This window comes from Tenuifilum sp. (assembly GCF_037481895.1).
In the GTDB taxonomy this organism is placed as follows: Bacteria; Bacteroidota; Bacteroidia; order Bacteroidales; family Tenuifilaceae; genus Tenuifilum; species Tenuifilum osseticum.
In genome coordinates this window covers 1-57,671 of record NZ_JBBFKU010000021.1, presented here as the reverse complement: position 1 = coordinate 57,671, position 57,671 = coordinate 1, and the positions used below count along the sequence as shown (strand labels likewise).

Annotated in this window: 40 protein-coding genes and 1 pseudogene (1 of these 41 running past the window's edge); 20 read left to right on the top strand and 21 right to left on the bottom strand. The window is 41.6% G+C overall.

Annotation, left to right across the window (positions count from 1 at the left end; all coding sequences use genetic code 11):
- Positions 1-545, bottom strand: the 5' portion of a protein-coding gene (locus tag WHS63_RS07960; RefSeq protein ID WP_445204643.1) for a nucleotidyltransferase family protein. The gene continues 64 nt to the left of window position 1, outside the view; only the first 545 of its 609 coding nucleotides appear in the window; its start codon is at positions 543-545; its stop codon lies beyond the left edge, outside the window.
- Positions 546-646: 101 nt separating this feature from the next.
- Between WHS63_RS07960 and ygfK the strand changes: the two genes are divergently transcribed.
- The 3 genes from ygfK (at position 647) to WHS63_RS07945 (ending at position 5,510) form a co-directional block, all read left to right on the top strand.
- Entirely contained in the window at positions 647-3,880 is a 3,234-nt protein-coding gene (ygfK, locus tag WHS63_RS07955) for a putative selenate reductase subunit YgfK (RefSeq protein WP_445204642.1), read from the top strand.
- 137 nt (positions 3,881-4,017) lie between these two features.
- Entirely contained in the window at positions 4,018-4,275 is a 258-nt protein-coding gene (locus WHS63_RS07950) for a glycosyltransferase (protein ID WP_445204641.1), read from the top strand.
- Positions 4,276-4,604: 329 nt separating this feature from the next.
- A complete protein-coding gene (locus WHS63_RS07945; protein WP_445204640.1) occupies positions 4,605-5,510 on the top strand; it encodes a glycosyltransferase in 906 nt (301 codons plus the stop codon).
- Between the two features lie 39 nt (positions 5,511-5,549).
- Here the strand turns inward: WHS63_RS07945 and WHS63_RS07940 are convergent, their stop codons facing one another.
- Positions 5,550-6,011 (bottom strand): Lrp/AsnC family transcriptional regulator, encoded by a 462-nt coding sequence (locus tag WHS63_RS07940; protein WP_445204639.1) that lies wholly within the window; start codon positions 6,009-6,011, stop codon positions 5,550-5,552.
- Positions 6,012-6,199: 188 nt separating this feature from the next.
- Between WHS63_RS07940 and WHS63_RS07935 the strand changes: the two genes are divergently transcribed.
- From WHS63_RS07935 to hydA, 6 genes are all read left to right on the top strand, one after another.
- Complete coding sequence (locus WHS63_RS07935; protein ID WP_445204638.1) at positions 6,200-7,678, top strand: pyridoxal-phosphate dependent enzyme; 1,479 nt, start codon at positions 6,200-6,202, stop codon at positions 7,676-7,678.
- Between the two features lie 11 nt (positions 7,679-7,689).
- The gene (gene thrC / locus WHS63_RS07930; protein ID WP_445204637.1) at positions 7,690-8,925 is read left to right on the top strand and encodes a threonine synthase; all 1,236 of its coding nucleotides are present in this window, start codon (positions 7,690-7,692) and stop codon (positions 8,923-8,925) included.
- A 107-nt stretch (positions 8,926-9,032) separates the two neighbouring features.
- On the top strand, positions 9,033-11,591 hold the full coding sequence (xdh, locus tag WHS63_RS07925; RefSeq protein ID WP_445204636.1) for a selenium-dependent xanthine dehydrogenase: 2,559 nt from the start codon (positions 9,033-9,035) through the stop codon (positions 11,589-11,591).
- Between the two features lie 25 nt (positions 11,592-11,616).
- Positions 11,617-12,876, top strand: a complete 1,260-nt coding sequence (locus tag WHS63_RS07920) for an amidohydrolase family protein (RefSeq protein WP_445204635.1) — start codon at positions 11,617-11,619, stop codon at positions 12,874-12,876.
- 516 nt (positions 12,877-13,392) lie between these two features.
- Positions 13,393-14,016, top strand: a complete 624-nt coding sequence (locus WHS63_RS07915) for a hypothetical protein (RefSeq protein WP_445198401.1) — start codon at positions 13,393-13,395, stop codon at positions 14,014-14,016.
- 9 nt (positions 14,017-14,025) lie between these two features.
- Positions 14,026-15,456, top strand: coding sequence for a dihydropyrimidinase (gene hydA / locus WHS63_RS07910; RefSeq protein ID WP_445204634.1), 1,431 nt, complete (start codon positions 14,026-14,028; stop codon positions 15,454-15,456).
- 10 nt (positions 15,457-15,466) lie between these two features.
- Here the strand turns inward: hydA and WHS63_RS07905 are convergent, their stop codons facing one another.
- The 3 genes from WHS63_RS07905 to WHS63_RS07895 all read right to left on the bottom strand — a co-directional run bounded on the left by WHS63_RS07905 (position 15,467) and on the right by WHS63_RS07895 (position 18,918).
- Positions 15,467-16,009, bottom strand: coding sequence for a hypothetical protein (locus WHS63_RS07905; protein WP_445204633.1), 543 nt, complete (start codon positions 16,007-16,009; stop codon positions 15,467-15,469).
- A gap of 254 nt (positions 16,010-16,263) precedes the next feature.
- Positions 16,264-17,451, bottom strand: a complete 1,188-nt coding sequence (gene ygeW / locus WHS63_RS07900; protein WP_445204632.1) for a knotted carbamoyltransferase YgeW — start codon at positions 17,449-17,451, stop codon at positions 16,264-16,266.
- A 279-nt stretch (positions 17,452-17,730) separates the two neighbouring features.
- Positions 17,731-18,918, bottom strand: a complete 1,188-nt coding sequence (locus WHS63_RS07895; protein ID WP_445204631.1) for a YgeY family selenium metabolism-linked hydrolase — start codon at positions 18,916-18,918, stop codon at positions 17,731-17,733.
- 219 nt (positions 18,919-19,137) lie between these two features.
- On the opposite strand from WHS63_RS07895, the gene WHS63_RS07890 reads away from it, so the two are divergent.
- The gene (locus WHS63_RS07890; protein ID WP_445204630.1) at positions 19,138-20,091 is read left to right on the top strand and encodes an XdhC family protein; all 954 of its coding nucleotides are present in this window, start codon (positions 19,138-19,140) and stop codon (positions 20,089-20,091) included.
- Between the two features lie 2 nt (positions 20,092-20,093).
- Here WHS63_RS07890 and WHS63_RS07885 read toward each other — a convergent pair whose 3' ends face one another.
- Positions 20,094-20,771, bottom strand: a complete 678-nt coding sequence (locus WHS63_RS07885; RefSeq protein WP_445204629.1) for a head GIN domain-containing protein — start codon at positions 20,769-20,771, stop codon at positions 20,094-20,096.
- Positions 20,772-20,971: 200 nt separating this feature from the next.
- Here WHS63_RS07885 and msrB point away from each other — a divergent pair, with 200 nt between their 5' ends.
- Positions 20,972-21,358 carry a peptide-methionine (R)-S-oxide reductase MsrB gene (gene msrB, locus WHS63_RS07880; protein WP_445204628.1) on the top strand — a complete coding sequence of 129 codons (387 nt, stop codon included), beginning with the start codon at positions 20,972-20,974 and terminating at the stop codon, positions 21,356-21,358.
- Positions 21,359-21,388: 30 nt separating this feature from the next.
- Positions 21,389-21,964: an LON peptidase substrate-binding domain-containing protein gene (locus WHS63_RS07875; RefSeq protein WP_445204627.1), complete on the top strand. Its 576-nt coding sequence runs from the start codon at positions 21,389-21,391 to the stop codon at positions 21,962-21,964.
- Here WHS63_RS07875 and WHS63_RS07870 read toward each other — a convergent pair.
- The 4 genes from WHS63_RS07870 to WHS63_RS07855 all read right to left on the bottom strand — a co-directional run bounded on the left by WHS63_RS07870 (position 21,961) and on the right by WHS63_RS07855 (position 28,223).
- Positions 21,961-23,280 (bottom strand): serine hydrolase domain-containing protein, encoded by a 1,320-nt coding sequence (locus WHS63_RS07870; protein ID WP_445204626.1) that lies wholly within the window; start codon positions 23,278-23,280, stop codon positions 21,961-21,963. The genes WHS63_RS07875 and WHS63_RS07870 overlap by 4 nt on opposite strands.
- A 268-nt stretch (positions 23,281-23,548) precedes the next feature.
- Positions 23,549-24,589, bottom strand: coding sequence for a threonine aldolase family protein (locus tag WHS63_RS07865; protein ID WP_445204625.1), 1,041 nt, complete (start codon positions 24,587-24,589; stop codon positions 23,549-23,551).
- Positions 24,590-24,643: 54 nt separating this feature from the next.
- The gene (locus WHS63_RS07860; protein ID WP_445204624.1) at positions 24,644-27,079 is read right to left on the bottom strand and encodes a DUF5916 domain-containing protein; all 2,436 of its coding nucleotides are present in this window, start codon (positions 27,077-27,079) and stop codon (positions 24,644-24,646) included.
- A 127-nt stretch (positions 27,080-27,206) separates the two neighbouring features.
- Positions 27,207-28,223: a LacI family DNA-binding transcriptional regulator gene (locus WHS63_RS07855; RefSeq protein ID WP_445204623.1), complete on the bottom strand. Its 1,017-nt coding sequence runs from the start codon at positions 28,221-28,223 to the stop codon at positions 27,207-27,209.
- 286 nt (positions 28,224-28,509) lie between these two features.
- Here WHS63_RS07855 and WHS63_RS07850 point away from each other — a divergent pair, with 286 nt between their 5' ends.
- The 5 genes from WHS63_RS07850 to WHS63_RS07830 all read left to right on the top strand — a co-directional run bounded on the left by WHS63_RS07850 (position 28,510) and on the right by WHS63_RS07830 (position 38,507).
- The gene (locus tag WHS63_RS07850) at positions 28,510-31,467 is read left to right on the top strand and encodes a SusC/RagA family TonB-linked outer membrane protein (protein ID WP_445204622.1); all 2,958 of its coding nucleotides are present in this window, start codon (positions 28,510-28,512) and stop codon (positions 31,465-31,467) included.
- 18 nt (positions 31,468-31,485) lie between these two features.
- Positions 31,486-32,973 carry a RagB/SusD family nutrient uptake outer membrane protein gene (locus tag WHS63_RS07845; protein ID WP_445204621.1) on the top strand — a complete coding sequence of 496 codons (1,488 nt, stop codon included), beginning with the start codon at positions 31,486-31,488 and terminating at the stop codon, positions 32,971-32,973.
- 34 nt (positions 32,974-33,007) lie between these two features.
- Entirely contained in the window at positions 33,008-34,474 is a 1,467-nt protein-coding gene (locus WHS63_RS07840; RefSeq protein WP_445204620.1) for a hypothetical protein, read from the top strand.
- 56 nt (positions 34,475-34,530) lie between these two features.
- Entirely contained in the window at positions 34,531-37,320 is a 2,790-nt protein-coding gene (locus WHS63_RS07835) for an alpha-amylase family glycosyl hydrolase (RefSeq protein WP_445204619.1), read from the top strand.
- A gap of 122 nt (positions 37,321-37,442) precedes the next feature.
- Entirely contained in the window at positions 37,443-38,507 is a 1,065-nt protein-coding gene (locus tag WHS63_RS07830; protein ID WP_445204618.1) for an acyloxyacyl hydrolase, read from the top strand.
- A gap of 238 nt (positions 38,508-38,745) precedes the next feature.
- Here WHS63_RS07830 and WHS63_RS07825 read toward each other — a convergent pair whose 3' ends face one another.
- The 9 genes from WHS63_RS07825 to ligA all read right to left on the bottom strand — a co-directional run bounded on the left by WHS63_RS07825 (position 38,746) and on the right by ligA (position 51,136).
- Positions 38,746-42,078 (bottom strand): hypothetical protein, encoded by a 3,333-nt coding sequence (locus tag WHS63_RS07825; RefSeq protein WP_445204617.1) that lies wholly within the window; start codon positions 42,076-42,078, stop codon positions 38,746-38,748.
- Positions 42,079-42,194: 116 nt separating this feature from the next.
- Entirely contained in the window at positions 42,195-43,019 is an 825-nt protein-coding gene (locus WHS63_RS07820) for a DUF3108 domain-containing protein (protein WP_445204616.1), read from the bottom strand.
- Positions 43,009-43,983: a DUF368 domain-containing protein gene (locus WHS63_RS07815; RefSeq protein ID WP_445204615.1), complete on the bottom strand. Its 975-nt coding sequence runs from the start codon at positions 43,981-43,983 to the stop codon at positions 43,009-43,011. Before WHS63_RS07815 ends, WHS63_RS07820 begins: the two co-directional genes overlap by 11 nt.
- Positions 43,984-43,993: 10 nt before the next feature.
- Positions 43,994-44,764, bottom strand: coding sequence for a phosphosulfolactate synthase (locus tag WHS63_RS07810; RefSeq protein WP_445199165.1), 771 nt, complete (start codon positions 44,762-44,764; stop codon positions 43,994-43,996).
- 123 nt (positions 44,765-44,887) lie between these two features.
- Positions 44,888-46,288, bottom strand: coding sequence for a tetratricopeptide repeat protein (locus WHS63_RS07805; RefSeq protein WP_445204614.1), 1,401 nt, complete (start codon positions 46,286-46,288; stop codon positions 44,888-44,890).
- A 201-nt stretch (positions 46,289-46,489) separates the two neighbouring features.
- Positions 46,490-47,476, bottom strand: coding sequence for a dihydroorotate dehydrogenase-like protein (locus WHS63_RS07800; RefSeq protein ID WP_445204613.1), 987 nt, complete (start codon positions 47,474-47,476; stop codon positions 46,490-46,492).
- A 130-nt stretch (positions 47,477-47,606) separates the two neighbouring features.
- Positions 47,607-48,491, bottom strand: coding sequence for a 4-hydroxy-tetrahydrodipicolinate synthase (gene dapA, locus WHS63_RS07795; protein WP_445204612.1), 885 nt, complete (start codon positions 48,489-48,491; stop codon positions 47,607-47,609).
- Positions 48,492-48,502: 11 nt separating this feature from the next.
- Positions 48,503-49,060: a DUF6913 domain-containing protein gene (locus WHS63_RS07790; protein WP_445204611.1), complete on the bottom strand. Its 558-nt coding sequence runs from the start codon at positions 49,058-49,060 to the stop codon at positions 48,503-48,505.
- A 66-nt stretch (positions 49,061-49,126) separates the two neighbouring features.
- On the bottom strand, positions 49,127-51,136 hold the full coding sequence (gene ligA, locus WHS63_RS07785; RefSeq protein WP_445204610.1) for an NAD-dependent DNA ligase LigA: 2,010 nt from the start codon (positions 51,134-51,136) through the stop codon (positions 49,127-49,129).
- Positions 51,137-51,400: 264 nt separating this feature from the next.
- Here ligA and WHS63_RS07780 point away from each other — a divergent pair, with 264 nt between their 5' ends.
- On the top strand, positions 51,401-53,578 hold the full coding sequence (locus WHS63_RS07780) for a RelA/SpoT family protein (RefSeq protein ID WP_445204609.1): 2,178 nt from the start codon (positions 51,401-51,403) through the stop codon (positions 53,576-53,578).
- A 229-nt stretch (positions 53,579-53,807) separates the two neighbouring features.
- Complete coding sequence (locus WHS63_RS07775; protein WP_445204608.1) at positions 53,808-54,425, top strand: hypothetical protein; 618 nt, start codon at positions 53,808-53,810, stop codon at positions 54,423-54,425.
- A 106-nt stretch (positions 54,426-54,531) separates the two neighbouring features.
- Here the strand turns inward: WHS63_RS07775 and WHS63_RS07770 are convergent, their stop codons facing one another.
- Positions 54,532-56,604: a M3 family metallopeptidase gene (locus tag WHS63_RS07770; RefSeq protein WP_445204607.1), complete on the bottom strand. Its 2,073-nt coding sequence runs from the start codon at positions 56,602-56,604 to the stop codon at positions 54,532-54,534.
- A gap of 105 nt (positions 56,605-56,709) precedes the next feature.
- Positions 56,710-57,156, bottom strand: coding sequence for a MarR family winged helix-turn-helix transcriptional regulator (locus WHS63_RS07765; protein ID WP_445204606.1), 447 nt, complete (start codon positions 57,154-57,156; stop codon positions 56,710-56,712).
- 101 nt (positions 57,157-57,257) lie between these two features.
- On the opposite strand from WHS63_RS07765, the pseudogene WHS63_RS07760 reads away from it, so the two are divergent.
- A pseudogene (locus WHS63_RS07760) lies at positions 57,258-57,671 on the top strand (hypothetical protein); the annotation flags it as partial.

Below are 57,671 nucleotides of genomic sequence, written 5' to 3'. Positions count from 1 at the left end.
ATGTTGATAAGGATTTGATCATTGGGAACGGGTATGCAAGCTTTGCTAAATCGGTTTAGATATTCTTTTAGGTTGATATCCGGGTTGGTCTCGGCTCTTGCTGCTCTCACAATTCGCGGTGAAATTAGTAAGGGATGGCCACCCCTACCCTCGTAAACCGGGTAAACATAGTCGGCTTGCGTAGCATGCTGCCATAGCACCCCCAGAATATCGGAACCTACAAAGGGGTTATCGGCATTGGTCATGAAAACATACTGGTTGCCTATTGCCTGTAACGCAAGGTAAAACGAGTAAAAACGCCCCAGTTCTGGGTTTGGGTTAATCACTATTTCAATACCGTTTAGCTTATAGGCTGCTGAAGCTGCCTGTGCGGCTACCTCGGCATTGGTTATCATTACCACCCTTTGGCAGCCAAAGGAAAGGAACTCATCGGCAAGCTTGCGGGCAAAGCATCGTTGTGGGTCAAAGGGGAGCAAAGCCTTAGGCTGCCCCATTCGCCCCGAGGAACCGGCTGCCAGAATAATGGCGGAAAAATTTTCTTTCATTCGCTTGTATAGTAATATTCTTTGCCAAATAGCAATAAAATGCTATACAAAGTTAATATGCTTAGCCATATTTTATAGATTTGTGGGAAATATCAGGATAAATGAGCGATAAGTTTTCACCCATACCGGCCAAACAGTTGCTGGAAATCATTCTGAAAGAACTTGATACCCATGGAACCGTTTTTGGATACCCCAGCGAGCTGTTCTTTAACCCGAATCAAGGTAAACTTCCCACAACCATTTTTGGGCAAACCATTGATACACCAATAGGTGTTGCCGCAGGGCCACATACTCAACTTGCTCACAACATTGTAGTTGCCTGGCTCATGGGAGCCCGGTACCTTGAGCTGAAAACCATTCAAACCCTCGATGAGCTTGAGATTGCAAAACCCTGCATCGACATGCAGGATGAGGGGTACAACTGCGAGTGGTCGCAGGAGCTGAGGGTTGAGGAGAGCTTCATGGAATACCTAAAGGCATGGGTAATCATTCACATCCTGAACCATAAGCTGCAGCTGGGCAGTAAGCCCAACATGGTTTTCAACATGAGCGTAGGCTATAACCTTGAGGGTATTAAAAAGCCCAACGTTCAGTGGTTCCTGAATAAAATGGGTAATGCCACCGATGAGCTGAACCAGATGGTTCAGGAGCTAAAAGCCATATACCCAGCCATTGGAAACATCGATATACCTGCTAAGCTTTCGGATAATATTACGCTTTCCACCATGCACGGGTGTCCGGCCAATGAGATTGAGGATATAGCCCGCTACCTGCTAACTGAACGGAGATTGCATACGCTGGTTAAGCTCAACCCTACCCTTTTGGGAAGTTCAGAGCTCAGAGAGATTCTGAACAACAAGCTCAGGTTCAAAACCAACGTTCCCGATATTGCCTTTGAGCACGACCTTAAATATCCCGATGCCCTAAAGCTGATTGAAGCCCTTTCCGCCGAAGCAAAAACCCTTAACCTTACCTTTGGAGTCAAGCTAACCAATACGCTGGAAAGTGTTAACAACAAGCATGTTTTCCCAAGCGAGGTGGATATGATGTACATGAGCGGCCGGGCATTACACCCCATTTCCATAAACCTTGCCCGCAAGCTGCAGAACGATTTCAAAGGCCAATTGCTTCTATCGTTTTCGGCTGGAGTGGATGCTTTTAACGTATCAAAGGTTATGAGCTGCGGTTTTAGAACGGTAACCGTATCGTCCGACCTGCTTAAACCCGGCGGTTATGGGCGATTAAAGCAGTATATCGATAATCTCAAAATCGATTTTAACGGAAAAATTGACTGGCCAGCAGCCGATGTGGCTCTCAAAAACCTAAACACTTACGCACAGGAGGTGGTAGAGGATGAACGTTACCGCAATACGCATTTCCGTGAGCCATCCATCAAAACCAAGCGTAAACTCGACTACTTCGACTGTATTGCAGCCCCATGCGTGAATACCTGTGCTACCAATCAGGAAATACCCACATACCTTCACTTTGCTGCCACTGGCAATTACCCCAAAGCGCTTGAGGTGATACTCCGCACCAACCCATTTCCGAACACAACCGGAATGGTGTGCGACCACCTTTGCCAGAACAAGTGTACCCGTATTAACTACGACAACCCTTTGCAAATACGCGACGTGAAACGCTACGTTGCTGAGAATGCTGATATCAAGCCAAGTCCTGCTCAACCAAATGGTAAAAGGGTTGCCATAATTGGCGCTGGTCCATCGGGCTTGTCGTGTGCATTTTACCTGGCCATTAATGGCTTTAAGGTTGATGTTTTTGAAAGCAAGACCAAGGCCGGAGGAATGGTTCGCTATGCCATACCAGGCTTCCGCTTAACCGACCAGGCCATTGATAGGGATATTGAAAGGATTACCCAACTTGGGGTAAACATCCATTACAGCCACCCGGTAATCCGCAGCGAGTTTACCGACCTTAAAAACAAGTACGATTACGTTTACATATCGGCTGGTGCGCAGAAATCGGCTATGCTTGATATTGAAGGTATTGATGCCGATGGTGTTATTGACCCCCTAACCTTCCTGATGGGTGTAAAAAGCGGTAACATAAAGCAGATTGGCAAACGTATAGCTATAATTGGCGGTGGGAACACCGCCATGGATGCAGCCCGAACAGCGCATAGGCTTGTGGGCGACAACGGAAAGGTAACCATAGTTTACCGCCGAACAGTAAACGAAATGCCTGCCGATGAGGGTGAAATTAAAGCGGTAATTGCCGAGGGAGTTGAGGTAGTGGAGCTTGCCGCCCCTGAAAAAATAATCACCCAAAACGGCAGGGTTAAAGCATTGAAATGTAGCTTAATGAAGCTAGATGGTTACGATAGCAAGGGTAGACCAAAGCCTGTAAAAGTTGATGGTTCGGAATTTGAGGTTGAGTGCGATGTGGTAATTCCCGCCATTGGGCAAGCCCTTGATATCGATTTTGTTCCAAATGAGCTGCTAAAGGCCGATACCCGCAACTATAAAACGTTAATGGGTAACGTTTACATTGGTGGCGATGCGCTACGTGGCGCATCAACGGCCATAAATGCCATTGGCGATGGTCGTAAGGCAGCCCAGGAGATTATCAGCCAATGCGGTTTTACGGGAATTAGTACTGGTGTCCCTGAAAAGAAACACAATTACAGGGAGCTTATGCTGCTGCGTACCACCCGCAAGTATGGTTATGTGCATAAAGAACTTACTGCTGAAAAGAGCAAAACCTTTGAGCTGGTGACTGAAACTCCGGACGAAACGACCATAAAAGAGGAAAGCGCACGCTGCCTACACTGCGACGAGATTTGCAGCATATGCACAACGGTTTGCCCCAACCTGGCTAACTTTGCGTATACCATTGAACCCGTTCGTTACCAGCTCGACAAAGTGCTGGTTGGTTCCGATGGATCACAGGAGGTTCAACCCGACCATCTATTTGAGGTAAAACAAACCGTTCAGATTCTGAATATTGCAAACTTCTGTAACGAATGCGGGAACTGCTCTACGTTCTGCCCAACCGAGGGCGCACCCTACCAGGATAAGCCTAAGTTTCATCTAACCACAAAATCGTTCAAGGAGAGCGAGGATGGTTACATGCTTAGCGTTCTGAAGGATAGAAATGTACTAATCTTCAAGCAAAAAGGGGGCATTAAGACCCTATCGGAAAACCGTGATGAATACATTTACGAAACCGACCACGTTTACGCCCGTTTTAGTAAAAATGGCTTTAAGCTGGTTGAAGCTAAGGCATTAACGCCTTGCGTAAGGCAAATTCAATTCCAGCATGCGGTAGAGATGAGCGTAATACTGCAAGGGGCAAAGAGGTTAATGGGGGTTTGATTAGGGTTTGGTGTTTAGTGTTTAGTGTTTAGTGTTTTGTATTGGCCCCCTTTGTATTGACCCCCTTTAAACTGGACTAATTTCCAAAGGGTTTAGAGAAGATTCAAAAAAAAATAAATTTTCAGAAATTACCATAAATGCGTATTCTACAGCTTGTTACACGTTTCGATTTTGGTGGAGCAGAGAACCACGTGCGTGAGCTATGTAACGAACTTGCAGCAAGCAACCATCAGGTTATTCTGCTTTCCCGAAAGGGGCGACAAAATGAGCTGTTAGATAAACGAGTAAAATTTATACAATTACCTTCGTTTGTCAGAAATTTGATACTCACGCAGGTTGTAATAATAGGGCGTAATGGACAAAATTCAGGCTATTTTTTAGATAATCTGTTCTAATGGACATTTTTCAGGCTTTTTATTTTTAATGTTTTTTGAGATAAGCAAGTAGTATTAATAATTTTGTATGTCAGGTAAGCAGAAATAGGCTCTGCCGAATAGCAACCTGTCAGGAATATCCTGATCGACTAGGATGGTCATTAAGGCTGACGAGTTTCAGTCTATTTTTATTGACTATTCCACGAGCAGATGCCTTATAAAACTCATATAAAACTTTTCTTTATGTTTTCAGTTTGACCCTTTGAATAAAAGCAAATTTTTCATTTAAGGTTTTCAAATCCTCCAAAGCTCGATATTTATTGGAGTTAAACACTATATCAGCCTGAAAAATGTCCATTAAGCCAATAATAGCTTACCTGCTATTACGGTATAAGATTGATGTGATACATGCACACCAACGACTTCCAATAATTTCGGCATGCATAGCGGGATTTATACTAAGAGTCCCAGTGGTGGCTACCGTTCACGGCCGCGTTAGGCACGATTTGCGATCGGCAATTGCCCGTAGGTTCACTTCAAGGATAATTTTTGTTAGCAACCAGGTTTTAACCATCTCGCGCCACTATGGGACTATAAAGCATAAATCGGTAGTTATACCCAACGGAATTCCAATTCCACAAAAGCTTCCAGATCTTGAACCTTACACTATTGGATACTTCAGCCGTATTGATGAAAGGCACTTTGAGGTTATTAAAAATTTGATTTTGGCAGTTGCAAAGCTTAAAACGGATTATCCAAATGTAAGGTTATTGCTTATGGGCGATGGCAAGGAGGTTGAGAAACTAAAGTTATTAATCTATGAGGCAAATAGCAAGCTGAACGAAGAGGCAATTCAGTATAGAGGCTTTGTGAAAAATTTAGAAAATATTGGTTTCTTCCCTGAATTACTTTTTGGTGTGGGTAGAACAGCCATTGAGGGACTGGCTCGAGGAGCTAATCTGATTTCAGTCAACTATAAACGAATGGGGGAAATAGTTACCTTGAGCAATTATGAACAATATGCCCTGAATAACTTTGTAAATGTAACAGGATTACCACCTACTCAGGAGAAAATATTTAACCAACTTAAAAATTATTACGAGAAAAGGGATAGTTACCGTTCCCAAGCGCCTGTGCTTGCACAACGAATTGAAAACGACTTTGGAATAAATAAAACAACCAATAGAATAATTGAGGTTTACTCAAGCACCCTAAAATCAGGAGGTTTGCCTAACAGCAAACAGTTAAACTCTTAAATATCAGTATGTAAAAATAATTCAAATTATAAAGACCAGCTACAACTCATACTTGTAGGTTTGTTTCGATTCGGACATAACAAATGAACTGTAAAACTGAGTAATATTCTTTATCACTGAAAATTTGTGTATCACAAAGTTATGGTAGTCCTCCATGTCGTTACACTGCACTTTTAGCAAGAAATCCCAGTTGCCGGAAACGTAGTAACACTCCATAACCTCGGGTAGCCTTTTAACTTCATGCTCAAAGGCATCAACCACCTCCTTGGTGTGACTCGAAAGCGATACCGAGATGAAAACCGTAAGTTTTTTTCCTAATGCCTTAGGGTCGAGCAGCGTGATATACCGCTTAATGTAACCATTCTTTTCCAACTTTTTAATTCGCTCATGGATGGGTGTTGTTGAAAGGTGTAGCCTTTCAGAAAGCTCGCGAATGGTAACACGGCTATTGTCCTGCAAAATGTTCAGAAGTTTGCGGTCTATTTCGTCAATATTTCTCATATTTAGTTAAGTTTTAGGTTAAAAAATCAGTAAATTGCAATACTATTTTTCTTATTAGATAGTATTATCTTTTGCAAATATAATATATTTCTATAAAAAACAATATATCTAACATTATTTTCTATATTTTAAGAAATACCTAGAAATTTAAGACAGAGTTATTACTTTTATTGAAAATTTTAAAGGCTATGATTGAAATTATTGATAAAGTTACAAACCCCAAGGCACTAGAGAATGCCGTAAAGCGTTTTCGCGAAAAGGGTATTATTCTACCCACCTTTCACCAGCAGCAGAATCCAGATCAAATTCCCGATAAAATCAAAGTGAAGCTAAAAGATGTTGGGTTATGGGAGATAAACCCAGTAAACCTTTTCCGAATCACATGGAAGAACGAGCCAAAGGAAAAAGGAGGATTATTCGGCAAGGTTAATTACATTGAGCTACCCAAGGAACTAACCGGGGTAAATGCCCGAATTGTACTACTGCTTGGTAAATGGTTTCCAACAGGTGCGCATAAGGTTGGTGCCGCATACGGATGCCTTGCACCCCGCATTATTACTGGTGGCTTTGACCCAACAACCCAAAAAGCGGTGTGGCCATCAACCGGCAATTACTGCAGGGGTGGAGCATTCGATTCTAAGTTAATGGGTACTGAGTCGGTGGCAATACTACCCGAGGAGATGAGCCGTGAACGCTTTACCTGGCTGCGCGACTATGTGGGATCTGAGGTTATTGCAACCCCTGGTTGCGAGTCGAACGTTAAGGAGATATATGATAAGTGCTGGGAAATTCGTAGAACAAAACCTGATTACGTTATTTTTAACCAGTTCGATGAGTTTGGCAATGCCGCATGGCACTACAATATCACAGGGAAAGCCATTGAGGAGGTATTTAACGAGCTGGGCGGAAAGTCAAATCTTGCCGCGTACGTTTCGGCAACCGGCTCCGCAGGAACCATTGCCGCAGGCGACTACCTGCGAACCATAGCGCCACACATCAAGGTGGTAGCCTCAGAGGCAAAACAGTGTCCTACCATTCTGATGAATGGCTTTGGTGGCCACCGCATCGAGGGAATTGGCGATAAGCATGTACCCTGGATTCATAATGTTAAGAACACCGATGTTATAACCGCTATCGACGATGAGGATTGCATGCGAATTTTCAGGCTCTTCAATGAACCAGAAGGTGTAAAATACCTTGTAGAATCGGGAGTGTCTGCAGAAATTGCCAATAACCTGAAACTTTTGGGTATATCGGGCATTAGCAATATGCTCTCGGCTATTAAAACAGCCAAATTCTTTGAGATGACTTCAGAGGATGTGATATTCACCATAGCAACGGATTCGGCCGATATGTATGGATCGAGGTTAGAGGAGCTAAGGGAGGAACGCGGTAGCTATAGCCAAACCCAGGCCATAAAGGATTTTGAGAGATGTATCCTAGGTGCTACTACCGACTGGATGAGGGAGTTAACATACCACGACCGCAAGGCTATTCATAACCTGAAATACTTTACCTGGGTTGAACAACAGGGCAAAGAAATTGACGATTTGAACAGGCTCTGGAACGACAGGGAGCTTTGGCCTAAACTTTTTAGCCAGGTTAAACGGTGGGACGAACTTATTGATGAATTTAACGATCGGGTTGGTCTGCTTAAATCGCTATAAATTAATTTTCTATGAACGGAAAGTTCATACTTACCTGCTCGGGCTGTGGCAAAACCTTTGCGCCATCGCCTGAGCTTTACCTTTGCCCGGATTGCAGCAGGAATAACGATACCGTAAACCCACCAAAGGGAGTGCTAAAAGCAATATACGACTATGAAATCCTGAGTAAACATAAGGAAGAGGTAATAACAAAACATTTTTGGGATCTAATCCCGCTGCTAAAAAAGGAATCGTTACCCAAGCTAAGGGTTGGCGAAACACCATTGTACAGGTTTGATAGAATTGATGGTGAAACGCTTACCTTTGAGCTATACCTGAAGGATGATTCGCAAAACCCAACCTTTTCGTTTAAGGATAGGGCATCGGCTGTGGTATCGGCCTATGCCAAGGAAAATGGCATTAGCACAATAGTTGCTGCATCAACCGGAAATGCGGGCTCTTCCCTTGCCGGCATATGTGCTTCGCAGGAGCAAAAAGCCATTATTATGGTACCCAAAAGCGCACCACATGCTAAGCTCACCCAAATTGTGATGTACGGAGCCACAATTGTTCCGGTAAACGGCACCTACGATATGGCTTTTGACCTTAGCATGGAGGCAACCAAAGAGTTTGGCTGGTATAACCGAAACACAGCCTTTAACCCGCTAACCATTGAGGGAAAAAAGACCGTTTCGTTCGAGCTGTTTAAACAGCTCAGCAGGGCTATACCCGATTATATCTTTGTTCCCGTTGGCGATGGTGTAATTATTTCGGGGGTTTACAAGGGATACGAAGATTTGCTCAAAATAGGGTTGATAGATCGTATGCCCACCATTGTTGCAGTTCAGGCAGCCGGCAGCTCAAATCTAATCGAAAATATTGGAAAACCCGATTTTACCATAAAACCCAGCAATACCCTTGCCGACTCAATCTCTGTAGATATTCCACGAAATTTCTTTATGGCTCAAGACTACCTGCTCCAATACAAGGGTGAATGGCTCTCAGTAACCGATGATGATATTGTAAATGCTTCAAAGATTCTTGCGCGTAACACTGGAATTTTTGCTGAACCTGCAGCTTCAACAGCCTTTGCTGGAATGCTTTGCTACCAAAAGAATCAAAAATTGCTTACAAAGCAAAGGGTTGTTGTGTTGCTTACCGGTAGCGGTTTAAAGGATCTCAAAGCCGTTTCATCGGTTATTAATATTCCAAATGCCATTGACCCTACCATTGATTCGTTGAGGAAAAACGAGTGGATTAAATTTTAGAATTTTAAATCCTTGAGGTATAGGTTAATGGCGTTTTGTGTATAGAATCCTGAAATCTGTTTTGCGACTTCTACCCTATTCCAAAACATTTTACCTTTGTAAATGCTATGATACGATTCAACTTAAACGGTAAATCGGTAGAGTATAACGGCGATATAAATCGTTCGTTACTCGAGTATTTGCGGAACGACTTGCACCTAACCGCAGCTAAGGATGGTTGCTCAGGTCAAGGGGTTTGCGGTGCATGCTCGGTAGAGGTAAACGGAAGCATTAAAATGGCTTGCCGCATAAAAATGTCCGACCTAAGTGAGGCTATCATTTACACCCTGGAGGGGCTGCCAAATAATTTCCGCGAAATACTAGCCCACCACTTTGCCACCAAGGGAGCAGTTCAGTGCGGATTCTGCTCGCCCGGTATGATAATGCGTGCCAGAGGGTTATGGCTATCGAACCCAAATGCAACACGCAGCGACATCATCAGGGCTATCGCGCCAAATCTTTGCAGGTGCACAGGCTATGTCAAAATAATTAATGCCATTCAGCATGCCTTTGCCGAGCTAAACGGCCAAGCTTTGCCAAAGAATAATACAGGAGCCAGGATTGGGGACCGCTATCCAAAATATCAAGCCAAGGAAACAGCCCTAGGCCAAAGGCCTTTTGTTGACGATATGTTTGTTGATGGGATGCTATACGGAGCCTTAAAGTTTTCCGACCATCCACGAGCAAAGGTTTTTAAAATTGATACTTCAAAAGCCTTGGCGGTCCAGGGTGTAGTAAAGGTAATAACCGCTACGGATATTCCGGGGGAACGCTACATTGGGCTGATTTTTCAGGATTGGCCTGTAATGGTTGCCCTGGGCGAGGTTACACGTTACATCGGTGATGTTATAGCCGGAGTGGTGGCAACATCGGAGGATATAGCCAGGCATGCCGCTTCATTAATCGAGGTTGAATACGAGGTATTAGAGCCTGTTACCGATATCCATCAGGCCATAAAACCCGATTCGCCCCAGGTTCATCCCGATCGGTCAAATGTGTTGGAAACATGCACAATTCGGTTTGGTGAAGTTGATAAGGCTTTTGCTGAAGCAGCTTACGTTTCGTCCGATATCTACGAAACCCAGCGTATTGAACATGCATTTCTGGAAACAGAAGCTGCTCTTGCCTTACCCAATGGCGATGGCATAAAGGTATTCAGCCAGGGGCAGGGCATTTACGTTGACCGAAAGCAAATAGCAAAAATCCTAAACCTACCCGAAAGTAAGGTTAATGTGGTTCAGGTTCAAAACGGTGGTGGGTTCGGTGGTAAAGAGGACTTAACTGTTCAGGGCCATGCAGCCCTAATGAGCTATATCACCCAAATGCCCGTAAAGGTTCACCTTACCCGCGATGAAAGCATAAGAATGCACCCCAAGAGGCATCCGGTTTGGATGAAAATGAGCCTTGCCTGCAACTCCGAGGGGATGTTTACTGCTCTTAAACTTGAGGCCATAGGCGATACAGGAGCACATGCATCGGTAGGGACTAAGGTGATGGAGCGTGTGGTTGGACATGCCACGGGTGGCTACACCGTTCCCGCTGTAGATATTTCGGCTAAAACCGTTTATACAAACAATATCCCATGTGGAGCCATGCGTGGCTTTGGTGTTCCACAGGTTACCTTTGCCATTGAAAGCTGTATCGACGACCTTTGCCGTCAGGGTGGTTTTGACCGCTGGCAAATTCGCTACGATAACGCCCTTGAGGAAGGCGCCAAAACTGCAACCGGTCAGGAACTACATGGGGTTGGACTAAAGAAAACCCTTATTGCAGTTAAGGAACAATTTAAGTCGGCCAAGTATGCAGGCATAGCCTGCGGCCTAAAGAATACCGGTGTCGGTAACGGAATGGTTGACGATAGCGAGGTTATAATCAAGGTTGTTAGCCCAACCAGGGTTGAAATTCACCACGGATGGACGGAAATGGGTCAAGGTGTTCACACCATGGCCATTCAAACGCTTCACCATGAAACTGGTATTGAACCAAGCTGTATAGAGGTGATAGTTGATACCGATGCGGAGATTCCAACTGGTATGACCACTTCGTCAAGGGCTACAGCCCTGGTAGCCAACGCCCTTATCAACGCTGCGCGTCCACTGAGAGAAGATTTAAAGACGGCCAAACTCGAAAAACTGGTAGGCCGGGTTTACCGTGGTAAATTTGTTTGCGATTGGACATGCAAGCCCGGCGCAAAAACCGATAAACCAGTAATACACTTCGCCTATGGCTATGCAACACAGGTTGCCATTCTAAACGAACAGGGCAAGCTATCCAAAATAATTGCTGCCCACGATGCGGGCAAAATCATGAATCAGATGCTTTTCGAGGGTCAAATTGAGGGGGCTGTGCATATGGGAATGGGATATGCACTAACCGAGGATTTACCCATGGAGAATGGATTTCCCGTTAGCTTTAAGTTTAAGGACATTGGGATTATCCGCGCCAACCAAATGCCCGAAATTGAAGTTATTGGAATTGAAGAGCCCGACCCAATCGGCCCGTTCGGTGCAAAGGGTATTGGCGAAATAGGCATGGTGCCAACTGCTGCAGCCATAGCCAATGCGCTATGGGCTTTTGACGGTGTAAAGCGGACACGCCTACCCATGATGCGGAACAAGTCAGAATAATGTTTAACCACCAAATTCTTACCCAATGATTTTACTTTCCGATGCCACCTATATCGACTATCAAACGCTGGAAATCAAGAATTGCGATATACTGGTTACCAAAGGTAATATTGAATTCCATCCACCCAAAACATACAGGGGCAATGCCACTGAAACCATCAACTGTTCCGGAAAGTTGGTTACGCATTCGTTTATTGTTGGCCATCACCATGCATACTCAGCATTAGCCCGAGGAATGGGTGCACCCAAAAAATCACCTGAAAATTTTTACGAAATCCTTAAATATATTTGGTGGACACTCGATAAATGCCTTACCACCGAAATGGTAGAGTATAGCGGCTTGGTTACCGCTATGGCTTGTGCAAAGGCTGGGGCTACATTTGTTATTGACCACCATGCCTCCCCTTATGCGGTAAAAGGTTCACTTGAGACACTTGCCAAAGCATTTGAAAGGGTTGGCCTATCGCACCTACTCTGCTACGAGATTAGCGATAGGGATGGTGATGAAATTGCCCAACAAGGACTTGAGGAAACCGATAGCTACCTGAAAAACTATCAGGGACTGGTTGGCCTACACGCATCGTTCACCCTAAGCGATAAGACCTTGCAGGCAGCAGCAGAGCTAACGCAGAAGCATAATTCGGGTGTTCATATCCATGTAGCCGAAGATAAATACGACCAACAACATTGCCATGAAACCTATGGTAAAACTGTGGTTGAAAGGCTTAGCAACTTTAACTTCCTAAACTCTAACAAATCGATTCTGGTGCATTGCCTGCACCTTTCCGAAAAGGAACGTAACCTTATAGGTCAATCGCCCTGCTGGGTAGCACAAAACACCGATAGTAACCTGAACAACAACGTTGGCTATTTCAGCAGTAAAAATTTGGGTGAAAATATCATGCTGGGCACCGATGGTATGCACAGCGATATGCTACAAAGCATGAAATCGGCTTACTTTGTTGGCCAAAACTTTGACCCAATGAGCCCTGCGCAAGCTTACAAACGACTAAGAAACGCTCACCACTACATAGCCCAAAATGGATTCAGCGGCGATGGCCCCAATAACCTTGTGGTTCTTGATTACGATTCCCCCACCCCCGTTACCGCTGAAAATATTCCTGGACACTTTATTTATGGTATCAACCAGTCGCATATAGAACATGTTATATCCAATGGAAAACTCATAGTCAAAAGCAGAGCTATAACCACCGTTGATCAGGAAATCATTCTTAAAGAATCGCAAAAATTAGCGCTAGAGCTTTGGAAAAGAATGAGAGGGTAAGGATAAGGGATAAAGGATAAAGGATAAAGGATAAAGGATAAAGGATAAAGGTTTAAGGTTGTCTAGTCCTGAAATATTGGGATAGACTTCGCCTAAACATCACTCTGACATGCTGAACTCACAGAGGCATCACTTTGTTCATTTTTCCACTTGGCCTTGCCAGAAATACCGCGCTCTTCTTGGTATGACAAATGGAGTTGATGGTTGATGGTTGATTGTCACAAAATGAACGCAGTTCACGCTGATTGAATTGATTTACACAGGTTAAATTAACCAATCACCAAACACCAAACACTAAACACAATCACCCCTGTACCCTGCACACTGAACACTTTAAACTAAGAATATGTTCTTTCGCTTTGCTAAGGATGTCAGAAAAGATTGATAACCAATGGTTGATTGTTGCTCGTAAAAACTGACTAGATAATCATACCTATCATTTTAGTTATCCAAAAGCAATACCAAACAATAAATTCCTCTTTTTATGCTTATATTTGCCCTTTAAAACAAATTTAGATGAATCAACAAGTATTGGAATGGATTGGGTATAGCGCTTCGGTAATCATTGCGCTATCAATGACAATGAGTTCGATAGTTAAGTTCCGTTGGATAAACCTAACAGGAGCATTGATGTTCTCAATTTACGGTTTTCTGATTGGAGCATGGCCTGTGGGCATTTTAAACGGTTTTATTGTGCTTACCGATGCTTACTACCTATTTCAAATCTATTCGAAAAAAGAGGTGTTTGAGATACTTGAGGTTCGCCCCGAGAACCGTTACCTGATGCGTTTCCTCGATTTCCATCAAAAGGATATACATCGTTTCTTTCCTGGTTTTGTCTATACCCCCACTGAAAATACAGTTAGTTTCCTCATACTGCGTAACATGGCAGTTGCTGGGGTATTCATTGCCCAACGCAACGAAACAAAAGCGCTTGAGGTAGAGCTTGATTACGTTTTACCTGAATACCGCGACTTTAAGAATGGCAAGTTTGTTTACTACTGGCTTAGCCAGAAATTTACTGAAAGCGGGTATACCCGGGTGTGGGCAAAGGCATGCAATAAAAGCCACAAAAAATATTTGCAACATTTAGGCTTTACTGAATCGGGCGGTAACCATTTTCTGAAAATACTTGAATAAGAGTAGGAATTGAGAATATTAATTACAAAAGGTAGGATTGTAACATCGGTTGGCGAGCAAATTGCCGACCTGTTGGTTGTTGATGGGAAGATAGCGGCCATTGGAAACCAGTTAGAAGCCAATGCTGAAACCACAATCGACGCACAGGGTATGCTGGTGCTGCCCGGGGGTATCGACCCACATGTTCATTTGCACCTACCTACACCCGCCGGTTTTTCATCGGACGACTTTCATTCGGGCAGCATTGCTGCCCTTATGGGCGGAACAACAACCATTATCGATTTTGTGACCCCATCACGGGGTCAATCAATGGTTGAAGCGCTAAAAGCACGATTGGATGAGGCTGCTTGCTCGCTAGTTGATTACACATTTCATGTGAGCCCTATTGAATGGAATAAAAATACTCCTAAAGAGATTGAGGAATGCATTGAAATGGGATTTCCATCGTTTAAAGTTTACATGGCCTATAAAAGTTCCGTTGGAATTGATGACAATGCCTTATACCATGTAATGCATACAGTGGCTCAGAATGGTGGTATGGTTACTGCTCACTGCGAGATGGGCGATGATATCGATACTTTAAGAGATTTTTATGCCAGTCAGGGTCTTACAGCCCCAAAGTACCACATGCTCTCGCGTCCCCCTCGATTTGAAGCGTTAGCGGTTAAACGTGCCATCGACCTTGCCGATCAAACCCAGTGCCCCCTTTACATTGTTCACGTTTCGGCGGCTGAATCGGTTAAACATATTATTCAAGCCCAAAAAAGTGGCCAACCGCTTTATGCCGAAACCTGTCCTCAGTATCTTCTACTCGATGAAGCCCTGTACGATTCCACTTTGCCCGAGGCAATAAAGTATGTTATAAGCCCACCGCTCAGGCAAAGTATTGACAGAGATACCCTCTGGAATGCCATCAACAATGGTAATATACTAACGGTTGGAACTGACCATTGCCCTTTCAGTCTTGAGCAAAAAATGGTGGGCAAGGACGATTTCCGCAAAATACCAAACGGAGCAGGCGGGATTGAACATAGGCTTGCGCTACTGTACACTTTTGGTGCATTAACCGGTAAGCTAAGCCTTAGCAAATTGGTTGATGTTTTTGCAACACAACCGGCTAAAATATTTGGACTTTACCCTCAAAAGGGTGAACTTGCCATTGGTGCCGATGCCGATATTGTGATTTGGAACCCAAACGTAAAAGGCTCAATTTCTTCAAGTAAACATCACTCAAAGTCCGACATAAGCATTTATGAAGGCTTTGAGACTACTGGTGAGGTTGCTTTCGTAATCAAAAACGGAATTATTGCAGTTGATAACGGAAAATTGAGCGAAAATCTGCCCAGCGGTCAACTACTTAAACGCCGGTCAGCGAAGACAACAGGCCACTACTACAAAAGAATGGATAATTCAGGTTCCTACAATTGTGGTAGGGTTTGAAACAGGTTAATTAAAGCCAAGTTATAAGATACTCATCAAACTCAGCACCTTTGCTTTCCTCCTTAACTAAGTTAACCTGAACCCCATACACCTTGCATTTTCTCACTAGGGTATCGAGCAACCCCACCTGAATATGCGTGTTAAATAGTTGGGTTTTTCGCATTTGAATGGACTTATCAGTGTGTGAAACTATTTCCCAACCTCTCCGTTTCGGATCTTTTACACCTTTCTGCGCTAGCAAAACCAATGCTTTCATTACATCCAACGGCTTACTCTCGGTATTAACCATGTTGGTTTCAAGCATTAGACTGTAGGTTGATTCACCAATCCGGCGGCCAATTTTAATTAGGTTAAATTGTCCCAGCTTCTTTTCAATCCAGCTACATAGCTCCACGTAAACCTTGAATGGAATTTTGTTGGTAGACTTCGACAGGTCATAACCACTAACTATCTGAAATAAATCGGGGTAATCGGCTTTTTTATCCTGATAACAGCTAATTATATCATTGATAGCCCATGCATCAATGAATATCTCCTCAATCAACTCTTTCATTTTTATATCTTTTTATCACAATAAAAATAATACATGGCATAGTTTAATACCAACATTCACATCATTTTTAGAAATTATAAACAATAATTAATTAGTCTTTAGAATATTCAAACAAATGATTAGTCAAAAGTATAATTCTAAAAGATATACCTGAAGGGAAAGGCATTTTTTAGCATAACATTTATTCTGTTAAACTACATAATAAAGCAAAAAAAACAGCACCTTAAGGTGCTGCTGAAATATAAAATGGGCTACTACTTTATAACTCTTGGTGTGTTCCTTTCAATAAGTTTCATTAGAATATCAGCGGGATTTTGGAACCTATTGGTAAGCATCATAGCAGCAATAATATATGGTTTGAAACCCGCTTCCTGGTAAGTTTTAATGCGGTAACGCTCAAAGGTTTCCTTACTTACCTCACCCTGAATGCACGATTCGCCTGAAATATCTGCTGGTAGGCAGTGCATGTAAAGAGCATCGGAATTCCTTGTTACCTTGCGAACCTGCTCATTGTACTCCCAATCCTTGTACTTGGCATTGTTAGCCAGGCAAACCTGCTCGAGCTCTTTAAGGCCATTCTTATCGCCATTCATAAGCAGCTGGGTGCGTTGCTGCATGATGTGGAATGGCGCCCAGCTTTTTGGGTAAACAATATCGGCATCGCGCATGGCATCGTTCATGCTGTGGCTAACCTTAAAACTACCACCGCTTTGAGTGGCATTTTTTCTGGCAATTTCAACAATTTCAGGAATAAGGTCGTAGCCCTCTGGGTAGGCTAATTCCACGTTCATACCAAAACGGGTCATCAGAGCAATAATACCCTGTGGAACCGATAGTGGTTTGCCATAGCTGGGCGAGTATGCCCAGCTCATCACAATCTTTTTGCCACGCAATGCATCCAGTGAACCATACTCATTGGCAAGGTGAAGCAGGTCAGCCATTGACTGGGTTGGGTGATCCATATCGCATTGCAGGTTCACAATACCAGGCCTAACAGGCAAAACCCCCTTAGCAAATCCTTCATCGAGAGCTTCGCCAACCTGGCGCATATACTTGTTTCCTTCACCCAGGAACATGTCATCGCGAATACCAATGAAATCGGAAAGGAACGAAATCATGTTAGCGGTTTCACGAACGGTTTCGCCGTGCGAAATCTGCGATTTCTCCTCATCCAACTCCTGAACTGCAAGTCCCAAAAGGTTTGCAGCCGAAGCAAACGAAAAACGTGTTCTGGTGGACTTATCCCTAAAGTTTGAAATAGCCAGGCCTGAATCGAATATGCGGGGCGAAATGTTTTCCTTACGCATCTCTTTTAGAATGGACGCAACCTGTAGCACAACCATAAGGTCGTCGTCGCTCTTCTCCCATGTGAGCAAAAAATCTTTACCGCTAAGGTCCGATTTGTAGTGATTTAACTCCGCTATTTTCTTGATTAAATCCATATTTCAAAGTTTTTATTCGGTTTTAACTATGTTATCTAATTAGGCGTTGGTAACAAATTTAAAATGAAGTTACAGCTTATTTTGTAAATCAACAATCGAAAAACCTGAATCATTGTCGTTTGGATAATAAGTCAGACTCCCCCTTTGTCATCCTAAGTGAAACGAAGGATCCCGATTAATCTATTGTTTTGAGATGTTTCGCTTCGCTCAACATGACAATTAACCTTAACTAAACGACTTTGATACCTGATTCACAATTCAATTTGTGCAATGCATAACCTAAATCTCATATGCGAAGGCGGCATAAAAGGCAGTAGCTGCCACCAAATCGCTAATGGGAACCTTCTCATTGGGAGCATGAGCCAACACCTCATTGCCTGGGCCAAAACCAATTGTAGGAATTTTATAGGTTCCACAGGTCATAATACCATTTGTGGAAAAGGTCCACTTATCAACCTTTGGAGCATTGCCAAAAAGCTTCTGGTATGTGCTTACGCCTTTCTGAACAATCTCACTGTCCTCGGGCATTTTCCACGTTGGGTAGTATTTTTCCATGCCGTATTCCAGTCCTGTATAGGCCTTCTCGCTATAGTTTAGCACTTCCACCCTGGCATTCATGCCCTTAATCAGCTCTTCAATCTCGGCAACAGCGCTCTCCTTGGTTTCGCCCCAGGTAAGGCGACGGTCAAGATGAATGCGGGCATAGTCGGAAACTGCGCATAGCGAAGGACTACCGGAGGTGAACTCCGTAACAGTGATGCTTCCTTTTCCCAGAAACTCATCGAATTTTAGTCGTTCGTTTAGTTTTTCTACCTCCAAAGCCACCTTTGAGGCCATGTAAATGGCATTTTTCCCTCTTTCGGGTGCTGAGCCATGAGCGGAAACACCGTAAAAATGAACCTGCATTTCCATTCTGCCGCGGTGACCCCTGTAAATATTGAGGTTTGTAGGCTCAGTGCTTATAACAAAATCGGGTCTTATTTTATCCTCCTCCACAATGTACTTCCAGCAAAGTCCGTCGCAATCCTCTTCCATCACGCTACCTACAAAGTATATGGTTAAATCCCTGTTAAAACCAAGTTCCTTAAGTATTTTGCCAGCCGTCACAAATGCAGCAGGTCCGCCTTCCTGGTCAACTGTTCCGCGTCCATGTACATACCCATCGCGAATTTCGCCTCCCAAGGGATCAAATTCCCAGTTATCCTTATTGCCAATATCAACCGTATCCATGTGGCCATCGATGGCTAGAATACGTTTTCCATTTCCAATACGACCAATTACATTACCAAGCCCATCGATAAAAACCTCGTCAAAGCCAGCCTCTTCAATTTGACTCTTTAGCTCCAGCTGCACGTCGCGCTCCTGCGCACTTAAGGATTTAATCTGAACCAATCGGGACAGATTACGTGCAGTATAATCGGCATATTTCTCCGATAACTCCTTTATCTTACTATATACGTCGCTCATTTTATGTAGATTTTAGTACTCAAAATTATTTTTAATTCTACACATTAAAGCAATGAGTATTGATAATTTTTGTAATACCATTTAAATATAGATATTTTTTCTATATATTACAAATTTATTATGCCTTTAATCTTCGTTATAACTAAATTGAAAGATATTTTTGCCTAAAAAAACCCTTAGAGATTATCTTAATAAATTTACAAAAAATTAAACATTGGTATGATTTGGCAATTTATAAGCTCAAAAATTGAGCAGAATATTGATGTTTACCTAATTACCGTTGCCGAAACACAGGGTAGTAGCCCTGGCAAGGTTGGGTTTAAAATGGCTGTTTCCGCCGATGGTAGCCTTTACGGCTCAATAGGTGGAGGTGTAATGGAGTTTAACCTGGTAGAAATGGCACGTAAGAACCTGGCAGAGGGATATAAACAAAACTTCTTGAAGCGGCAGGTTCACTCACACGATGCAGCTGAAGATAAATCGGGGATGATATGTTCCGGTGAGCAAACCCAAATCTTCAGCCTTTTCTCAAAATCCGATTCAGAGGTTTTAGCTAAGGTTATTGAGCTTGAAAGTGAAAACCGTCCGGGAAAAATTGTTCTATCATCCAGTGGCGCGGAGGTATACGAGGGTGAATCGCATATTGGCATTAAAGAAATTGAGTTTCAAAAGAGCGATTCAAGCTTCCGCTACAGCGAGCCTTTAGGGGTAAAAGAAACTGTTTACATATTTGGTGCCGGTCATATAAGCGTTCCGCTTTCGCAAATTCTGAGTCTGCTTGACTTTAGGGTTGAATTGTTCGATAACAGGCAGGGTTTAAGCACCTTTGAGGGTAATGTTTGGGCCCACAAAAAACAGATTGTTGACTACAAGCAGGTATCACACCTTTTACCTGGAAACGATAGAAGTTACGTTGTGATAATGACCTTTGGGCATAAGTTCGACGAGATAGTACTAAAGCAGCTAATCGGTAAGCCTTTGAAGTATATTGGTATGATAGGCAGCAAAAGCAAGGTGAAAATCATATTTGAGAGCCTTATTGCGGAAGGTTATGGCAAGGAAAATGTTGAAAGGGTTTGCTCACCCATTGGATTACCCATTGGTGGACAAACCCCTGCTGAGATTGCTGTGAGCATTGCTGCCCAAATAGTTGAATGGCGCAATAAGCATTAAATTTACTGCTCAATAATGGTGGCGCCAACCAGTGTTTTAATCTTTTTCTGTTCAGGATTTCCGGTATAGGTTAGGCTCCCTCCTGTGCTAACATTAGCTTCAAGTACCTTTGATGCGTAAACCTTAGCGCTAGCACCTGTATTTACTTTTACGTATGTTTTTGGAGCAATTAGGTCAATTGCCGTTAAAACTCCTCCGGTGTTAACTTTTGCCTCATAGCTGCTTACACTGCCCCTTATGCGTAGGGTTGAACCCTGTCCAACAGTTAAATCAGCAGTTTCAGCCAATACTGCGCCATCAAACTCGGAGCTGGTATTAATATTAATTGAAATATTAGTTACCTTGAGGGTATCCTGAAGGCTTACTGCAGCCGCTGCCGATACCGATATCTCTCTTAACTCCCTGTAGGTTATGTAAACAGTGGCGTTTACCCTATCATAAAGCTTCCCCTTGAGCTTCACCTCAAGTGTATTGCCATTTACATCTATCGCAATGTCCGATGCAGGAATGCCTTGTGTTTCAACCTTGGCATTAAGAGAATCGCCTTTAACAAGAAATACCTTAAATTCACCCCACACCCGAAGTTTATCGAACTCCTTTAACGAGTAAACTGCGGTTTGCTGTGAATAACCTATTGCCGAAACCAGTAAAACACTCAGGGCTAGAATTATTTTTTTCATAGCTATTTGTTTTAATCCATATTGTCAAAAATAACAATCAAATTCCATTCCAAATAGTAATTAACCTTTTTTATCGGTCGAACAAAAGGAGACTATTTATTGTTTTTACCAAAAGACTAAACAAAGTGAAAACTTACATATCAATATTGATTACAGTAATCTCATTAAGCGCTTGCGCTCAAAACATTAAGGATAGTACGATGAAAAGTGATGATTTACGTAATAAATTAACCGATATACAGTTTTACGTAACCCAGCAAAAAGGAACTGAAAGGCCATTTACTGGCGAGTACTGGAATCATTTTGAACCGGGTTTGTACGTATGCGTTTGCTGTGGGGCTGAGCTTTTCCAGAGCGACACAAAATTTCATTCCAGCTGCGGATGGCCAAGTTTCTTTGATAGCAAGTTTGTAGATAATATAAAGTTTCAGAAAGATTTAAGCCATGGTATGGTGCGAACCGAAGTGCTTTGCAAAAATTGCGGTGCACACCTGGGGCATGTATTCAACGATGGCCCTGAGCCAACCGGTATTAGGTACTGTATCAACTCGGCTTCGTTAAAATTTATACCTAACAAAAAAGAATAGTTCATGGGCAGCACCACAAAATATATGGCAATGTTTCCACTTCCGGTGTTTCTTCTACCGGGTGAGGAAATTCCGTTGCGTATCTTTGAACCCCGTTACAAGCAGTTGATTAATGAATGCAATGAAACTGGCGACACCTTTGGCATACCATATGTGAGTAACAACAATATTAAATCCTACGGTAGCGAGGTTGAACTGGTTAACATTGTAGCCAAGAATAGCCTAGGTGAGATGGTTATTCTCATTAAGGCAATTGCAAACTTTCACCTTTTAAACCTTAAGGAGAAACTACCCGATAAACTTTATGGTGGTGGAATAATTGAGTATATTGACGATAGGTTCACTACAACCAATCCAGAGCTGGTAGTACTTGTTAAGAAGCTGAACCTTAACCTTGACCCTGTAATGGGCTCGCTTATTACTGGGGACTCAGTAAACCTTATGAATGTTGCAAAAGCTATACAACTCGATTCTGACGAAAAATTCTCATTTTACTCCCTACGAAACGAGAAGCAAATGGTTAACTACCTGATAAAAAGGCTAAGGTTCATTGAGCATATCCAATTGCAGGAAAAATTGCTGGAAAATAATTTTAGCCTAAACTAATATTTTCCTTTATCTACATTAAGTAGGTTATGATCTGGAATGGATTTAATATACTTGTCAAAAATCCTCATGAAGAACCTATCGACAACATAAGGGAAACGGGCACCTTTCCAGTGACTCTGATTGGAAGTAAATGTTAAGGTGTAGCCATCGGGGCGCGAAATAACAAGTGCCGATGTGCCTGCCATGGAACCTGAGCGCCATAGCGTTCCATCGTCCCTAACCCAACGCCAACCCAACGGCTGAAACTTCCCATTGTATGTTTCCTTCATGATATCGACAGACTGCTTTGAGAGAATGTCAGGAAAATCATTTCTGCCATCAACAGCCATTACAAACCGGGTTAGGCTAATGGGCGAAATCACCCAGCCTCCGGCTGCACCCAGTGCACGCACATCGTTTCCACCTCTCGATTTTAGAACACTCTGCTTTGAGCCATCAAAGGAAATTACCTTTTCGGCCTCTGGCACCTCGTAGTATCTAGCTTCGTTATTGTACCTTAAACTATCCCAGTTATTGGCCAAATGTGCATCGTAAATATTTAATGGTTTAAAAATTTCGTTCTTTACATAGCTCTCATAATCCATTCCCGAGGCCTTTTCAATTACCCTTTGCAGTATCACAAATCCAATGTTACTGTATGAGCTATGACTTCCAGGCTGAAAGTGAAGTCGTTTTGATAGGGCAAATACAATATAGTCATCAACATCCAAAGGTAAATCCTTATGAAGCTCGCGAGCAATAACATCTTTAATAAAAAGGTGATCGCCCCACCGGGGAGTCCATCCGCCCGAGTGGTTTAATAGGTTATGAACGGTTATCTCCTCTACCCTCTTATCCTTATAGCTAAGGAACTTTTCATCGTTAAGAATACCATCAGGGCCAAAAACCCTGTCATTAAGCCTTAGCTTACCCTCCTCAACAAGTTTCATAACGGCTGTAGCCGTTATAAGTTTGGAAACGCTAGCCACACGCATAGTATTATAGGGCTGCATAGCCAGGCCTTCCTCTTTATTGGACATGCCAAAACCACGTGCGTAAATAATCTTACCCTTATGGGCAACGCAAAAGGTTGCACCAACCAAATCCCATTTGTTCACAAACTGCTCAAACTGGCGATTGATAGATGAATACTCATTGCTGTTTGTAAGAGCATTGTTTACACTCAGCAAATCAACCTTTGCGTATTTTGATGACTCAGCAATTGGTAATGCCAGAGTCCTATTATTTTTTTTCAGGTAGATACCAAAGGAAAGAGCTAAGAAACCAATCAGAATTGCCGAAAGCAGGATTATCAATTTCCTTTTCTTAACCATTGCTATTTATATGAAACTTTGCGCTGCGAAGATATAAAAAACATATTAGTTGATTGTTGACAGTTGAAGGTTGACAGTTGAAGGTTGACAGTTGAAGGTTGACAGTTGAAGGTTGACAGTTGATAGTTAAAGGTTGAAATTGATATAAATTAATTCACATTGCTTATAAATAAATGATTACCACATGTTTGGAGTTTGCATAACACCAAACACTAAATACGAAACACTAAACACCATTCCTACTGATCACAGAATACTCAATGCTTTACTATCGCTTTACAGTTCGCATAAGCTCTTCAAGTAGCTCGCAAAACCGGTCAATATCCTGTTCGGTAGTGTCCCATGAGGTCATCCAACGCACCTCGGAACGATCCTCGTCCCAAACATAAAAGAAGTATTCACTTTGAAGGGGATGGATGAGTTCAGGTGGAACGATTGCAAAAACTGCGTTAGCCTGAACAGGCTGAGTGATTGTAACGCCCTGTATAGCCGAAACCTTTTTGGCGAGCAGCTGAGCCATAGCATTAGCATGACGGGCGGTTGAGTCCCACTGACCATCCTCAAGGTAGGCTAAAAACTGGGCCGATATATACCTCATTTTTGAAGCCAACTGTAAGCCCTGCTTGCGGGTGTACATGAAATCATGCGCTAACTGTTGATTGAAAAAGACAATGGCCTCGCCATACATCATGCCATTCTTGGTTCCTCCAAAGGAGAGAACATCAACGCCTACATCGCGGGTAAATTCCCTGAAACCCTTTCCGAGCGATACAGCAGCATTTGCCAAACGAGCACCATCCATATGCAGAAGCATGTTATGGGAGTGAGCAAAATCGGCCAGGGTCTTTATCTCATCAACGGTATAAACAGTTCCAAGCTCACTAACCTGCGATATAGAAATAACTTTAGGTTGAGAGTGATGTTGAAAACCGAAACCGTGCATATGCTTTTTAATTCCGTCAATGGTTAACTTACCGTTTACGGTTGGAACGCTTAACAGCTTACACCCGGTAAACCTTTCAGGTGCACCACACTCATCTACGTTGATATGGGCAGTTTCAGCACAAATTATGGCATTGTGGGGTTGTGTTACAGCCTTTAGTCCAAGAACATTGGCCGCAGAGCCAATGAACACAAAGAAAACCTCAATATCGTTGCCAAAAATTTGCTTGAATCTATCAATTGCTTTCTGCGTAATTGGATCATCACCATAAGCAATGGTGTGACCATGATTCACATCGTTAATTGCTTCAAGAATCCTAGGGTGTACACCCGAATTATTATCGCTAGCAAATCCTCGTGAAAACATAATAATAATGTAGATTTTTTCGGTAAAGTTAACTTTTTTATGGGTTAGCAGCCATTACGATTTAAATTTTCGAATCATTTGGTAATCAATATAGTATAGAATTTTGATGGAAAAACTATTATTCTGTGGACTATTCCAAATCCCTTCAATGTTTTTAAAGTAGAGGTACTGGGGATTATCTAACAGCTCTTCGGCCTGATTTTTCCATGCAAAAACCAGTTCGCTACCAGGTGCAAAGTGCCACTGGTAAAACATATCGATGTTGAAAAGGTTATAGTTGCGGTTTGCCGGATTGGTTATTGAATTGGTTTGCTCTAGCGAGCCGTCATTTTTTAAGGTAAAAAACTCATTGTACTTGAAATGTCTTATGTAGTGGCGAGCTCTTATGCTTAGGAACGATTTAGCTGTAAATGCAAACTGAATACTTAATGTATTTGTAATAGTAACCAGTTTCCTGCTACCAAAAAATATGTTTGAACCATCGTAATCGTAGTATCCAATGTTGTTGCGTTCCGACTGATATGCCCAGCTGTAGATGGTTAAGAGTTTATCGGAAAATCTTATTCGAGGGCTAATGCTATACATGTAACCCTTTTGATTGTACATATCAGCATACCAAAACGAGAATCTATGATCCAGCGCAACAGTCTTGCGATAATCGGGTGAACCCCACCACTGAAGCCATAAAACATGAGGTGTAAGAAATTTGCGCCCCTCAACCCTTGGTTCATAGTAATCATAACCATAACGGGGATTATACGATGCATTAAAACCTCCGGTAAAGTTGTTGGTGTTCGTAAACTTTGCCTGAAACTCAATTTCTTGGCTTTGGAAAGCTTTAGGGGCGTATAACCGACTGTTTGAGAACTCTAGCTGAGCTTCAAAGTTCAAAAGCCTCCAGAATGGCTCAAAAACTTTATAGGCAAGGGCCACGCCAGAGGAGAGCTCATTGGGGCTACGCAGGTAGCCTAAATCATTTGGATTATAATGCTCACTCTCAATGTTTGCCCAAATATACCCCTGAATATTTCCACTAATTTTTGAAATTGACAGGTTTGTCTTGAATCCATGCTGAACCGAATCGACAAAGCGTTGACTTACAGCCCCAACCCCACTAATGCCAAATGATTGTTTTTTATTTTTTAAATTAAATTCCGTAGCAGTAACATTTGCTGTAAAGCTATCCACAGGTCGGTAAACATTGGTATTTATTAAGCTTACATACGAGTTATTCGGTAAATTCTGGTCGAGTACAGTAATGTTATAGTTGGTGAAACCCTGCGTTAACAGCTTTCTCCTTTTACCTGAAACAGTATCGAGTATTTCAGCATAGGTATTTTCAGTCATGGCATTGAAAAAACCAAAACCAAGGCCATTGGCAAAACGCCCCGATAGCTTACTGGCATTAACCATTTTGGTCTCAAGTGGATTCTTATCAACAATCTCGTTTGTTTTCAGTGAATCGTAGGCTGCATCGTAATGGGCAGGAGTTCCGCCTATACGTCGGGAGTAGAAAATGCCTGCCTTCCCAAAAAGTTCAGTTCCCTCAGTAAAGAACTGACGGGCCTCATCGTACTTAACCTCAAAAGGGGTAAGGTTTAGCACCTTATCGTCGGAACGGACCTGGCCAAAATCAGGAATTAGGGTTACATCAAGGGTGAAACTCTGGGCCAAGCCCAACTTTAAGTCCATGCCACCCGAAACTCTTGAGTCCAATCCCTTTGTACCTGCATACTGGTCAACATAACCGGAGATATAGGGCAAAAACGACAACCGAAGTGGTGGTTTCACCCCCGAAATCCCTTTAAGAATGCCAGACTGGGTTATAAAACCCGCTTGAGCTTTGTCAACAAAGTTCCAGGTGCTTACCTCATTTTTACGCTTGATTAACCGTGAAAAATTGATTCCCCATACCTGATTAACATTCTTTGAGAATCGTAAAGCGCTGTAAGGTATTTTCATCTCCACGATCCAGCCCAAGCTATCGAAACCTACAGCACTTTCCCAAACCGCATTCCAGTTTCTATCGCTTTGGTTTGAGGTAATTTTAATATCGGTTTGAACGCCCGAAGCCGAAACGGTGAACTGTAAATAGTTTACTCCATCGTTATATGTACTCAGGTAAACACTGAAAGCATCGGATCGCAACCTATCGCTGTTATCGCGCTGCCCAAGTTCCCTGAAAATGCTATCGGGAGAGGTATCGAAAAGTCGGGCTCCAATGTATATGGCAAAATCGTCGTATAGTACACTAACCTCTGTCTGTTGGAATGCCTTTAGCCCATTGTATGGCTCGTAAATGGTAAAATTGTTGGCAAAATCGGATTTACCCCAAACATTTTCATCGAGCCTACCATTAATGTAAATGTGTTCAGTAGCCCTAATGGCATAAATTTCACGTGTAATCCTTAACGAGTCCTTATTACGACCTCCTAAAGCAATATTTCCCACTATAAAAGAAAGGGAAAAAAGCAAAATCCACCTTTTCATTCGTAAAAAAATCCCAGTTTGTTTCTTACATGTAAGAGTATAAAAGGTAAAAATGGTTTAAGCCATTACAAAAAAAATACCCCATGATGGGGTATTGCTATTAGGATTATTACTTTGTAAATGGGCTTTACTTTACTCTGGATGATTCCCTTACAATAAGTTGAGTTTTGAGTATTTCAGTGACAGGAGGTTCAGGTTTTGACTGAGTAATCCTACGAATAAGCTGCTCCATGGCCTTTTTACCCATCTCAAATCCGGGCTGGTTAACTGTGGTAAGAGTGGGCTCAACCATTAGAGAAGTTTGATCGTCGCCAAAACCAACAACAGCAATATCTGTTGGAATTTTGTATCCGTTACGCAGTAACACTTTAATGGCTCCAGCTGCAGTAAAGTCGTTTACAGTGAAAATTGAGTCGAACTTTAACCCGCTATCAATAAGCTTTTGGGTTTCAACAAGGGCCGATTGAAAAGTGTCGCATGGAATAATGAGTCGCTCGTCAATAACTACCCCATTGTCGCGCATGGCCTTTAAATAACCGTTAAGGCGATTTTGGCCAATTAACCTGTTTTGCGGTCCTGCAAAATGAACAATTTTACGACGGCCCTGAACAATGAGGTGTTCAGTAGCCTGGTATGCACCATCAAAATCATCAATAATTACCTTATCGGCCTGAATTTCATCAACAGCCCTGTCGAAAAAGACAATGGGGATACCCTCCTCCTCAAACCTATGGAAGTGGTCGTAGTTAGCCGTTTCCTTTGATACCGAAACTAAAATACCATCAATAATGCCATTTAGGAAAGTATCGCATGCAGCCACCTCGCGGCTATAATCCTCAACCGATTGGCTTATCATCACGCTGTAACCATTTTCATTGGCCACCTCTTCAATACCACTGATAACCGATGAAAAAAAGTAGTGCACAATTTCAGGAATAATAACCCCAATTACGTTGCTACGCTGATTGCGAAGGCTGAGGGCAATAATGTTAGGTTTGTAGTTGTACTTTGCGGCAAGCTCGTTAACCAACCGCTTGGTTTCCTGGCTGATGTCGGGGTGGTCCTTTAGGGCACGCGAAACGGTTGATGGGCTAATTCCCAACTCGCGGGCAATGTCCTTGATGGTAACCTGGCTCGATTTCATTTTCAAAGCATTTGAACTAATTGATAAATAGGTTGTTATTTAAATGTTGCTATTGTTATATTCCTAACAAATATACTACTAATAATGAGCAATAAAAGGCACTCGCCCAATGTAATATTTTTTTATCAAAATACAAACGTTTGCGGTATCGTTTGCATAAAAAACAGGCCTAAAATCAATGTTTTTCCGTGTTTCCAGTGTTAAAATTTTGTTAATTGTGAAAGTTTTGATGTAGTAGTTTTAATGTTTAACAAATTAAAAACCAACTCAAAATAAAATATTTGCCATGAATAGACTTAAACAGTTTCTAATTATTTTAGTAGCATTGCTATTAGGGAACTTATCCTTAATGGCACAAGAAATTTCCGTTACTGGGAAAGTAACTGATGCTGCTGATGGTACTCCTATGATTGGAGTAGCTATTGTTGTTAAAGGAACAACCACAGGTACAATTACAAATGTTGATGGAGAATACTCCATTAAATGTAAAGGTAACGATGTTCTTGTTTTTTCATTTGTAGGTTATAATACGCAGGAAGTTGCTGTAGGCAACAGAAGTGTAATAAACGTGCAAATGAAGCAGGAATCAAAGGAAATTGATGAGGTTATTGTTATTGGGTATGGCGTTCAAAAGAAAAGCGACCGTACAGGTTCTGTGGTAAATGTTAAAGCTGAAGAGTTAAATAGAGGTTCGCTTACCGACCCCATTCAGGCAATGCAGGGTAAGGTAGCAGGCGTAAACGTATCGAAAAAAGGGGGTGACCCCAACTCCGGCTTTGCTGTTCAAATCCGAGGTGCTGCAGGTTTCGCATCAAACACCCAACCCCTTTATGTAATTGATGGCGTTCCAGGAGCTGATCCTACCACTATTTCTCCTGACGATATTGAATCGTTCAACGTCCTTAAGGATGCTTCATCAGGCGCAATTTACGGTTCAAGAGCATCGAATGGAGTAATTATTATCACCACGAAGAAAGCCGATAAAGCTAAAGGTGCCACTATTGATTACAATGGTTATGTATCGGCCGATCAAACCAGTAAGCGTTTAGAATTTCTTTCGGCTGCTGATATTCGGAAGTATGTTACCGATAATAACATTCCTGATTTTGCTGATAATGGTGCAAATACTAACTGGCAGGATGAGATTTTTAAAACGGGGATTTCACAATCCCATTCACTAGCGGTTTCAAATTCTACTGATAATCTTGCCTATCGCTTCTCGTATAACCATACATACAACGATGGTGTTGTTATACAAAGCAACAAGCAGCGTGATATTGCTCGATTCAACCTAACCCAAAAAGCTTTAAACGATATTATTACAATTGATGCATCAATTGCTGGGACATTTGAAAAGAACAACTATGTGAACTATGGAGGCGGTATGGGTTCATCCAATATTTTCTACCAAATGTACCAGCGCAACCCTGTTGATCCCGTTTATAAGGATGGCGAATTTTTTGAATTTCAGCGTGATTTTAACTACAATAACCCAGTGGCAATTGCCAAGCTTATCCAAAATGAACGTGATGCTAAGAACTATTTTGGCAATGCAAAAATTTCAGTTGAACCTATAAAAGGCTTGGTAGGTAGTGTTAACTTTGGTTATATCCGTAACGACTCCGAATCGTTCTATTTTGAACCAACGAATTTATATGCAGGAGGAACAGATGGATACGGAAGAAGGGGATATTCAAATTTTAGATCTCAGGTTCTTGAAACCACCCTTTCCTATAACACTATTATTAACGAAAACCATTCCATAAATGTCCTTGGTGGTTATTCATTTCAGGAAGACTATAATTCAGGACTTACAGCCCAAGGTCGCGAAGCACTCTCGAACTACCTAAAGTCTAATAACCTTGCACATCTCAATAATGTAAATGTAGGTGATATTGGTTCGTGGCGAAATTCAAACCGATTGATCTCATTTTTTGCTCGTGCAACCTATAATTATCAATCCAAGTATTTTGCAACAGCAACACTCCGTCGTGATGGTTCATCGAAGTTTGGTAAAAATAATGAGTGGGGGTTATTCCCATCGGCTTCAATAGCATGGGATATCAAGAAAGAAGCATTTCTGGAAAATATCGATCTCTTTAACCAACTTAAACTCCGTGTGGGATATGGGATAACAGGTAACCAAGAAATTTCCCCTTTCCTAGATATAATGTATGCTTACCCTTCGGGTACAGCACCAAATTTTGAGACCGGTGAGGATGCCATTAACTTCGCAATATCTCACAACGCAAACCCTGACCTTAAATGGGAGGAAAACTCCGAACTTAATATTGGCCTGGATTACTCTATTCTGAAAAATAGAATTCAGGGTTCATTTGAGTACTATATCAAATCGACATATGACCTACTAGCACCTTACGCTGTTCCGGTTCCACCCAACGCACTTCCGACCACCTGGGCAAATGTAGGACAAATTGATAATAAAGGTTTTGAAGCCAACATTACTGGTTATGCTATTGATAATAAAGATTTTAAATGGCGTACAATTGTAAACTTCTCTACCAATCGTCAAAAATTGGTTAGCCTTTCAAACGATCAGTACTCCTGGTCCGAAGCCGATAAGAAACGCCTATGGTTAAGTGGTAGGGGATTAGTTGGTGCACAAAACTGGACTCAATACCTTTTTGAAGGTGAGGAAATTGGAACTTTTTATATACCAAAATATGCTGGCCTTTCGAGTGATGGGAAGTTCCTTTTCTTTACAGCCGCTGGTGGAGTAACACGCGATGTTAATCTTGCACAACGTTATGTGGCAGGATACGCTCAACCTCGTTTTACCCTTGGTTGGTCAAACTTTATTACTTACAAAAATTTTGATTTTAGTATTGCTCTTCGTGGGGCTTATGGAAATAAGGTTATGAACGTTACCCGCATGGTGTTCTCTAATCCGCAAATCCTACCTACACTTAATGCACTTTCCGAAGTGCTTGATGAAATTGACCGAGGATTAACGGATTCGCCTAAGGTTAGTGATTATTACCTTGAGGATGCCTCTTTTATCAAAATTGATAACGTAACAATTGCCTATAACTTTAATCCGAAATCGACCAAATGGGTTAAAAACATGAGGGTTTACTTAACCTCTAATAACCTATTTACTTTTACTAAATACACTGGTCTTGATCCTGAACAAAGCTATGTAGGACTTGAATACGGTTTGGATATGTACGATGTTTACCCAAAAACACGTACAATCACTCTAGGTTTAGATATTAAATTTTAACGGATAAAATAAAAGAAAATGAAAAGATATTTCATATTAGCGGTTTCAGCTTTGGTATCGCTAGCCAGCTGTACCGACTTAGACGATCAGTTAACGGATAAAATTCCGTTTGACCAGTTTCCTGAAAATGATGCTCAAGCTGCTTTAATGGTGGTACCAGTTTATCGTCCCATGCAAGATTTCTTAGATTGGGGTGGCTGGTGGTTTTGCCAGGAAGTAACTTCCGATGAAATGGTTTGCCCTACCCGACATACCGATTGGGATGATGGAGGTAAATGGCGCGTGCTTTATCAACATACATGGGATAATAAAACTGAAGCAGTAGCTGCAATGTGGGGTAGATTTTATAATGGTATAGTTGAAGCCAACAGACTTATTGAAGTTCTTAATCCAGAAAATCTACCGATGAATGAACTCACCCCCGCTGGCGCTAAAAACTTGGCCAAGCTCAAAATCATGAGGGCTTACTACTACTACCTTCTAATTGATAATTATGGCGACGTACCCTATGTTACCTCATTTAAAAATGCTGAAAAGCAACCTAGTAAAACTCCTAGAAATGTGATTTTCAACAATATAGTTGCCGATATTGAGCAATCTATCCCCTACCTTGACGAAAGCATGTCCAAAACATCCGTTACAAAGGGAATGGCTTGGTCGCTCCTAGCAAAACTGTACCTGAATGCAGAGGTATACACTGGTGAAGCCAAATGGGATAAAGCTGAAAATGCTTGCGATGAAGTGCTAAAGCTTGGCTACTCACTTGAAAGTGACCCACTAGCCCCATTTGTTACAAACAATCAGAATTCCCCTGAAAATATCTTTACTATTCCTTACGATGAGGATACCTATCAGGGTTTCAATTTACACATGCGAACACTACACTACAACAGCAACCTTACATTTGATATGAGCGTTGGCCCATGGAATGGTTTTGCTGTTACTGAACAACATTATAACACCTATCCTGCAAACGACAAACGTAAAACTGGTTATTTTTTGGTTGGACAACAATACACTTCATCGGGTCAACCCATAACTGACGCGGTTGCAGGAAAACCATTAATATTTAACCCATATATTCCCAAACTAGTAATGGATGCATCATTTACTCCTGAAGAAATCAGAATGTCGGGAGCAAGGGTTAAAAAGTTTGAAATAAAATTAGGAGCAAAAGCAAACCTAAGTAACGATTTCCCAATTTTCCGATTAGCAGATATAATGCTAATGAAAGCTGAAGCAATGGTTCGTCAAACTAAAAATGGCGATGATTATATCAATCCAATTCGGAATCGCGCAGGCCTGCCAAATATCACCAACGCAACTCTCGACGATATACTTGCTGAACGTGGCCGTGAACTATTCTGGGAAGCACACCGCAGGCAGGATCTTATTAGGTTTGGTAAATTTAATAATGCTTGGTGGGAAAAACCTGCCTCTGATCCAAGCCGTAAAGTATTTCCTATCCCTCAATGGGCAATTGATGCAAACCCAAATCTAGAATAAATATATTTAATGTTTAACCCTAAATTTTAATGCTATGAGAACAACTAAATTCAGATTTATGTGGCTATTAGCCGCTGCTGCACTTGCTTTTACAGCATGTGACAAAGATGATGATAATGACAAACCCCAAATTCTTGTTGAAGATGGTCTTTACATAGTTGGTGAGGCAACTGCCTGGGCTGACTATGATTTAAAAGGACAAATGGCTGGTGGTATCAACGAAGTAGACCAACAACCAAGATCTACCATGTTTGAGAAGTATGTAGCCCTTGAAGCTGGTAAAACTTTCAAGATTGTAGAAATTGCTGGTAAACAGGCTATTGAGTATGGTCCCGATAACATTGCCGATGTTGTTACCAATGGCGAAAATGAACAACCCAATGTTACCGCAAAAGTTGGTACTTATAAAACAGGTGGTAGCTATACTGTAACTGAAAGCGGTTTGTATCATATTATAATTGACAAGGAACTGAAAAAGGTAGCCATTATACCAGTACCTTACTGGGGTATTTTAGGTGGTTCAACTCCTTTCGGTTGGAACGATGCTAATACTCAACTTCAACTTAAAGGTAGCTTCAATAAACAACAAATGGAGTTTGAAATTACTGGTCTTGAGTTACGTAAAGGCGATTTTAAGTTACGTTATGGTAGCGGTTGGAAATTCTGGTTAAATGACGAAGGAACCGTAAAAGCAAACACAAACTTTGGTGGAGCAATTGATGCACTTGTACCTGGCGGATCAAACATCGTTTTAACGGTTGATAAGGAAGGTATTTATACTGTAACAGTTAAATGGTCTGCAGAAACTGGTGGTTTAGGTATGACTGCAAATATGTTAAAAACTGGAGACGTTGAACCTCTACCCGAATATCCTGAAACTCTTTACATGATTGGAGATGGTGTAGGTGATTGGAACTGGGATAACACTGATCTGCCAATGATAGCAGTACATAGCCATCCTTACATGTTCTGGAAAATAGTATGGATGAAAGAAACCGGTGGATTTAAGTTTGCTCCTAAGAAAATGTGGGCTAATGATTTTGGTAAAAGTGGAGATATGAGTGCAGACTCAGTTTATAACAAAGGAAGCGATAATGTTCCCGTTCCTGGAACTGCTGGCTACTACATGGTAGTTGTTGATTTGAAGAATGAAAAAATTTCTATTTCAGATGTCAAGGTTCACCTGATTGGTGCTACAATTGGCAATCTTTGGGATGCACCTGTAGCCGATGGTAAATTTACTGTTGATAATGCCAATGAGGTTGTAACAATAACCAAATCCCTTTCAGCAGGTGAACTTAGAATGCATGTATGGCATAAATGGTTCCCCGTACAAGATCCGCAGCCTGTTTCTTGGTGGCAAGCAGAATTTATCATTCTGAACAACAAGATTGAATTCCGTGGTACAGGTGGCGATCAGGAAAGAGTAAATCTTACCGCAGGTAATTATAAGATCGATCTTAACTTCAAGACTGGCGCTGGTTCAATTACTGCTCAATAAATAATTATTCACTAAAAGGGCGCATTCATTGCGCCCTTTTTTTAAATTTTCAAACAATGAAAATATTTTCTACATTATTATTAATTTTTGTTATTTCAACTGCTTACACCCAACCCATTACCGTTACCCCTGCTCTCCCTACTGATGCCGATGCGGTAACAATTGTTTTTGATGCAACAAAGGCAACCCGGAGCGATCTGGTAGGATATACAGGCGAGGTATACACCCATACCGGTGTTAAGGTTGAAGGCAACACTGACTGGCAGTATGTTATTGGAACATGGGGAAATAATACTACGCAACCTAAGCTAACCCGAACAGGGACTAACACTTACCAGCTAACCATTTCGCCAAGCATTAGACAGTTTTATGGAGTGCCTGCCGATAAAAAGATAACCCAGATGTGCTTTGTGTTCAGAAGTGCCGACGCCACAAAGCAGACCGAGGATATCTTCTACAATGTTTATGAACAAGGACTTTCGGTTAGCATAACTAACCCCTCGCAAACAAAGCCTATATATGAGCTAAACGACAATATCAGCATACAGGTTTCGGCAAATAGTTCAACCTCACTAAAGCTTTACATCGATAATGCTGAGGTTGCAAGTACAAATCAAACAGCAATATCTTTCCCCTACACTGCCGATACATACGGTAAGCATTGGATTAAAGCCGAAGCATCGGATGGGACAACCACCAAATACGATTCAGTTTATATCTTGGTGCGCACGCCTGTAGATGTTGCAACCCTACCAAATGGCATGCGCCCAGGAGTAAACATCTTGAATAATAATTCTGTTACCATAGTTCTATATGATCCTCCTGCAAAAAAGAATTATGTTTACCTAATAGGTAGCTTTTCCGATTGGTTGCCCGATGAGCAGTATTACATGAAACGCACGCCTGATGGTAAGTATCACTGGTTAACACTCAACGGACTTGAACCAAATAAGGAGTATGCATTCCAGTTCCTAATTGATGGATACCTACGTATTGCTGACCCGTTCACTAACAAAACTCTTGACCCAAACGACCAGTATATACCCTCGTCAGTGTATCCTAACCTGATGGCATACCCAACCGGAAAAACAACAGGAATTGCATCGGTATTCTCTACCAACCCAACCACCTATAGCTGGCAAACAGCTACTTTCACACCCCCAACAAAGGAAAACCTTGTTATTTACGAGTTACATATTCGCGATTTTGTGAGCGATTCCTATATTCAAACAGTTAGAGATTCGCTCAGCTACCTGAAAAAGTTAGGTGTTAATGCAGTAGAACTCATGCCAATCAATGAGTTTGAGGGCAACGATAGCTGGGGATATAATCCATCCTTTTACTTTGCCACCGATAAGGCCTACGGCAAACCCAATGATTACAAGGAATTTATTGATGAAGCCCACAGCCTGGGGATGGCAGTAATTATTGATATGGTACTTAACCATTCCTTTGGCCAATCACCACTAGTACAAATGTACTCTACTTCCGATGGTTCAACCCTAGGCACTCCAACAGCCGATAATCCCTGGTACAATACTACATGTCCTCACCCGCCCTACTGTTGGGGATACGATTTTAACCACGAAAGCGCAGAGACTAAAAAGTTTGTCGATTCCGTTCTCACATACTGGCTAACCGAGTATAAAGTGGATGGATTCCGTTTTGACTTCACAAAAGGGTTTACCAATACGCCCAATGCAGGATCGGCATACGATGCTGCACGTATTGCGATTCTGAAACGCATTGCCGACAAAATATGGTCAGTTAACCCCAATGCTTATATCATCCTTGAACATTTCTGTGATAACACCGAAGAAAAGGCGCTTGCTGAGTATCGTAGCAGCGAGGGGAAGGGTATGCTAATATGGGGTAACATGAATTACGCCTACGGCGAGGCCACTATGGGTTGGGTTTCAACATCCGATATATCGTGGGTAGCAGCAAAACAACGTGGTTGGAGCGTGCCACATGTTGTAGGGTACATGGAAAGTCATGATGAAGAGCGGCTGATGTACAAAAACCTTCAGTACGGCAACGCGAGCAACTCAGATCATAACGTGAAAACATTGCCAATTGCCTTAATGCGAATGCAAACCGCAGCAAACCTATTCATTCCATTTCCAGGACCTAAAATGATTTGGCAATTTGGTGAACTTGGTTACGATGTAAGCATAGACTATAACGGTCGCCTTGGCCGAAAACCATTACACTGGGAATACTATCAGGACGATAATCGCAGAGAGATATTCAACACCTTTGCCCACCTAAACAGGCTTAAGCAACAGTATGAGGTTTTTAAAACAGATAACTACGATTATAACCTCTCCGGAGCAATTAAGTGGCTAAAGCTTAATAGTAGTGCAATGGATGTGGTAGTTGCTGGTAATTTTGATGTTAACCAGAAGAGTACTACTATCACCTTTAACAATACGGGTTGGTGGTACGAATACTACAGTGGCGATTCCGTTCAGCTATCAACAACAAGCTACCAGTTAAACCTAAACCCTGGGGAATACCGCATGTTTACTTCAAAAAGGATTAAACGCAACGATATATACGTTGGAATAAATCAACCCAAATCAAGCAAAGCAGAGATAATGGTTTGGCCAAATCCTGCCTCTGAAAATATCTATATAAAATACTTCCAACCCAGCAATGGCCTATTAAAGGTTGATATGTACAACTTAACCGGTCAGCTTGTTTATAGCGAAACGAGGCATAACTTTTCAGGAGAAAACACAATCGGAATTAATATTCCAAATGAATTACCCAGTGGGCTATACATTCTCCGAATATCGTCAAATGGGTTTGTAAATTCATCAAAAATAGCCATTGAGCATTAGTTGGTTTAGGTTTTAGGTTTACATTTTTGGTGTAACCTACTCGGATTATTCGGGTAGGTTACTTATTTTTGGATATGTTTAGAGTAAGATTTCACTATATCACCTTTTTAATTCTACCTTGTTTGGGTTTTGAATTAGATGCTCAGAACGCTGAACATTGGGCAAACATTTATAGTTCATCCGTGTCAGGTTTTATGGGGAAAGTATTAGCACACAGCGATACCCTTAAGCCTCTAACTGATGGCACTGTAAAAGGATTTCGATTTTCAGTATCACAGAAAGCTAATGGGAGAAAAGCTTGGCACAACCGCCATGGAATGCCTTATGTTGGAATTGCTTTAACCGGTATCGATTTAGGGGATAAAAGGGTTCTGGGAAATGCCTGGGGAATACAACCCTTTATATCGTATCAACTACTTCAATTTAAAAAGTTCTCAGTTAGAACCGATTTTGGGTTAGGGTTGGCTTACATTACCCGGAAATACTCCCCTGCCCATAATCCAACCAATGTGGCAATATCAACCTCCATTAATTACTGGGCAACAGCAAATCTGACATCTACCTTCAAATTCTCAAACCGATTCAACCTTACTGCAGGCATTGAGTCCAATCACTTCTCAAATGGAGCAATAAAAAAACCTAACTATGGTTTAAACATTGTTGGGTTTTCGTTTGGTTTTACCTATACCCCTGAAAGTGATAAACTAGATAATTGTAAAAAAGAAGTCTACCTTGAGAATTCAGACGGTAAATCGCAACTAGGAATAGTAATTTTAGCGGGAATCAAGGAGACTGGTCCTGCAGGCGGGGAAAAATACTACCCCTTATCAATATCTATGGAATACCTAATGCCACTAGCCCAAAGCTACCCTTTAATGACTGGATTAGATATTATGTTCGACAAATCAACACGGTTTCACATCGAGCAAAGTGGAAAGCATTATAGCCCTGTTAATGACGATTTTCAGGTGGGTATAAAAACAGGACTGCAAATTCCTTTCAACCGATTATCGCTTCATGGGCATTTTGGATGGTACCTTTACAACAAAAACCCACGTTTACCGCTATACTACCAGAAGGTAGGAATCCGCTACCGGCTTTCAAGAACCTCTCAAGTACAGCTAGAGCTAAAAACCCACCTCAACACAGCCGACCATGTTGGGGTGGGTTACATTTTTACCCTTTAACCCAATTCGTCAATTGAATTTTTCAATTGACGAATTTCCTCTAAACTCTAAATATGTTATATATCTAAAATTTTTATTAGCACGGTTGTTTTTGTTAACGCATGGTCATGGTTTAGCCCTTCACCTTTTACTATTCCTCTAACTTCCTCAAACTTCATCATATTCTGTCTATTCCGACTCATTCCTCTAAAATTAGCCCGGTTGTATTTGTTAAATCATGGGACTTCGGTTAAATTATTTAGTATTTCATGTAATGGCCAAAAACTGTGCCATTTGAGTACTGCAACCAAACAGAGCAGTATGTACTTCCATTTTCAATTCCAAAATGGATTTCCATACCTTGGCCATTTGCAGTAAAAGGAGTTAGGTCATAGTAGCTGCCAACAGGATTATTAACCACAATTGAATAACCGGTTAGAGTAGAACCCTGCTGAGCTTGCCACCAAAGGTGTACATAAGTACCAGTATTATTGGTTAGCCTCAACTGTCCTCCTGTTTTGCTAAGTACAATATTTCCGTTAGCAGCAGTAATTACCGTACCATCACCTGAAAGATTTATCTTCCCTAAAACTACACCTCCTATATTACCTGCACTTCCTGAAACATTTCCTGTTACATCGCCGGTGACGTTCCCGGTAACGTTAGCATTTATGCCAGAAGCCGTAATTGTTCCTGATACGGTTAAATCACCACCCACATTAAGTGTACTGGTAAGGGTTTTGGTATTTATTCCGAGTTTTTTGGAAGTAAAATCCCCGTAAACCAATGGTGGGTTTGTGCTGCTATTAGCAATATATAGTTTGCCAGTAGTGTTGGTTTCGGAATAGCCCGCCTGGTACCCAATAAAAACGTTATCGTCCCCTGATAGCAAGTTCCGGCCTGCCTGACAACCTAAAAATGTATTTCTAAAGGTTGAGTATCCATGATAATTATTTGGATCATCGTTACCACCCCTACCTGCATCGATGCCCACGATTGTATTAGAGTTACCGCTCTCAAGCATATAGCCTGCATTTGTGCCAAGGAAAACGTTTTCCTTACTCGATTGAATCTTGAAACCGGCATTAATACCCACAAATGTATTAAACGAACCGTTCCAACCCAATGAATTCAATCGGTACCCTGCAGATGTTCCAATCATTACATTATACTCCTGATTAGTATGATTAAATCCAGCGCTGGTTCCAATCAGGGTATTGTTATTACCAGTTGTTAAGTTGAACCCTGCACTTTCGCCAATTGCGATATTGTTGTTACCTGTCGTGTTTGAACGACCAGCCGCTACTCCAATAAATATATTTTTATTTCCAGAAGTATTTGAGTAACCTGATTCATACCCTATAGCAATATTCTTTGAACCGTTCATTGAATAACCTGCCGACTCGCCAATCAGCACATTCTGTTCACCATTAGGGGCATTTGCACCAGCCTTACTGCCAATATATACGTTTCCCCCTTTATTCTGATGTATTAGACCGGTCTGATAGCCGATAAAAGTGTTGTCGCTCCCTGTATTATTCAATCCAGCTTGATAACCTAAAAACGTATTCCAATTTCCTGCATCGTTACTTTTGCCTGACTGGAAACCAAGAAAAGAGTTGTATAAACCGGTTGTTATTGATTTACCAGCCTCATAGCCAATCAGGTAGTTCTCTTTTGTTAACAAAATAAGTTGCGAGTTTGGGCTTTTACCCTGATTTGTAAGCCCTCCCACAGCAAAGCCACCCTTAGCACCTTTTGCTACACTCTCATTCAAATAAATACGCGCAGAGTCTGGATTAATGAAAAACAAATCCTGGGTTATAACTGCTTTAGTTTGATTGGTCAATCCACCTACCGCAAAACCTCCTTTTGCTCCCTTTGTTAGAGCATCCTGCTTTACATAAATTCTTGCGCTATCGGGTGTTATACGTAAATATTCTACAGGTCCAACTTTGGTTTGATTAGTCAGGCCACCAACTGCAAATCCCCCTTTAGCACCCTTGATTTGGCTATCGGCGATATTAATCCGTACTCCTTCCTGATAAACACCAAAAATTACATCGCCATTACTGTTCTTCACCTCAAATATGGGGTCGTCGGGGTTTGCGGTTGGATTTCCTTGGACTACAAGGCTATTACTGAATTTTAGGTTGGGCAATGCTGTTAAAGAGGTGGCTCCATTCCAAATAGCCATATTACCCAAAGTTCCGCTACCGGTTGTCCAATCGGGTGTTTCCCAAACAACCCCGCTCGAACCTCGCTTAAGTACTTGCCCCGAAGTTCCAGACGAGTTACCGTAATCAAACAAATAACCCGACAATCGCATATTTCCATTTACATGCAGAAGCTGTGTAGGTAATGTGGTATTAATTCCAATCTTAGAACCATCGTTAAAGAGAGTGCTGCTTGCCACCCATTCTGTTCCATCATGCCGAAGTGTTTGCCCCGTTGTTCCAGATACTAGGGGACCCGGAGGCCCCTGTTCGCCATCCTGTGCCAGTATCTCCCACGAGTCACCATCCCATACAAACGATTTTTTCTCAACTGAGTGGTAAAAAGCCTGATTTAGCTGAGGGCTGCCCGGATACGTAGGGTAAGTTCCCAACCATTGAACCGATATTCCCGGATCACCTTTAGGGCCTTGAGGAGCCTCAAATTCTATCCAGTTGGAACTATCCTCGCGGGGTGGTACAGTGGAAACTATTGAATCGGATGCCTGCATGATCCACATGGTATTACCCGTTTGAGCGGTGTTTTCCGCAAAAACGTAGTCGTTGGGGCCATACTTTGTTCCTGCAACCCAGTTCCCCTGGTTGTTCAAACCTGTTCCTGCTGGCCCCTGAGGCCCTTGTGGTCCCACTGGACCTTGAGGCCCAGGTATTCCATCCTGCGAAATTATCTCCCATGAATCACCATCCCAAATATACGAAACCTTGGACAATGCATTGTAGTAACCCTGGTTAAGCTGTGGATTAGAAGGAGGGGTACTAAGGCTACCAAGCCATTGAATAGATATACCATCTGTCCCTGCAGGGCCAACTTCGCCCTGGTCGCCTTTGTCACCCTTTTCACCTTTTTCACCCTTTCTCCCAACTATAGGAATGGGGGTTGTGTAGCTGGTTTGGTCGGTAAAGTTAAGGGTTAAGGTGCTATCTGAATTAAGCACTGCATCGGCAATTCCCACTCCCTGTTCGCCCTTATTCCCATCCTTAGCAAAAAGCGCATAGGGAACTGAAAGTAATTCTTTTGACCCTAAGTCAACCCATTGGGAATTTTCTTTAATCTCCATTTTTAAATAAACGCTCCCACTTTCCCAAGGAATAGCATCAAAACTGCCCTGGGTATTTACTCCATTGCCTAACTCTACACTAACCAATCCAAACTGATTGGTTTGGACAGAATGCTCTTCAACATAGTAAACCGTGCTACCCTGTTGATTGGTAAAACTAAACTTAAGTTCAACATTTGTATTAGCCCTTACATTACCCTGAGCATCGCGAACTACTGCCTGGTAACCCATTTTATTGGGTTGTGACTTAACAGCAGTAGCTATAAGCAATAGAGTAATTAGGTAGAGAAACTTTTTCATAGCAGTAGGATTTTAAAATAATAATCAAGTTACTGCAACAAAAAAGTATAAATCAAGTTAATGAGTAAATTTTTGATAAACGAATTAAAAATATGACTCCTAAATGACAATTTAAATCAATCAATCTTATAGTCAAATAGATAGGCCTTAACTGCTCCTATCAGGATTTTTGCTTCAACTACAATGGGAATCTTTTTTTCATCGCGCGAAACCCATACAATCATATCTTCACCACCCTTGAAAATAGTACCCTCAACCAGTTTAACACTAAACTTATAGGTGTCATATGAATTGCCGTTGCGGTGCTTTATGTTTTCTGGGCCCAGGTAACGAATATACAAGTTGTAAACTCCATCATCAACAGCCATTGTCAACGGAACTAAATCGCCCTTATTCAATCTTTTAAAATCGATAGTTCTACAGTAATAAATGGCAGTTAGAACATCGAAAATGGGTTTATCAATGGTGAAAGTGTTCTGTTTATATGGGCGGTTGGAAGTATAGCTATCAATAACCAGCTTAGAGTTGCTATAGCTAAAACTATACCGGTTGAATACTTTGTAGCCACCCTCATAGCTTTCGCGTATAAACCATAATGGTGCAAGGCTCTCCTTTTTTGCTATTGATTCAAACCTTTCCCGTACCTTAAAAAACCAGTCGTAACTACTAAGTGATGCTCCTAGCGATTTGAAATGGTAAGCCGGTATTCCATTAACCAATGTGTCGTTTACGTAAAATTCTGCAGTCCCGGCATTTAGCCAAACAAACTGCCAGTTGTAGTAGGCGTTGTATTTAACTACCTCACCCACACGGAACGGATAAACCAAGGGTTTTTCCTGAGCATTTACACCCCATGAAATGATAAAAATGAAAAGGATTGCTTTTACCTTATTTGGTAACTGCAATCCCTTATAACCAACAATTTTAGCTCTACAAACCAAGTTTCTCTCTTAAATCAACCTCCTTAGTAACAGGTTTAGAAAAGAAACGTTCAAATAGAACAATAATTATCGCACCAAGTATGGCAAACCCTATAGCACCAAGAAGGTATGGCTCAGCCTTATTTTCAATAAGATAGGTAGATGGTAAAACATTTTTCTCTATCAGTGGACGAATTATACCCTGAGCATCAATAAAGGTTTGGGTGGCCACTTTCCATGGCCATACTTTATTTAGTGAACCAAGCATAAAACCAGCAAGAACAGCAATAGTAGCAGCATGGAAATGATGGAGTAACCATGATAAAAAGTTTGAAAAAGCCAAAATGCCAATTGCAGCACCCACCAAGAAAACCAAAATTATTGGAAAATTAAAACTGCTGAGAGCCGACATCATGTAGATATACTTACCCATAAGCAGAAGGATAAAACTTCCAGAAATTCCAGGTAGGATCATTGCGCAAATAGCCACAACACCGCAAATAAAAATAAACCACAAATCATTAGGAGTTTCGGTTGGGGTTATGGTAGTAATGGCAAAGCCAAGAATAATCCCAGTAATAAAAAACAAGTATGTTGAAACATTCCATTTCTCAATAATCTTGGCCACAAACCAAACCGATGCCAAAATGAGCCCGAAAAAGAACGACCATACAAAAATGGGATGATTGGTCAATAGGTACTGCATCAGCTTAGCCAGTGAGAGAAAACTAATAGCAATACCTCCAATTACTGCCAAAAGAAAATTGGCGTTAATGGCTTTAAAATAGCTAAGTAGTGAGAATGACTTAAGGTATTTTAATGATTCAGGCGCAACTACGCTTTTAATTGAATCGATAAGTTCTTCGTAAATACCTGTAATAAAGGCTATTGTACCACCCGACACTCCAGGGATTACATCGGCAGCCCCCATTCCAATTCCCTTTAAAACTAAAAGAATGTAATCCTTTATTCCTCTCTTTGTCATATTAAATCAACTATTTTAGCTCGTCAGGTAGAAACTGGAAGAATGTATCGCCGCGTAAGCCGAGCCTTAGGGTTTCCAGGGAAATAACTTCGTTTGGAGCTATATTCCCAAGGTTAACGTTAGCGCCTAGCATCTTTATGAACCATGCCTGTTGGCTTTTAAGTGGGGCTTCCCAAATTACATTTTCAACCTTTACATGCCTAACAATATCGTCAATTAGCTTAGTGTTGGCCGAATGGTCCTGGTTGTAAATACCAATATTTCCACTTTCGCGTGCCTCGGCAATTACCTTCCAGCTGCCGGACGATAGCTCATGCTTCATCATGTTAATCCACTCCTCGTCAGGAATGTGAACATCGGCACGTTTTGATCCTACCTCTGAAATAACAGTATACCGTTTGGCTAACTTGCTGATATAATCGCACTTAACATGATTATCAAGCTCCATTGAGCCATCGGAAACCTCAACCAGGTCGAGCTCAAGCTCATCGACAAACTTTACAAAGTCGTCGAACATACCCCTAATGATAAAGATTTCGAATAGAGTACCTCCAAGGTAAGGCCGAAGGCCTGCATTCTTATAAAGCTTTACTTTCTCCTTCAAATTATTAGTTACCAGCGATGTGCCAAAGCCTAACTTCACAAAATCGACATATTGACCGCTACTTTCAATCAGGCTTTGTGCCTCGGACATACTTAAACCCTTATCCATTACCATGGTTAATCCGTATTCACGGGGCTTTTGGGTTCGAGCTGGAATGAACGATAAGTTGTAATTCATAGCAAAAAATTTTTTGTTTAAAGCCAAATGTATGATTTTTAAAATAAAAAAGCTGCATTTACATGCAGCAAATTATTAACAATGCTTTTTCAACGGAAAAGTTAACTTCCGTAATGGTATGATTTAAAGTTTATTGATATTTTCAATGAATTCCTTATCGGCGTCAGGATTAACCAGGTTTATGAAGTCGTCGATTGATGAGGGGTCGATACTTTTGGCATCCTTGAGAATATCAAGAGCTTCCTTGGGTCTATGCGATAGGTACAGGGCAGCCGCATTGATTATTTTGATTGAGACATTTGAGTCAAACTTATTGCCCAGGCCATCAATGAGCTGCTCAACTTCCGTGAATCGTTCCTCGTATAGTAAAACCTCGGCAAGTGATAGGTATGCATCGGGCAAATCGGGGTTTAGGCTTGTTGCCTCACGGTAAGCTTTTAAGGAGTTCTCCAAATCGTTTGTTTCAAAGTAAACCCTGCCCAATCCCAGCCAAAAATCGTACTCCTCAGGGTTTAAAGTGATAGCCCTCCTAATGAAATTGAGGCTAAGGTCATACTTTTTACGTGCTGCCAGCACAACCCCTATGCCATAATACCCCTCAGCAAAATCAGGATCAATTACTATTGATTTATTGTAGGCCTCAAGGGCTTTGTCGAACTGCTCAAGTTTCTCGTAACACTCGCCAATTAGTGCAAACACCCTTGGGTTTTCGGACTCAAGTTCCGCCAACTCATTAAATACCTTTAAAGCATCGGCATATTTTTCCAGCGAGGCAAGTGTATTACCCTTATTATGAAACGCTGAAGAGTACTGTGGATCAACGGCAATACAAAAATCGTAACACTCAATGGCCTTATCAAATTCACCGAGCTTGGTATGAACTATTCCTAAGTTGTACCAAGCAGGAGCTGAAAATGGGTTAATATCGAGGTACTCATTATAGTACTTGACACTTTTATCGAGCTCATTTAATCGCTCAAAACAGTAACCCATGTCAAAAAGAACGGCTAAATTGTTCTTCTCCTTGTTGTATGATATCAATAAGTATTTCAGTGCAAGATTTATTTCCTCGTTTTCCAGGAAATAGGTTGAAATGCGATGTAGTAGCTCAATATTATCGTCAGTGTCAGCTGAAACAGCTTTATCGAAACACTCCACGGCAGCATTTAACCTTCCAAGTTCAAAAAGCACTTCGCCTTTTACGTATAAAAGGTCCGCATTAAATTTTTCAATTTTTTCAACCTCAAGAATGAGATCAAGGGCTTTTTCATTGTCTCCAGTAAAATGGTAGTACTCCGCCCACTTGTATTTAATTTCAATTGAACCAGGGTAAATATTCTCAGCATGTTTTAATGCAACTAGTGCCTTTTCATCGTCCTCATGATCTAAGTAAAAATCAATAAGTTCAACAAACTCATGAACATCGAAAAACTGAGCCCGCCCGCTTTGAATGCTTTCATCAAAACGTTCAACCAAATTAAATAGTTCCTCAAAACTCAGATAATCGCTGCTCTCGTCCCTCATGCTGTAAAAATAATTAACCTACAAACATACTAATAAAATGAATGTCGCCCTTAGTAAAGTTAGTTAAATTAAGTGTAAATACCTAAAATAATCCCAAAAAAAGGGTAATAACTTATCAACATCAAATGAATATTATGAACACGGTTAACTAAACCATGCAAAATGCAATAGATAATGGTGAATCAAAGGTTAAAAGGGGAACTAAAGATCATGAAAATACTTCATGAATTGTACCCTTTCAAAAGCAGCAGGATTGTATGTTTTTTTCTGGCTCATCTTGCCACGGAATTCGTCAATAGTTTTATATCCATTAGAATTCATCCACTCCTCAAGCTGGCGAATGATAAATGAGGCTTGTTCCTTGCCGTTACGGTAAAAGGTTGAACATGCCTGAACGGCATTAGCACCAGCCAGAATTTGCTTGACCATTGCATTGCCATCGTGCACACCGGTTGATGCAGCAATATCGCAGCTAACCCTACCGGACATAATAGCTACCCAACGGAGCGAGGTGGAAATCTCTGATGGAGTACTAAAAACACTAGCCGGAGTGAACTCCAAGGTGTTTACATCAAAGTCGGGGTTATAGAACCTGTTGAACAGAACCAATGCTTTTATTGGGGTACTACTCAACCTCACAAGGAAGTTTGCAAGCGCCCCATTGAAGTAACCAACTTTCATGGCTACCGGTAGCCTAACAACACTGGTAACACGATCAGCAATTTCAAAGTAAATTCGCTCATTCTCTTCGGCTGAACGGTCAGGGTCAGAAGGTAATGAGAAGACATTCAACTCAAGTCCGTCTACCCCAGTATCCTCAATGCGTTTGGCAAAATCGATCCACCCCTCGGATGTAACACAATTGATGCTGGCAAAAATGGGTATAGATGTTTCTCTTTTAACCTTTCTCAGGAAATCAAGATAGTTTGATATGGGGTCTTCCATGCTGTCATAATCAAAATACTCCATGGTTTCGGGGTATATGAATCCTGATGCCTGCATCTTGTTAAGATTATCATGGGCTTTGGCAATAATCTCCTCCTCAAAAATTGATTTAATTACAACAGCTCCAGCACCACGCGCTTCAAACTCAACGATATCATCGATATTTTCAGTTAAACCAGAACTTGCAACTATTAATGGATTGCGCAGGTTTAAACCCATGTAGGATGTTGATAGATTTGCCATAGCCGAAAGATTTAATTAGTAATTGACTAACAATAAATTTTTTAAAGAGTTCACTAAATGTAAGGCAAATTAATTAATAAAGCAAAAAGGGAAGCATGTGGCTTCCCTATTATTCAATCAGAAAGGTTGATTATAGCTTTTCAATCTCCTTTTTAATCTTATCGTAGGTTGAATCGCTTACAGGCGCAAGGGGCAGACGAAGCACATTTTCAATTAGACCCAGTGCATTAAGTGCAGCCTTCACTCCGCCAGGGTTACCCTCAACAAAAAGTAAATCGATAAGCTCAATCAAACCCAGGTGTAATTTAGCTGCATCGGTAAAGTTGCCCTGAAGGGCAAGGTTAACCATCCGTGAGAACTTAGCTGGAGCGCAGTTGCCTAAAACTGAGATTACGCCATCGGCTCCTATTGATATTTGCGGTAGCGTTAAGCCGTCGTCGCCCGAAAGGACCAGGAAATTGGAAGGCCTATCGCGGAGAATATAACCCATTTGGGTTAGGTTGCCCGATGCTTCCTTAACCGCAACAATTTTACCCTGAAACTCATGGGCAAGCTTAAGGGTGGTTTCGGCTGTCATATTCACACCAGTTCTACCGGGAACGTTGTACACAATAATGGGTAAGTGGGTATTTTGAGCAATGGTTTTAAAGTGAAGGTATAATCCCTTCTGCGTAGGTTTATTGTAATATGGTGTTACTGAAAGAATAGCATCGATTCCGGTTAAATCAAACTTTGCGTAGGATTCAATTACTTTATGGGTATCGTTACCACCAATACCTAAAACAATGGGTACCCGGCCATTTACCTTTTTAACAATGTAATCGGCTAACTGGCGCTTTTCAGAATCGGAAAGGGTTGCCGTTTCGGCAGTTGTTCCCTGAACTACAAGGTAGTTAACCCCATTGCCAATTAAAAACTCAATAAGCTTATCGAGTGCAGGGTAATCAATTTGATAGTTGGAACTGAAAGGGGTAACCATTGCCACCCCAAGACCTCTGAGTTTAGCGGTGTCCATAAAAAATATTTTTAAACTGTTTGTTGGGCAAAACGGTTGTTTAAAACCTCAAGGGTGTTATAAATCTGTTGAGTGAGGTACTCTAAACCCAACGATTTATCGACTGTTACTATCAGGTCAAAAGGGTTATTGAAGTAATTTAAAGCACCAACCTTGAACTTAGCTTTGGAAAGCGATGAAACCCACCGGAGCGGTAAAACCTCATCCTGGGTTAAATCAATTAGAATATCAAAGTCTTTTGCTACAAACTCCGATACGACTGGTGATTCGGGCTTTTTATACCAATTAAGTTCAACCCTTGAGAAAACCTTTATTCCCTTTTCCATGGTATAAAGCTGTGGTACTTCCTTATCGTTAAAGTAACCAACTGCTTCCACAGTAATGGGAATGCGTTCAAGCATGGCCTTAAATCCTACCACTGCATCAAAAACCTTAGAATCGGTAAGGTTGAAAACTATACCAACATGGCGGGCAGTAGTTAAATTATACATCTGTCGTTGGCGTTTCAGGAATTTAGTTAGCTTACCAAGCTCCTTTAACGACTTATTATACTTGAGATTATCGAACATCTATCTAGGTTTATGTTGAAACGCAATTTTACAAAAAAAACGGTGTAAATCAAAAAAGCTTATAGCCTACCCCTCAATTATCCTAAAAAATTCTTCCTCATCAATAATTTTTATTCCCAGCTTTGTGGCCTTCTCGAGCTTTGCTGGTCCCATATTTTCACCTGCGATAAGAAGCGATGTGGAAGCGGAAATGGAGCTAACATTTTTACCGCCATGCCTAGCAATTAGCTCCTTAAGCTCATCGCGCGAAACTCGTGAAAATGTGCCTGAAATCACAATTGACATTCCCTTAAGCCTATCGGACAACAGGCTAGTATCAGCAGAGCTAACAGCCATTTGAACACCTGCTGCCTTTAGCTTATCGATGAGCATTCGGTTGCGTTCATCGCTGAAAAACTCTATAATACTCAAAGCAATACGGTCGCCAACATCCTCAACTTCAACAAGTTGTTCAACGGTAGCAGTTGCAATAGCATCGATACTTCCAAAGTGTTGCGCAAGCTTTTTTGCGGTGGTTTCACCAACGTATCGTATTCCAATGCCAAAAAGAACTCGCGGAAAAGGAACTGACTTTGATTTTTCAATGCTCATAATTGCATTATCGGCCGATTTATCGGCAAACCTATCCAATGCTAAAAGCTGCTCGCGGGTAAGCGAGTATAGGTCGGCAGCATCGCGAATAAGGTTGTTATCGAAGAGCAAGGCAACCGTTTCCTCACCTAAACCATCGATATTCAATGCTTTTCGGCTGATAAAGTGTTCAATTCTACCCTTTATTTGTGGTGGACAACCATACTGGTTCGGGCAGAAATGGCGAGCTTCACCCTCAGGCCTAACCAATGGAGTTCCACATTCAGGACACGCACCCGGAAAATCGATTGGTTTACTGAAAAGTGACCTTTTCGATTGGTCAACACCAACAATTTTTGGAATTATTTCACCACCCTTTTCAACAAAAACCCAATCGCCAACTCTAATATCAAGCAGCTGAATTTGATCGGCATTATGGAGCGAGGCGCGCTTAACTGTGGTTCCAGCCAGCTTTACCGGCTTTAGGTTGGCAACGGGCGTTACAGCACCAGTTCGTCCAACCTGAAAATCGACCGAAAGTAATTCGGTTGAAACCCTTTCGGGCTTATACTTGAAAGCAACAGCCCATCTTGGTGTTTTAGCAGTAAGGCCGAGTAGGTTTTGCTGCCTATAGCTGTTGATCTTAATAACAACCCCATCGGTATCAAAGGGCAATTTCTTCCGTGCCTTGTCCCAGTGCTCAATGAAATGCTGAACTTCTGTTAAATTCTTGCAAAGGGTCATATGCTCCGAAACCTTAAAGCCCCATTCCTTAGCCTTAAGCATATTCTCGTAATGGTTGTCGGCAGGAAGGTTCTCGCCCAATAGGTAATAAAGAGTACAATCGAGCTTACGGCGAGCCACCTCAGCAGAGTTAAGTAACTTCAAGGTGCCGGCAGCAGCATTTCGTGGGTTGGCAAAGGGTGTTTCACCAATATCCTCGCGTTCACTGTTAATTTCATCAAAAACATTTCGGGGCATGAATATTTCGCCCCTTATTTCGAACTCCTCAGGGAAATCGGCCCCATGTAACTCAAGGGGAATGGTTCTAATGGTTCGAACATTAACGGTAACATCGTCGCCCATAGTTCCATCGCCACGAGTTACGGCCTGAACTAATCGCCCATTCCTATAGGTAAGACCAATGGCAACCCCATCGAACTTTAGTTCGCAAACGTATTGAAAAGGCTCCGGTAATGCCTTACGGATACGGTTATCGAAATCAGTCAGTTCAGAGTATGAATATGCGTTGGCCAATGATAGCATTGGATATTTGTGCCTTACCTGAACGAACTCCTGCGAGATATCGCTACCCACCCTACGCGATGGAGAATTGGGATCGTCAAATTCAGGGAATTGCTTTTCTAAATCAATTAGTTCGCGCAGGAGCTGATCGTAATCGTAATCGCTAATTTCAGGCTGCGCCTTTACATAGTAAAGGTAGTTATGCCTATTCAATTCATTTCGCAAAAATCTGATTCGCTCCAAAGCCTTTTGACTATCCATTTTAAATAGTTTATGAATTCAAATTTAGGCTGAAAATTGATTGAATGAATTAGGACAATATCTGAGTTATTAACAAAATTGATTTATGCAATAAAAAATTAGGACTAGCCATCCTTTATCCTTTATCCTTTATCCTTTATCCTTTATCCTTTATCCTTTACCCTTTATCCTTTACCCTTTATCCTTTACCCTTTACCCTTTCAATATCCCCTTGCAATAGATTAACTAAATATCGTATTTTTATGGAAAAGCAAACTAGGGCAGATGAAAAACAATGATTTGAATTTCAAGGCATTCGAATTATCCAAGAGTTCGTTAATGAAGAGCATACAGGAGCTTCAACCCGACAGTAAGGCTAATCAGGTTGTTGAGGCTCTTGATATGGCAAAATCGATTTATGAAAAGCATGGAGAGTGGACCGATTCCATTGCTACACATCTTGTAAACGTTGCCCAAATCTGTTTGAATGAGATTGGACTTGGTACTACTAGCTCAATTGCCGCGTTGTTACACGAAACTATTGAACGCAAATGGTTAACCCCGGTTGAGATTGAGAAAAGGTTTGGAAAAGCGGTTGCCTCAATAGTGTTGAATTTTACTCAAATTTCAGGGCTCGACCCAAAAGATCCAAAAACACAAGCAGAGCTTTTCAGGCAAATGCTAATCAGCCTATCGTCCGATGCACGGGTGATACTGATAAAACTAGCCGACAGGCTCGATACTATGCGAAGCCTTAGCAAGGAGCAGCCCGATGTTAGGCTAAAACGTTCATGGGAAACCTTTCACCTCTATGCCCCGCTTGCACACCGTCTTGGCTTATACAGGCTAAAGTCCGAAATGGAGGATTTAGCCATGAAGTACATCTACCCCAAGGAGTATAAGTACATTATAAAAAGATTGCAAGAAACCACAGCCAGTCGGAACAGATTCCTACAAAGCTTTATGGCTCCTATTGAGGAAGAACTCCAGAGGAGGGGGTTTACATTCACCATAAAGGGAAGAACCAAATCCATATACTCCATTTTCAGAAAGATGCAAAATCAGGAGGTTGATTTTGATGAGGTTCACGACATTTTTGCGATCAGGATTATACTTGATACCAAACCCGAGAACGAAAAATCCGATTGCTGGCAGGTTTACTCCATTATTACCGATAAGTACACACCCAATACGGAACGCTTGCGCGATTGGATTTCGGTTCCAAAAAGTAATGGTTACGAAAGCCTTCATATCACAGTGCTTGGACCCGAAAACAAGTGGATTGAGGTTCAGATCCGTACTGTACGAATGGACGAAATAGCCGAAAAAGGTCTTGCAGCACACTGGAAATATAAAGGAATAAGGCAGGAACAGGGGATTGACGAATGGGTTGCCCGCGTTAGGGAAATACTGGAATCGCCCGATACTTCACCTGAGGATAAGGTTGAGCAATTCCAGATGAACCTTACCAGCAGCGATATCTATGTTTTTACACCAAAGGGTGATATTCGAAAACTACCTGCAAAATCGACGGTGCTTGACTTTGCCTTCGATATTCATACCGAAGTTGGCTCGCAGTGTATTGGAGCCATTGTAAACGGTAAGAATACCACTATCAAGCAGGAACTTCAAAACGGCGATGTGGTTGAAATCCTTACCTCAAAGAAGCAAAAGCCCAAAAAGGACTGGCTAACATTTGTCATCACCTCAAAAGCTAAAAGTAGGATAAAGCAGCAGCTCCGTGATATTGAGAATAGTGAAATACAGGAGGGGAAAGAAATACTACTACGTAGGCTAAAGAATTGGAAAATTGATGATGTTGATGAGGCTTTGCGAAAGGTAAACAAACATCTTAAGCTAAAGAAACCTACCGATATCTTTATACTCATTGCCCAAGGCAAAGTTGACCTAACGGCCATTAAGACCCTACTAACTGCCGAGGAGGAAAAACCTGCCGTTAAGGAAGATATCCCAAAACCCGAAGCTGAAAAGACTGAGGTTAAGGAAAGTTCCGATTACCTTGTAATTGACGAAAAACTGGTGAACATTGAGTATAAACTTGCCAAATGCTGCAACCCAATATTTGGTGATGATATTTTTGGCTTTGTGACAGTAAACGAGGGAATAAAGATTCACCGAACGTCATGCCCAAATGCGGGTCAGCTAAACCAGCGTTGGCCATACCGTGTGGTAAAAGCAAGGTGGAAAGGCTCGTCAAAAGCAGGTGCATTTCAAACAACCATTAAGGTTACCGGAACCGATGAAATTGGAATTTTGAACCGTATATCGGAAGTTATCAGTAAGGATTTACGGGTAAACATGCGTAACCTGAATGTTAGCTCCCGCGATGGTCTGTTTGAAGCTCAAATACAACTATACGTAGAGGACACCAAGCATCTTGAAATGCTGCTCTATCGTTTAGGCAGAGTGCAAGGTGTACACAAAGCAATTAGATTGAAATGATTTGCACAAAACCATTAACTAACAAATTACCACAGAGTTACACTGAGTTCATCAGTGTTGCAAAGTGTCAAACCCTTTGTATTCACTATCAACCATCAACCTATTCTTTATCCTTTTTCCTTTATCCTTTATCCTTTTTTCAACTTTTTTCCTAAACTTTTTTTAACCAAGCCCATTTATAGTTTTCGCATTTTTTGCATTATATTGGTGGCAGGAAATTTTAAAGGTTATGAGAAAATTTTTTTTAACAGCAGCAATAGCATTATATGCTATAAATTCTTTGCAGGCACAGCTTGTTCAGGATTTATACAGAATTTACGAGCCGGTTTATAGAAGTTCTGAGACCGACTCAACTGCTGTGTTTACCCCATTTGGTATAGTTAAGCCCGGAATAAATTACGGTTTAAGCATGGGAACAGGCTATTCCTTTATGGGCAACGGGATTGGTATGTCCGGTAGCTATATAGCCCCAAGTGTAACCTACTCAAATAACCGCTTACAGGTAGTTGCTGGCGTTACTTTCTCACACACAAATATGCATGGATTAAGACCCGATGGTGCCAATTTTGCTCAACCTTATAGCGGTGCAAATCCATATCAGGCTTGGGCATACACTCAATACCAATTCTCAAACCGTTTTAGCGTGTACGCCATGGGAGCGGTATCGCAAAACCAAACCTTATTCTCACCCTTTAATAGCTATATGGGAACTTTTAATAGCCAACAATTTGGCGTAGGATTTAATTACCGTTTAGGTAGTAAAACAACAATAGGAGCTAGCTTTAACTTTGTTAACCGCAATCCGAACAATCTCTTCTTTAACCCAAATTCTCCTTATGGTTGGTAGAGTATAGAAACTCATATTTTGGGAATACTCAAAAATTTTTCATCGAAACATATTGTAAAAAAAAGGCTGCTCGCTGAGCAGCCTTTTTATATTAACCCCAATATCGCTATTTCTTTAATCCGCTACGTTTCAGTAACGCATCGATTGTTGGCTCCTGACCACGGAAACGCTTGTAAAGGGTCATCGGATGTTCGCTGCCACCTCTCGATAAAATATTCTCTCTGAAGCTCTGAGCAACCTCACGGTTAAATATTCCCTTTTCCTTAAAAAGTTCAAAAGCATCGGCATCGAGCACTTCGGCCCACTTGTAGCCGTAGTATCCGGCGGCATATCCACCCTCAAAGATATGGCCAAAGGTTACGCTCATATTTGTGCCTTTTACCGGGGGGAGAACATCCAGGGGATTAAGTACCTTTTTCTCAAAGCTGTCAACATCTTCAGTTACAGGCTTAGTAATGGTGTGCCATGCCATATCGAGTATTCCAAAACCTAACTGACGTAGCGAAAAGTAGCCCGCCTGAAAATTACGGCTATCAATAATCTTTTGAACTAGCTCCTGTGGGATTTTCTCGCCGGTTTGGTAGTGTACCGCAAATAAGTCGAGGTATTCCTTTTCAACTGCAAAGTTTTCCATGATTTGTGATGGCAACTCCACAAAATCCCTATAAACCGAGGTTCCGCTAAGCGATGAGTAGTTGCAATCGGTTAGCATACCATGCAGTGCATGACCAAACTCATGAAGGAAGGTAGAAAACTCATAAAAAGTAAGCAACGATGGTTGTTTATCGGTTGGTTTAGTAAAATTGGTAACAATTGAAACAATTGGGCGTATGTCCTTGCCATTTTCTCGGTACTGTGAACGGAACGATGTCATCCATGCACCTCCACTCTTACCCTCGCGAGGGAAAAAGTCGAGGTATAGGACTGACATGAAACGTCCGCTTCCATCGTACACCTCGTATGCTTTTACATCGGGGTGGTAAACAGGAATTTTACCATTAGGCAAAAAGGTAAGTCCGTACAGCTTATTGGCCAGAAGGAAAACACCATCGATAACCTTCTCGAGCTGGAAGTAGAGCTTTAGTTCCTCCTCGTTATAGCTATACTTTGCATTCTTAAGCTTTTCGGAGTAATACGACCAATCCCAACGTTCAAGTTTGCCCTTAAATCCCTGCTGGCGGGCAAATTCCTCAACCTCTTTAACCTCCTCGCGAGCAGTAGGTAACGATGCGGCAACCAGCTGGTCAAGGAATTGATTTACTCGTTCAGGAGTTTCGGCCATTCGGTTCTCAAGGACAAAGGTGGCGAAATTTGGATAACCTAGTAGGTTTGCCAATTCTAACCTAAGATTTGCGATACGTTGAGCAATTTTTTGGTTATCGTACTCATTGCCTTTGAAACAACGATTACCGTAAGCCATGTAGAGCTGTTTACGGAGTTCGCGGTTATCGGCATACTTCATAAATGGGCCATACATGGGGTAGTCAAGTGTAATAACCCAACCCTCAAGCCCTTTCTGTTTAGCCGTATAGGCAGCAGCATCAATAAGGCTTTGGGGTAAGCCCGCCAAATCGGCCTCGTTGGTTATATGTAGCTTATAGCTGTTAGTTTCAGCCAATACGTTTTGGTTGAACTTTACTGTTAACTCGGAAAGCTCGCGGCTAATTGCACGATACTTCTCCTTATCGGCTTCGCTTAGGTTGGCCCCATTACTTACAAAACCCTTGTAGGTTTTATCGAGCAGCATTTGCTGTTCAGCGGTAAGTGTGAGTGAATCGCGCTTTTCCCAAACCTCCTTAACCCTTTTAAAGAGCTCAGGGTTAAGGTTGATGTCGTTGGAGAAATCGGTAAGCTTTGGTGAGGCCTCAATCACTATTTGCTGAAGAACGCTATCGGTTTCAGCCTCATTTAAATTGAATAGAATATTTGAAACATCGGCAAGCAACTTACCGCTACGGTCAAGGGCCTCAATGGTATTCTCAAAGGTTGGTTCTTCGGTATTATTAACTATTGCATCAATCTCATGACGAGCCACTGATATAGCCGAATCAAGCGCCGGCATGTAGTGCTCATGCTTTATCTTATCGAACGGTGGTGTCTGATACGGTGTATCAAACTTACTCAGTAATGGGTTCTTATCGGCTTTTTCCTGACACGATACTGCAAGTAATACTAACATAATGCCCAGAATTGATTTTGTTTGTTTAAGCATAATAAATTATTCTTTTAAAATTTGGTGTCAAAAGTAATTCTTTTTGTACAGATTGATCTTGATTTCGAGAATTTAACCCTTGGTGATGTTTTCGAACAGCTGACCAAGCATTCGGTTTAACTCAATTACCTCAATAGGTTTAAGGTTTTGCATAACCTGCCCTACCGCTTCTAAAACAATTCTTTCGGCCTCCGGTTTAAATTTTATAGCGGTTTGTGTGGGTGAAATTAGCTCCTTACGTTTATCGAACGGCTCAACAGTTTTTGAAACTAAATCGATTCGCTCCATGCAAGCTATTGTGCGCGAAAGCGAAGCCCTGTCGCGATTGGTTAGCTCTGCCAATTGCCCTTGTGTTAAGGGATTCGCGGTAAACAGGTGGTTCAGTATGAACCAGTAATCGGCTGTAAACTCCTCGCCAAATGCCTGTGTAAGCCGTCGCGTAATCTCGCCCCTTATGGCAATTGCTGCCCTGTATAGGTTTACTGGCAAATTCAATATTTCCTGGTTAAACTCGTTCATTCCAATTTTTTTATAAAAATGCAAAAATAATGGTTACGCTTTTGCGTTAACATAATTTAAGTATTTTCGCAAAAATTTTGAATTTTAGCATTTATAAGTAGATGAAAAGAAAATCAACCCTATTTGCTCTAATTGGATTACTATTTTTATTTGCCTGCAAGGAAAAGGTTGAATACGGCGTTAGCCAACAGCTTGCCAATCTACGAAAACAGAACATTTCCAACATTGAGTATAGTGTTTACCTCGATATTCCTGAAAGCGAGACCGCTGCCATTCCCGCTCGTGTTGAATTAACGTTTGAACTCGCTGAGCGCATCAATTTGCCCATGGATTTTCGGAATGCCGATAGCAGCTTGCTCAACATCTCAGTAAATTACCGTCAACTACGCACCAGAATTGAAAATGGACATATTTTAATACCCAAGGGTTACCTTTACAAAGGTCAGAATAAGATTTCTATCGATTTTTTGGCAGGCAAAACCTCCCTCAACCGTAAGGGCGATTACCTTTTCAGC

Bases quoted from the DNA above. Each gene is read 5' to 3' on its own strand.
- ygfK (WP_445204642.1), top strand. From the start codon at position 647: ATGAGCGATAAGTTTTCACCCATACCGGCCAAACAGTTGCTGGAAATC.
- WHS63_RS07950 (WP_445204641.1), top strand. From the start codon at position 4,018: ATGCGTATTCTACAGCTTGTTACACGTTTCGATTTTGGTGGAGCAGAG.
- WHS63_RS07945 (WP_445204640.1), top strand. From the start codon at position 4,605: ATGTCCATTAAGCCAATAATAGCTTACCTGCTATTACGGTATAAGATT.
- WHS63_RS07940 (WP_445204639.1), bottom strand. From the start codon at position 6,011: ATGAGAAATATTGACGAAATAGACCGCAAACTTCTGAACATTTTGCAG.
- WHS63_RS07935 (WP_445204638.1), top strand. From the start codon at position 6,200: ATGATTGAAATTATTGATAAAGTTACAAACCCCAAGGCACTAGAGAAT.
- thrC (WP_445204637.1), top strand. From the start codon at position 7,690: ATGAACGGAAAGTTCATACTTACCTGCTCGGGCTGTGGCAAAACCTTT.
- xdh (WP_445204636.1), top strand. From the start codon at position 9,033: ATGATACGATTCAACTTAAACGGTAAATCGGTAGAGTATAACGGCGAT.
- WHS63_RS07920 (WP_445204635.1), top strand. From the start codon at position 11,617: ATGATTTTACTTTCCGATGCCACCTATATCGACTATCAAACGCTGGAA.
- WHS63_RS07915 (WP_445198401.1), top strand. From the start codon at position 13,393: ATGAATCAACAAGTATTGGAATGGATTGGGTATAGCGCTTCGGTAATC.
- WHS63_RS07905 (WP_445204633.1), bottom strand. From the start codon at position 16,009: ATGAAAGAGTTGATTGAGGAGATATTCATTGATGCATGGGCTATCAAT.
- ygeW (WP_445204632.1), bottom strand. From the start codon at position 17,451: ATGGATTTAATCAAGAAAATAGCGGAGTTAAATCACTACAAATCGGAC.
- WHS63_RS07895 (WP_445204631.1), bottom strand. From the start codon at position 18,918: ATGAGCGACGTATATAGTAAGATAAAGGAGTTATCGGAGAAATATGCC.
- WHS63_RS07890 (WP_445204630.1), top strand. From the start codon at position 19,138: ATGATTTGGCAATTTATAAGCTCAAAAATTGAGCAGAATATTGATGTT.
- WHS63_RS07885 (WP_445204629.1), bottom strand. From the start codon at position 20,771: ATGAAAAAAATAATTCTAGCCCTGAGTGTTTTACTGGTTTCGGCAATA.
- msrB (WP_445204628.1), top strand. From the start codon at position 20,972: ATGAAAAGTGATGATTTACGTAATAAATTAACCGATATACAGTTTTAC.
- WHS63_RS07875 (WP_445204627.1), top strand. From the start codon at position 21,389: ATGTTTCCACTTCCGGTGTTTCTTCTACCGGGTGAGGAAATTCCGTTG.
- WHS63_RS07870 (WP_445204626.1), bottom strand. From the start codon at position 23,280: ATGGTTAAGAAAAGGAAATTGATAATCCTGCTTTCGGCAATTCTGATT.
- WHS63_RS07865 (WP_445204625.1), bottom strand. From the start codon at position 24,589: ATGTTTTCACGAGGATTTGCTAGCGATAATAATTCGGGTGTACACCCT.
- WHS63_RS07860 (WP_445204624.1), bottom strand. From the start codon at position 27,079: ATGAAAAGGTGGATTTTGCTTTTTTCCCTTTCTTTTATAGTGGGAAAT.
- WHS63_RS07855 (WP_445204623.1), bottom strand. From the start codon at position 28,223: ATGAAATCGAGCCAGGTTACCATCAAGGACATTGCCCGCGAGTTGGGA.
- WHS63_RS07850 (WP_445204622.1), top strand. From the start codon at position 28,510: ATGAATAGACTTAAACAGTTTCTAATTATTTTAGTAGCATTGCTATTA.
- WHS63_RS07845 (WP_445204621.1), top strand. From the start codon at position 31,486: ATGAAAAGATATTTCATATTAGCGGTTTCAGCTTTGGTATCGCTAGCC.
- WHS63_RS07840 (WP_445204620.1), top strand. From the start codon at position 33,008: ATGAGAACAACTAAATTCAGATTTATGTGGCTATTAGCCGCTGCTGCA.
- WHS63_RS07835 (WP_445204619.1), top strand. From the start codon at position 34,531: ATGAAAATATTTTCTACATTATTATTAATTTTTGTTATTTCAACTGCT.
- WHS63_RS07825 (WP_445204617.1), bottom strand. From the start codon at position 42,078: ATGAAAAAGTTTCTCTACCTAATTACTCTATTGCTTATAGCTACTGCT.
- WHS63_RS07815 (WP_445204615.1), bottom strand. From the start codon at position 43,983: ATGACAAAGAGAGGAATAAAGGATTACATTCTTTTAGTTTTAAAGGGA.
- WHS63_RS07810 (WP_445199165.1), bottom strand. From the start codon at position 44,764: ATGAATTACAACTTATCGTTCATTCCAGCTCGAACCCAAAAGCCCCGT.
- WHS63_RS07805 (WP_445204614.1), bottom strand. From the start codon at position 46,288: ATGAGGGACGAGAGCAGCGATTATCTGAGTTTTGAGGAACTATTTAAT.
- WHS63_RS07800 (WP_445204613.1), bottom strand. From the start codon at position 47,476: ATGGCAAATCTATCAACATCCTACATGGGTTTAAACCTGCGCAATCCA.
- dapA (WP_445204612.1), bottom strand. From the start codon at position 48,491: ATGGACACCGCTAAACTCAGAGGTCTTGGGGTGGCAATGGTTACCCCT.
- WHS63_RS07790 (WP_445204611.1), bottom strand. From the start codon at position 49,060: ATGTTCGATAATCTCAAGTATAATAAGTCGTTAAAGGAGCTTGGTAAG.
- ligA (WP_445204610.1), bottom strand. From the start codon at position 51,136: ATGGATAGTCAAAAGGCTTTGGAGCGAATCAGATTTTTGCGAAATGAA.
- WHS63_RS07780 (WP_445204609.1), top strand. From the start codon at position 51,401: ATGAAAAACAATGATTTGAATTTCAAGGCATTCGAATTATCCAAGAGT.
- WHS63_RS07775 (WP_445204608.1), top strand. From the start codon at position 53,808: ATGAGAAAATTTTTTTTAACAGCAGCAATAGCATTATATGCTATAAAT.
- WHS63_RS07770 (WP_445204607.1), bottom strand. From the start codon at position 56,604: ATGTTAGTATTACTTGCAGTATCGTGTCAGGAAAAAGCCGATAAGAAC.
- WHS63_RS07765 (WP_445204606.1), bottom strand. From the start codon at position 57,156: ATGAACGAGTTTAACCAGGAAATATTGAATTTGCCAGTAAACCTATAC.